The sequence below is a fragment of the Terricaulis silvestris genome (genome assembly GCF_009792355.1).
GTDB lineage: Bacteria > Pseudomonadota > Alphaproteobacteria > Caulobacterales > Aquidulcibacteraceae > Vitreimonas > Vitreimonas silvestris.
Map to the genome: position 1 here is coordinate 3,782,203 of NZ_CP047045.1, position 55,851 is coordinate 3,838,053.

The following is a 55,851-nucleotide window of genomic DNA, read 5'->3' on the forward strand; positions in this document are numbered from 1 at the left end:
GTGGCATCGGCCGCGATGATGGCGGTGTCCTGATCGAGTTGGCGGACGTATTCGCCTAGGCGCGCGATGTAGGCTTCCGTTTCGTCGCGCGTGGTCAGCGGATGCTGGTTGTCCATGAAATCCGGCACAGAGGTGTAGGCGCCGGTGAGTTGGGTGACGACATAGGGCGCGCCGGCGCCGCTGCCGATTTCATATGTTGATGTGGCGACGGAGTTTTCGAACGAGGTTTTGACGACATCGAGCGTCACCGCGTCTTGTGGCGCCAGCCGGGCGCGATCGAGCGCATTGAGATCGCGCAGGGCTGTTTCCAGAATGCCGCGATAACGCCGCGCGCCTTCTTTGGAATCATCGCTCAATTTGTCGATGAAGCGCCCGCCAGCCTGTTCTTCAGTCACGCCCAGCGCGGTGCAGCGCTCCGGGGATTCCTGCAGGATTTGAGTGGAGACCCGGTCGAGGATCGTAGTGAGTTGCGCGCCTTGATCGCCGGCGGGCTGTGCGCAGCCGGTCGAAAGAAGCGCAACGCCGGCGGCGCCGGCGCCGAGAACGGCGCGTCGTGTCGTGTTCATTGGAATCCCCACTCCGAGTTCGGACGCAGTTTAGCGGGGGAAATGCGCGGAGCTAGAGTTTCAGCGCCGCAACCACGGGAACATGGTCGCTAGGCCGCTCCCAGGAGCGGACGGGAACATGGATGTGGAAAGCTTCCGCCTGTGAAACCGCTGCGATGTCCGAGGTGGCCCAGATGTGATCGAGGCGGCGACCGCGATTGTTCTTGGTCCAATCCGGGCTGCGATAGCTCCACCAGGTGAAGAGCTTTTCAGGATCGGGCTTATGCAGCCGCGCCAGGTCGACAAAGCCGCCGAGATCGCGGACGGCGTTGAGGCGATCGGTTTCGCCGGGGGTGTGGGAGACGACATTGAGGAGCTGTCTGTGGCTCCATACGTCGAACTCACCGGGCGCGACGTTGAGATCGCCCACGAGCACCGTTGGCGTTTGGCCTTTGCGCTTTTTGTAGAGCGCTTTCATGCGGTCCAGCACTTTGAGTTTGTGCGCGAACTTGGGGTTGCTCAGATCGGGCAAATCCGCGCCGGCGGGGACGTAGAGATTGTGGATCTCGATGCCGTCGATTTTGGCCGCTGCGATGCGGGCTTCGCTCTTGGGACAGATCTTTGGGGCTTCGACGGGTTCCAGCTTCACACGTGAAACAATGGCGACACCGTGCCAGCCTTTTTGGCCGACGACGTGGATGTGTTTGTAGCCGGCTTGTTTGAACGCCTTCTCGGGAAACTCGCCATTACGGCATTTGATTTCCTGGAGGCACAGAACGTCCGGCTTCGCCTCAGCTAAAAAGCGGCAAACGGTTTCGATGCGCAGCCTAACGGAATTGATGTTCCAGGTGGCGATTTTCATGGGCGGGTTCTGGGGGGCCGGGGCCTGAAATGAAAGAGACCCGATCGCATTCAGCGACCGGGCCTCTCCGAGCGCCTTGAGGGAGGCGCAATAAGAGCCGGCAGGGGATAACCGGCAGGCGGACGCCGCGCTGGATCCGTCAGCGGGGGGGACGACGCCAATCCAGGGGGATGTGCGGCGACCGCTGCGTTGTATGTACGCCACAGGGGCGAAAAAATCAAGGGCGGAACAGGAGAATGCTCTTGCCAGCGCAGTGCTGATTTGGGGTGCGCCGCAAATTACCGCAACGCGCTACGGCCTGCCGCGGCGGTTGGGATCGAGCACGTCCTCCAAACGGAAGAGGCTGTTCTGAAAGCTCGCGGGCTGCGTCACGCCGGTGAGCGTGATGCGGGTTCGTGCGCCGGTGGCGTCGATTACATCCCATGAGCGCAGCTCGGCGTTGGGGCCGTGGAATTGCAGCGTGATCTGGCCATCGGTTTGGCCGCCGCGATCGCGCGCGGTGATCATGAGCCATGGTCCTGCGCGCGAGACGCGCAGAATGCGGGCGTTGCGCTCAAGATCGATGTTGGCGCCGAGAATGAGATTGAGCGGCGTTGAGCGCAACGGCGTGCGTTCTGTGGTGCGCAGTTCGGTGTCGCGCATGGCGACGACGCTGCCGTCTGAGACGATCAGCAATGTCGCTGGCGGATCGTATTGGAAGCGCATTTTGCCGGGGCGCTGGATGTAGACGATGCCGCTGGCGCGGGCGCCGCCGGGCGCGGTTTGGGTGAAGCGCGCTTGCAGGCGGGTGAAGCCGTTGAGCGACCGGTTCGCGGCGGCGAGCCCTGCTGCGCGCTCGGCGCCGGTGAGCACGACGGGTGCGGTTTGCGCGAACGCGGATGGCACGAGCGCTAGGGCTGAGAGGCCAAGGAGGGCGAAGCGGCGGTTCATTGGGGTCATGTGCCGCAAACGCGTGGCGGAAAAAAGGGTTCGCTTTGCCCAGAAATGGCCTTTTCGCTTCAGCTTGCGTTCATCGCGGCGGGGAGCGGGCTTGGCGAACGCAGTCCAAGGGCGCTTGATCCTGGCGTTACGATTCGTCGCGGGGGCCCAATGTTCTTTTCCGAAACCGAGCAGCTGCCATCGATCGGCTGGGCTGGCTTCCTTGACGGCACCCACATGCTGCAATCGGCGCTGGCCTTGCTGCTGGCGATCGCGCTGGGCGCCGTCGTCGCGTTTCACCCGACGACCAGACGTAGCATCGATACCCGCGAAGAGGCCGAGCTTCCGAAAGTGCTGATCATGTACGCGCTGATCGGCGCGGTGATTGGCGAGATCGTGCTGAAGTACGGGATGGTCATCGGCTTTGTGATCTTCGGCATCGGCGGCCTGATGCGCTTTCGCACCGATGCGGCATCGACCCGCGACACCAGCCGGCTCATTCTGGTGACGTTGCTCGGGCTGATCGCGGGGCTGAACCTGCCGCACTTTGCGGTGATGGCGACGGTGTTTGCTTGCATCCTGATTTATATTTTCGACGGCCATCCGGTTTATCAGCTCGAGGTCAACGAAATCCCGAAGGGGCGGGTGAAGGAATCGGCGGCGGCGTATCGCGCGGTGTTGGCTTCGCTGAAGTGCACTTTGATTAGCGAGGGCCGGCACTTCAACAAGAGCCGCATTGAGTACGTTTTCCGCGCGCCCCGCGACTCGACGCAGGAAACTTTGCACGCCGCACTTTGCGAACAAGTGCCGGCGGAGGTGCGCGGCGAGATCGATTGGGAAGTCGAATAGGCGCGCGGAAGCGTCGCGCCGTGGCGCGGTTTTGGCGATCAGCGGAGCGGGCTGGCTTTAGGCCGAGCTAAAATGCGGACTCCACGCGCTTTCGGCTTGGTGAGTCATCGCGTCGAAGCAATCGATGCGATGGACCGCTTCGGGTGGGGCGCGGAGCGCTTCGACGATGCGGTGCGGCGTGGCGTGGAGACGGCGCGCGAGCCGGCGCGCATAGGGCGCTGGATCGTTGAAGACGCGGAGCAGCGCTTCGTAACGCTCGGCGAGCGGCCAGGCGGAGTAGAACCGTTTCTTGTCTCCCCCGCGTGCGGGGGAGGAGGAGCCGAAGGCGACGGAGGGGGCGACTTGCCCCTTCGCCTCGCTTCGCTTGGCACTTCCCCCGCTGCCCGCGGGGGAAGATGAGAACACGCGAAAACTCACGCGCCAGGCTTCGGGTTTGTCGGCGTCGAAATAGCAGAGCTTGCGCTCGCGTTGGCGCGACGTGTGAAGCAGCGGCCCGCCTTCGCTGCGCTTCGGCGCGGTAAACCGGGTGTTGGGTTTGGCATAGGCTTGCGCTTCGATCAGCAGAAGCCGCCGCAGCATCGCCTCGGCGCAGCGGAGCCATTGGGCGAGCTGCGCGTGCGCTTTGCGCAGCAGCGTGTGGTCGGCCGCGACATCCTCCGGCGCGCCGAACAGCCCATGCAGCGTATGCAAAAACGCCCCCGCCACGCGCCAAAGCGCGATCGGCGCTGCGCGTGGGGTGCTGGATGGGGCGTCGTCTGCGGACATGGGTGAGCCATGATAATGCTGGCTCAGGAGGGGGCGGATAGATTTATTTTTTGGGGCTGTGATTTCAGCGTATTAGCAACGAACAGGTGCGGGATTGGTCGTTGCGCGCTGAGTGAAGAGAGTGGCGAAGTCGTAACCCCACCCATATAAGCTAACCGGAATTTACCGGTTCGCCGACGCGGTGTACGAGTTGTTGACCATGGAATTCAAGAACGGTCCCCGCTTCAAATCGCTCTCCCTTCACGACCAACCGGTTGCGGAGTCCGATCATTTCATTGCGCTTCCATCGCTCGGTAGCGTTGTGAAAGGCTGGATGCTGATCGTGCCGAAGGCTCCTTTGCTCTGTTACGCCGACCTTGATCGGAGCCTACTCGCCGAGTTCGACCGGTTCGCTCAGCAAGTAGCAGATCATCTGCGGGGTATGTACGGCGAAGTCTTGCTCTTCGAGCATGGTGCTCGAACTGCGGGATCAAGCTTCGGCTGTGGAGTGGATCAGGCACACATGCACATTGTGCCGGTTTCCAGTGATAGGTTCGTGCATGCTGTTGAGTTTGAGATAGCGCGACCAGAGTGGCGTTCGTTCGGAAATCGCTTCCCTAACCAAGCGTTGTTGGGCGAGTACCTTTGGTACCGCACGGACAAAGGATCGATGATGACCAATCCGGTCCGACCGACTTCGCAGTTTTTCCGGCGCTGCGTGGCCAACGCAGTCGGACGTCCGAGCGAATGGAATTATCGTGACCATCCCAACTACGTCCGGATTGTCGAGACTGTGAACGACTACGGTCGTGCTGAAGCCGTCTGAGGGCTCCGGCGCCGCTGGGTCTCCGCAGGAGATGCCGGAGCACGTCCGTATCACCGACAATGATCATCGACCGCTGGGTGAGTTTAGAACACGCTATCCCGCGTCCGCATGGGCGCAGATCGTTATCGAGCTGATGGTTCTGCTCGTGTATCTCTCCGCGTCAATTTACGGCGTGGGCTTCATCCTCTGGGACATTGAACACGCGCCGACAACCCCACTTGAGGTGCGCCTCAGCGCGACTGCACCTTGGTCTGGAATGTTTTTCGCGGGCATTGCGGGCGGAACGCTATTTGCGCTGAAGTATCTGTACCACGTTGTGGCGAAGGCAGAGTGGAATCGGGATCGAGTACTCTGGCGTTTCATCGCTCCCATCAATTGCGGAGTGCTTGCTACGGGATCAGGTTTCGGTATCGCCTCAGGCATCATTCCGTTCATCGACGAGAGTTCATTTCAGAATATCTACGTCGCACTGTTCTATGGGTTCTTCATCGGCCACTTCTCAGACAATGTGTTGGCCGCACTTCAGCGACTCGCGCTGGAATGGTTTGGTACGGTTGATGCCACGACAAAATCGCGGGACGACATCCGTTGAAATATTGAAGTCTGCGCACTTCAGCGCAGGCGGACAACTGCTGTCATCCGACCGGATCGGTGAGAAGGCCACCAATCTGCTGACGATTCCCACGGAATGGACGCCGCCGTTTATCGTTTTCTCGTGTGACCTTCATCACGCGTGGCGGCACGCAGACGATGTAGGAAGACAGCGGCTCGCGGATTTCGTGACGACGACGGCGAACGAGTTGCTTGGCGGCGGCGGGGTCATCCTCCGGTCAAGTGCGACCTGCGAGGACATTCACGCGAGAGGCCAATTAGAGAGCCAGAGCTTCTCGACTAAGCTTGTTGGTGGGCAAGCGCATTCATTTCTTGGCCGGCTGTTCGACGGCGCTGCGGCGCGTCACGGCGATGTCGCCGTGATTGCTCAAGTCTACAGCTCGCCAGAACTCCGCGTTCATCTGTCGAACGAGAAGCGCGTGTCGAAAACGATGAACGAATGGCAGTACGACCAAGAGACGAACGACGGGATCTCTCAACCGCCTGCCGGGTGTAACTCCAAGAAGGCTCCGCTCCCTGCGGAGGACGCTCCAATGCTCATACGGCGGGGCGCGATGCAGCATGACTTGCGGCTGACCCTTCGTCGCTTAGGCCGCTGGGCCACCAGACGATCAAACCGACGACTGCACTTTGAGATTGTTGTCTCAAGCGGTCGATTGTTTGTGGTTCAGCTCGATTACGAGAAAGACTACGGCGGAACGGATCCGCGCAAAACATCCCTTGTCTACAAACCCGGAGACATGGAAGGCGCTTTGACGTTCTTGCAGCGTTACGCGCTTGGGGAAGAGACTCCCTTTGCCAAGCTCAACAACATCGGGGATTTTCATGTCGACAACTACACGCCGCCTCACAGGCTCTTCTGGATTCGAGCCGATGTATTTGAGAGCGCGGTACAGACGTCGCGAGAAGAGCTGATCGCAGAAGTGGAGCGAGTGACCGGCGGTCGGCTGGTTGTGAGGGAAGATCGCAATCTCGCGCTCCGCGAACAGATTCCGGGTAAAAACCTCTTTCGAACCGATACGGTTACAGCCGAACAGGCAATCGCCCAAACCGAGGGGCGGCTGGAGTATTGGCGGTCAAAATCGATCCCATTGCAGCAAGTTTGCTTCATCATACATGGTTTCATTCCTGCGCGGTCGGGCGCGTGGGCGCACTATGACAGGAACCAGCAACGCGTTCGCATACACGCGCTCTGGGGCCTGCCCGACGGATTGCAATTTCTAACGCCGGACGAGTACGAATACGATCTTGCGACAAGAGAGCTATCAGAGCGCATTCACTTCAAAGAGTTCTTCCTTGAAGAAGCGGCTGACGGGAAATGGTTGCGACAGCCGATTTCGCTAAACGCAACTCGATCGCGCGTTCTGCCAGCATCAGAGTTGCTCGAGATCGCTCGAATATCCCGGCTTGTCGGGAACAAGCTTGGATCGGATGTCCACATCATGTTCTTTTGCGGTGTTCCCGAGGCCGTGGGGTTGGGTGAGGTGCTGCCTTGGTATCGCGAGCGAGAAACTATTGCGTACGAGGCCAAGCGCACCAAGCGACTTCGGCGAATTGCCATCTCCTCATTGCAGGACTTGGAGAAGGTGGGCGAGATTGATGCCGCCGGTGTCGTTCTCCTGCTGACCCCAGAGCCTGAAAACTACCGCAACTCGAAATTTCTGCAGCGAGTGGCGGAGGTCGCCAACGAACGGGGCATCCCGGTCGAGATTCAGGGCTCTCCTCTCGCTCATGCATACTATGTGCTTCGCTCAAGCGGCTGCACGGTCTTCACATCCTTCGCGGCAGACTACGAGCGCGTTAGGAGCAAGCGTGAGTTCGGCAAACTTGTGCGCGACCTAGTGGTGCAATCGATCATTGATCGCGGAGAGCAGGTGGTTTCTTTCCGCCTCGGCGCTGACGAAAGATCGAGCGCATTGATGGGTAAACTCCTGGAGGAAGCGGTCGAATTGGTCGGCGCCGAGAATTCGGCTGCCAAACTCGAAGAGCTATCGGATCTATTCGAGGTGGTTCGGTCTTGGATTGAGATTGAAGGGTTTGAACTGGACGAGGTCGTAATGGCGGCTAACGAAAAGCGCCGCCGTCGTGGTGCATTCCTCAACGGAGATGTTCTGGTTGGAACGGGGGCGAAGGCCGGCGCGTCTCTGAAGATTCAGAGTACGCGTAACTATGATCGGCTTACTGCACCCAGCGGTGCAGCAGACACATTGCGGGTGCCAATTGCACGCCTTGGTCTCATTGCGGACGGCGTCGTGAGCGAAACGGCTCTTCCGGACTTGGGCGTGACCCTCAAACTGTCGATTTCGGACGATGCCGAACTGATCTTGCAGGTTGTAACGAATCCCGCGGCACCGCTCGATCCGCAGCAAGGTGATTTGGCTGACTTATGGGCAAGTCGGCCGGCCTAATCCTCGTCCACCACATCGACCAGGATGTCGCGCTTACCGGCCGCGTTGGCTTCCGAGATGATGCCGGCCTTTTCCATTTTTTCGATCAAAGTGGCGGCGCGGTTGTAGCCGATTGAGAGTCGGCGCTGCAGGTAGCTGGTGCTGGCTTTGCGGTCGCGGCGGACGATCTCGACGGCGCGTTCGAACAGGTCGCCGTCGCCGCCCTCGCCGTCGAACAATTCGGGATTGTCCTCTTCGGCGTTGGCGTTCGGCTCTTCGGTGACGTCGGTGCGATATTGCGGCGCGCCTTGTTCCTTGAGCATGGCGACGACGCGCTCGACTTCGGCGTCGGTGACGAAGGGCCCATGCAGACGGCGGATGCGGCCGCCGCCGGCCATGAACAACAAGTCGCCCATGCCGAGCAATTGTTCGGCGCCTTGCTCACCGAGGATGGTGCGCGAGTCGATCTTGCTGGTGACCTGGTAGGAGATGCGGGTCGGGAAGTTGGCTTTGATGGTGCCGGTGATGACGTCGACCGAGGGGCGTTGCGTCGCCATGATGACATGGATGCCAGCGGCGCGCGCCATTTGCGCGAGACGCTGCACGGCGGCTTCGATTTCCTTGCCGGCCGTGATCATGAGATCGGCCATCTCGTCGATGACGACGACAATGTAGGGCATCGGCTCGAGCGGCAGCTCACGGGTTTCGTAGATCGGCTCGCCGGAGGTGGGGTCGAAGCCCGCGTGCACGGTGCGCTCGAGCTTTTCGCCGCGCTCCATCGCTTCGGTGACGCGATCGTTGTAGCCGGTGATGTTGCGGACGCCGAGCTTGGACATGGAGCGGTAGCGCCCCTCCATCTCGCGCACGGTCCATTTCAGCGCGACGACGGCTTTCTTGGGATCGGTCACGACCGGGTGCAGCAGATGCGGGATGCCCTCGTAGACGCTGAGCTCCAGCATCTTCGGGTCGATCATGATGAAGCGGCACTCGTCCGGCGTGTGGCGGTAGAGCAGCGACAAGATCATGGCGTTGATGCCGACCGACTTACCCGAGCCGGTGGTGCCGGCGATGAGCAGGTGAGGCATTTTCGTGAGATCCGCGGCGAAGGGGTCGCCCTCGATGGTTTCGCCGAGCGCCAGCGGCAGATCGCCTTGCGTGCCGGCGAAGCTGGGCGAGTTCAGCAGCGAGCGCAGGAACACGGTTTCGCGCTTGCCGTTTGGGAGCTCGATGCCGATGGCGTTGCGGCCGGGGATGACGGCGACGCGCGCGGCGGTGGCGTTCATGGTGCGCGCGATGTCGTCGCTGAGGCCGATGACGCGGCTGGATTTCACGCCGGCGGCGGGTTCGAACTCGAACAGGGTGACGACGGGGCCGGGGCGCGCGGAGAGCACTTCGCCTTGCACGCCGAAGTCGGCGAGCACGCCTTCGAGCTGGCGGCTCATGGCGTGCAGCGTTTGCGGATCGTGCTGTGTGCTGCGCGGCTTCGGCGTCGAGAGCAGATCGGTGTCAGGCAGATCGAAGTCGCGGCCGAAGTGGAAGCTGGAGTGCGGCTTGTCCTTCTTGGGACGCGACGCCGGGCGCTGTTGGCGCGGCGCTTCGCTTTCGGCGCGCACGCGCGCGGGGCGCTGCGGACGCGGCGCGCGTTCCTCTTCGCGCTCGGGGCGCGGCAAGGGGCGGCGGTGGAGCGTTTCCTGTTCGGGTTCGCGGCGCGTCTTCTCCGAGACGTAGCCGATGGCGCGCTGCGTGGCGTTGGCGCTGGCGCCGACGGCGCGGCGCGTGACTTGGGCGGCGTTCTTCACGTCTTCGGCGCGCACTTGGAACGCCCAGCCGGTGCTGAGCAGGCCAAGAACGGCGCAGAGAATGCCGGTGAGAATATGCGGGAACGGCAGGCCAGGCATCGAAGCGAGGCCGGCGATGAAATCGGAGACGCCGGCGCCGAAGACGCCGCCAAAGCCGGTGGACAGCGGCCAGCCGTCTGGCGTCGGAATCGTTGCGGCGGCGGCGGCGAGCAGCAGAATGCCGGCGAACGACGCGCCGACGCGGCGCTTGTCGATGCGCTGCACCAGCTGACGGCGCATGATGCGCATCACGCCGGCGGCGAGGATCGCGCCCATGGCCAAGGGTGCTGCGGCGCCAAGCGATTGAATCGTGATGTCGGCCAGCATCGCGCCCGGTGCGCCGAACAGATTGTGCGTGGCGCCGTTGGTCGCGGTGTTGAGGCTCGGATCTTCCGGCGAATAGGTCAGCACGGCGCCGAGGCCGTAGGCGCCGAACACGGCGCAGCCGACCGAGAGCGAGGCGCGCTTTAACGCCAGACGCGCGGCGGCCGAAGACCCGGCGGAGGGGATTCTTCCCCCTTGGTGATAGGCGTCGTCAGTCATGTCCGGGAGCGCTCTTCTGGCCGCAAACTTAAGCTCGCGACTGTTGTCCCTCCCGGTAAACGAGGGATGAAGATTCGGCTGCGAACAGGGTTACCCGCGCATTCATGTGGTAGTGCGCGAAACCCGCGTTAATGCAGGTAAAAAAGAATGAAACGCGGCTCCGTTGGGAACCGCGTTTCAAGGCTCGGGGAAGAGATCGTTACGAGTGGTAAGCGACTTCGCCGTGTTCGGCGTAATCGACGCCTTCGGACTCGATTTCCTTGCTGACACGTCCGCCGGTGAGGCCGCGGGCGATGACCCACACGATCAAGCTGCCGACGCCTGACCACGCGATGGTGACGAGAACGCCTTTGGCCTGCGAGATCACCTGCGGAACGATGCCCGGATAGATGGCAGCACCACCGGCTGCGTAGTCGACGATGCCCGCGCCGCCGAAGGCTGGGTTGACGACGATGCCTGTGCCGATGGCGCCGACGATGCCGCCAATGCCGTGGATGCCGAAGACGTCGAGGCTGTCGTCGTACTTGAGCCAGGTCTTGAGCGCCGAGCAGGCGAACAAGCAGATCGGTCCAACGACGAGGCCGAGGATGAGCGCGCCGACTGGGCCAGCGAAGCCCGCGGCCGGCGTGATGGCGACGAGGCCAGCAACGGCGCCGGAGGCGAGGCCGAGCAAGCTGGGCTTACCCTTGAAGATCCATTCGGTGAGCATCCACGACAGTGCTGCTGCGGCCGGCGCGATGAAGGTGTTGAAGAGCGCCAGCGCCGCGTAGGCGTTGCTCTCGAGGTTGGAGCCGGCGTTGAAGCCAACCCAACCGGCCCACAGCAGACCAGCGCCGATCATGGTGAGAACGAGGTTGTGCGGCGGCATCGGTTCTTTGCGATAGCCGGTGCGTGAACCGATCAGCAGGCAGCCGACAAGAGCGGCGACGCCGGAGTTGATGTGGACGACAGTGCCGCCGGCGAAGTCGAGCGCGCCGAAGCTCCAGATCAGGCCGGCACCGGCGGAGACCGCTTCCGCGTTGGCGGGATCGGAGGCCATGAGCGGGCCGCCCCACCACCAGACCATGTGCGCCATCGGATAATAGACGACGACCGGCCAAAGGATCGAAAACACCACAATTGTGCTGAATTTCACGCGTTCCGCGACGCCGCCGAGAACGAGCGCCGCCGTGATGCAAGCGAACGTCATCTGGAAGGCGACGAAGATGAGTTCGGGAATGGCGACGCCGACGGAGAAGGTTTCGATCAGCGTCGAGGTATCGACGCCGGCGAGGAAGGCTTTACTTAGTCCGCCCACGAACCTGTTCAATCCGCCGCCATCGGTGAACGACAGCGAGTAGCCGACAAGCAGCCACATCACCATGCCGATCGCGGTGACGACGAAGACTTGGCTCAGGATCGAGACCATGTTCTTCGCGCGCACCAGGCCGCCATAGAAGAGGGCGAGGCCTGGGATGATCATTATGAGCACCAGCACGGTGGAGATGAGCATCCAGCCGGTATCGCCCTTGTCGACGGTGAGCGCAGGCGCCGCGGCCTCTTCAACTGCTACGTCCTCAACGACGGCTTCAGGCGCGGCCGTTGCTTCAACGGCGGCAGGGGCCGCCTCTTGTGCAAAAGCGAGTTCCGGCGCGACGGCGCCGAGCGCGAAGGCGGCGGCAAGCGCCAACCCGCCCATTCTTATTACGCGCCACACGTCGCGCTGTGTTTCCCTGGATCGATTCATTGCCCCGCTCCCTCAAGCTGTTTTGGCTGGTGGAATTGACCGGGGCGCCATGCGCGCGGGCAAGGTTGAGAGCTGGAAGCATTGTGCAGTGCAGCGTCATCGCTCAAAAAAGCGGCAGGGCGCCTCATGCTTGCGCGTTGAGGCCGCATCGACGGGGGCGAGCGCGGAGGGCTATCGTTCGGCATGAGCAACGGACGCGGTTTCGATGCCGATGTGATTCTGGGCGGCGGCGGCCTGGTCGGGCAGACGCTGGCGTTGGCGCTGGATCAGGCGGGCGTCTCGGTCGCGGTGATCGACGCCTCGAAACCGGCTGACACGTTAGCGCCGACGTTTGATGGCCGCGCGTTCGCGATTGCGTTTGCCTCGTTCCGGATGTGGCGGGCGCTCGGGATCGGCGACCAGATCGACGCGCAACCGATCGAGCAGATCATGGTGACGGACGGACGCCTCGGCGATGGCGTGCGCAAAGGCGGGCCGTCGCTGCTGCATTTGCATTTCGACCGCGCCGAGATGCGCGATCATGACGAGCCGCTGGGCCTGATGTGCGAAGCGCGGCACGTGCGGCTGGCGCTCGATAGCGCGGTGAAGGCGAAGAGCTCGATCCGGATGATCCAGCCGATGTCGGTGACGTCGATCGAGCGCGATCCTGCCGGCGTGCGCGTTGCGCTGGCGAATGGCGAGACATTGCGGGCGCCGTTGCTGGTGGGGACGGATGGGCGGCGCTCGTTCGTGCGCCAGGCTGTCGGCATTCGCACTATCGGTTGGGATTATCCGGCGACGGCGATTGTCGCGACCATCGCGCATGAAGAGCCGCACAACGCAGTGGCGTACGAGCACTTCCTACCGAACGGGCCGTTTGCGATTTTGCCGCTCACAGGCAATCGCTCGAACATCGTCTGGGCTGAGCCGCGCAAGGCCGCGGACGCGCTGCTGAAGATGGGCGAGGACGACTTCCTCGCGGAGCTGCGGTTGCGGTTTGGTGATTTTCTTGGCGAGCTTTCGTTGGAGGGGCCGCGGTTTGGTTATCCGCTGTCGCTGCAATTGGCGGAGCGCATGATCGATGCGCGTGTCGCGTTGGCGGGCGACAGCGCGCATGGGATTCATCCGCTGGCGGGGCAGGGTTTGAATCTCGGTTTGAAGGATTGCGCGGCGTTGGCGGAGTGTATTGCTGACGGTGTTGCGCTTGGGTTGGACCCGGGCGACGTCTCGATCCTGGAGCGCTATCAGCGCTGGCGGCGGTTCGACAATGTGTCGATGGCGCTGGGGATGGAGTTCTTCGACAAGCTGTTCTCCAACGACATTCGCCCGCTCGCGGTGGCGCGGCGGCTGGGCTTGGGCGCGGTGAATGCGGTCGGCCCGGCGCGGCGCTTCTTCATGAAATACGCCGGCGGCGGCGCGGGCGATCTGCCGAAGCTGCTGCGCGGCGAAAGCTTGGCGGCTTAAGCATATTCATTCGACTTTTTAATTCGCCAGGGATGCGGCGTGCGCTTCTGGCTGCCGCGCAGTCGACGTATGCTGCGCTGAATGCGGGTCGTCTTTATCTTCGTGGTTTTGCTGGTGCTGCTCGCGCTTGCGCTGCCGACGACGTTTGCTGTGTCGTACTGGCTGGACGGCCGGGCGGTCATCACTCGCGCTGAGCAGTCAGGCGCGTTGCGCCCGGCGCTAGCAGGGCGGTTGACCACCGCGGAATACATGATCGCGATGAGCGAGTTTCGCGAGACATGGCGCACGCAAGCGCAGCCGTGCCGAACGTTTGCGAATATTTGGTCGGACCTCACGGGTGAGTTCGTCTCAACGGGTATGCCGGTCTCGCAGATGCTGTCCACGTCGTTGCTGGGAGAGCGGCGCGGAACGTCGATCCGCTGGCAGATGCAGCGGCTGATCGTGGCGTGCCAACTGGAGCGGCGGTACGACGACCGACAGATGCTGAGGCTCTGGCTTGAGGACGCTTACTTTGGACGCGAGGAGCGGGGCATCGAGGCTTCTGCGCATGCGTACTTTGGAAAGTCGAGCAGCGAACTCGACAGTAATGAGTCAGCTCGGCTGGCCGCTCTGCTAAAAGGACCCGGCATGCGCAGCAATCCGGAGCGCTGGACGGAACGTGCGCGCTTGATACAGAATCGTGTCGCCGAGATCGCGCGATGACGTGCTAGCGTGTCGCTCAGGGAGACGCGCGCATGACTGAAGCGACGGCGGCATTAGCGCAAGGGAAACCCGCCGCGCGCATTGATCGCGGCGCGTGGTCGTGGGCGCTGTTTGAGTGGGCGCGCAATCCGTGGGTGTTGCTCGGCACGATCTACGTGTTCACGCCGTACATCTCTAACGTCGTCATCGGCGATCCGGTGCGCGGGCAATCCATCATTGCGGGCTGGCACACGACGTCGGGCGCTATCATCGCGTTCACTGCGCCGTTTCTCGGCGCGGCAACCGATCGCATGGGACGCCGCAAGCCGCTGTTGGGCGTGGCGGCGGGTGTGTTGGCGCTGGCGATGGTCGCCATGTGGTGGGCGCTTCCGAATGGCGCCGGTCTGCCGCTGTGGGCGATTGGGCTTGCGGTTATCGTGAGCAGCATTTCGTTCGTCTACACCGAGGTGGTGCACAACGCGATGCTGACGCGCGCGGCGCCGCCGGGGACGCTCTCTCACGTTTCGGGCTTGGGGCTTGCGCTGGGCAGCGTCGCGTCGGTGCTGCTCCTGGTGTTTGTGCTGGTGACGATGGCGTTGCCGGGCCAGGTCGCTTTGCCGTTCCTGCCGGACGCGCCGATGTTCGGACTCGATCCGGCGCAATATGAGCCGAGCCGCATCGTCACACTCTTGTGCGCGGCGTGGCTGATCGTGTTTTCGATTCCGATTTTTCTTTACACGCCGGATTTGACGACGACGGGGGAATCCTTCGGCGCGGCGCTAAAGAACGGCGTCGGCAATGTCGTGCGCACCGTGATGAAACTGCGCGACTATCGCAATGTCGCGCTCTTTCTGATCGCACGCATGCTCTATGCCGACGGCAAGACCGCGATCCTTATTTTTAGCGGCGTCTATGCGTCGGGCACCATGGAATGGAATCTGGTGGAGATGCTGGCGTATGGCATCACGCTGACCATCTTCGCGATCGCCGGCGGGCTCGGCGCCGGACTGCTGGATCACGCGGTCGGCGTGAAGCGCGCTGTGGTGATCGAGATCGGCGTCACCATTCTTTGTCTGATCGGCATGGTGTCGATGGCGCCTGGGTCGATCTTCTTTACGCCGATCGAGCCGAACGTTGCGGTGTGGGATAGCCAGATCTTCTCGACGGCGCCGGAGCTTGCTTATCTCGGCTTCGCCATTCTGATCGCGATCTCCATCACCGCCGCGTATGCATCGAGCCGCTCGCTGATGGCGCGGCTGGCGCCGGCCGGCATGGAGGGCGAATTGTTTGGGCTTTATGCGCTGGCAGGATCGGCGACGGCGTGGCTGGCGCCGGGTCTGGTGGCGTATTTCACCTCGACCACTCAGAGCCTGCGCGTCGGCTTTGCCTCGATTGTCGTCCTGCTGTTGGCGGGCTTTCTGTTGCTGCTGTTTGTGAAGCCGCCGGCGCGTGAGCGCGCGGTGTGAGCGTGGCGCGGGAGTTTTTGCGCTTTGCGGCGGTGGGCGTTGCCGCGACGGCGGCGCACTACGCGGTGCTGATTGCGCTGAAGGAGCTGGCGGGCGTTGATCCGGTGCCGGCGACGGTGGTGGGCTTCGCGGTGGGTGCGGTGGTGAGTTATGTGCTCAATCGCATGTTCACGTTCGCGACGCGGCCGGCGTTTGCGTCGGGGCTGGCGAAGTTTTTGGCCATCGCGACGGTGGGCGCGTTCATCAATGCGGGGATCGTGGCGCTGCTGATTGGGCAGGGCTTGCACTATCTCGTGGCGCAAGTGATCGCGACCTTGGTGGTGCTGGTGTGGAATTACGCCGGCGCGCGGCTGATTGTGTTTCGCCAGTGACGCTTGAAGTATTGCACGTCGCGTTCGTGCTTTTCGGCGGCGGCGCGTGATTTGAAGGTGCCGAGGTTGCGGCGCTTGCCGGTCTTTGGATTCTTTTTACGCGAGTAGAGGCGGTAGCCGCCGGATTTCAGTTTGCGGATCATGCAAATCCGAACATCGTTGGCGATCCGTTCGTTCCGTCGTCATCCTGGGGCTTGGGCGAAGCCAAGAGCCCAGGACCCAGCGGATCGTAGAGCTGTGTGTTTGCCCCTGGGTCCTGGGCTCGCCCTGCGTGCGCCCCAGGATGACGATGTTGGAGGCAGATCGCCGGTTGTGAAAAAGAAGAAGGCCGCGGAGGGGGAGCTGTCCTCCGCGGCCTTCTCTTGTGCGCCGCGCTGAGCTTGGGCGGGCTTGGTTTGTCGTCGCCTTTGGGCTTTGGGGGTCTTAGGCGACGATCAGCGCGGCTTGGTTCATCAGGCTCATCGCGACCGGTGCGCAGACGGCGGCGGCGGCGATCAGGGCGTAAAACTTGGTCATGTGATTGGCTTTCGGTTCGGGGTTCGGATCAGGCGACGATCTGAGCGGCTTGCGCGAAGGCGGCATAAGCGGCCGGGGCGAAAACCAGAGCGGCGATCACGAGGCTGTAAAACTTGGTCATTGGCTTGCTCCGCAGGTCGAAGCGGCTTGCTTCGATAGGGAGAAGGTAGTGGGGCGTTAGGGATGGCGATGTGACGGGGGTCACGGGCGCGTTCGCTCGCAGTAAGCCGTTGGGAAATCGTATTGCGAATGCGTCGCAATTGAATTACGGGCAGATCCTCAATCGGTGGGGATGCAAATGAACAGTTCCGACGGCGCTCGGAAGAGCCTCTTTCTGGCGTGCGCGGCTGTGGCGATCAGCACGGCATTTGCGGCGACCGCCGCCGCGGAAATGACGAGCGCCGAGACGATAACGGTCATTGGCTCGCGCACTTACCGCGCGACGGACACGTCGAGCTCAACGAAAACCAACACGCCGCTGGTCGATGTCCCGCAGTCGGTGACCGTCATCACCGAAGTCGAAATTCGCGATCGCGCCGTGCAGAACTTGGCCGACACCGTGCGCTACGTTCCCGGCGTTTCGTTCGCGCAAGGCGAGGGCAACCGCGACACGCCGATCTTTCGTGGCAACGCATCTACAGCGGACATGTTCGTCGACGGCGTACGCGATGACGTTCAGTATTTTCGCGATCTCTACAATGTGGAGCGCGTCGATGTGCTTCGCGGCTCCAACGGGATGATTTTTGGCCGCGGCGGCGGCGGCGGCATCATCAACCGCATTACGCGTCAGGCGAATGGCCAAGACGTCCGCGGGTTCACCGCGCAGCTTTCGGGCGAGGGCGGCGGGCGCGTCACCGGCGATTTTGGAATGCGCATCGATGACATGGCCTCGTTCCGGGTTACCGGCGTTTACGAGGATTCCGAGGGCTATCGCGACGACGCTTTCTACGAACGCAACGGTCTCAACCCGACGTTCGCGCTGCAAATAGCGCCATCGACGGAGCTGCGCGTCGGCTACGAATACTACGATTACGAGTTCGTCGCCGATCGTGGCGTGTCTAGCTTCGCCGGCCGGCCGCTGGATATCGATCTGAGCACGTTCTTTGGCGACCCGGCGCGGAGCCCGACAACCGCCACCGTTAATGCGCTCAATGTGCGGTTCGAGCACGAGTTCGGCGGTGGGGTGCGGCTGGTGAACCACACGCGGTGGGGCATTTACGACAAGTATTATCAAAACATCTTCGCCGGCGCGACTTCCGGCGGCGGCGCCAATGTCGCGATTGAAGCGTACAACAACGCCACCGATCGCGATTCCTTGTTCAACCAAACCGATCTGACCTTCGATGTCGCGACAGGTTCGCTCCAGCACACGATCCTCGCTGGCATTGAAGTGGGCCGCCAGATCACGGACAATTTCCGAGAAACGGGCTTCTTCACCGATGTTTCGCCGACCGCGACTTCGATCATCGTGCCGGTCAGCAATCCGCGCTACACGGGGCCGGTGGCGTTCAGCCAGGGTGCGACCGACGCCGACAATCACGGCACGGCGACGCAATATTCCGTTTATCTGCAAGACCAGATCGAGTTCTCTCCGCGATGGCAGGCGGTGGTGGGCGTGCGCTTCGACCGCTTCGAGGCTGAGCTTCGCAACAACCGCAACGGCGCCGAGTTCAATGCCGAGGACAATCTGTGGTCGCCGCGCGTGGGCTTGATCTACAAGCCGGTCGAGAACGCATCGATCTATGCCAGCTACTCGCAGACGTTCGTGCCGCGCGCCGGCGAGCAGCTTGCCTCGCTGAACGCGACCAATTCGGCGCTTGATCCGGAAGAATGGGAGAACATCGAGCTTGGCGCGAAGTGGGATGTGTCGCCGACGTTGTCGCTCACGGCGGCGGTGTATCAACTGCGGCGCACCAATATCGCCATCACCGATCCGCTGAATCCGGCGCAGCTTATTTTGGTTGAGGGCCAGGAAGTGCGGGGCGTTGAGCTTGGCGTGTCGGGTGAGATCACTGACGCGTGGCACGTTGTCGGCGGCTACGCTTATCAGGACAGCGAGATACTCTCGAACCAGTCAGCGACCGTGCGCGCCGGGGCGACTCTGGCGCAGACGCCGGAGCATTCGTTCTCGCTGTGGAACCGCTACGATTTCACGCCGTCGATTGGCGCGGGCCTCGGCGTCATCTATGTCGGCGAGCGGTTTGCTACGGTGCAAAACTTGGTGACGCCGGCGAATAACGTCGTGCTGGAGGATTACACGCGCGTCGATGGCGCGGTGTATTGGACGGTCAGCGACAATCTTCGCGTCCAGCTCAACGTCGAAAACCTGTTGGACGAAGAGTATTTCGTGAATGCGCACAGCGCGACGAACATCATGCCGGGCTCGCCGCGCGCGTTCCGCGTGGGGCTAAGCGCGGCGTTCTAAGGCTGCGACAGGTACGCTTTGTTTGCACCACGTCTCACGCCATTGCGTGTGGTGGCGTGGCGCTTTCGCGTTTTGGCTACGCCTCGTCCCGCAACCCACGCAGCCTGAGCGTTTCGCGATACACGCGCAGCTTCTCTTCTTTGTGCGCGCCTAGATCGTAGATGAGGTCCCAGCTGTAGAGACCGGTGTCGTGGCCGTCGTCGAAGACGATGCGGACGGCGTAACGCCCGACGGGTTCGGCGCGGACGATGCTGACATTGGCTTTGCCGGTGACGGGCGCGGGCGCGTCGCCGCCGTGGCCTTTGTTCTCGGCGCTGGGGCTTTCGACGCGGAGCAGTTCGAACGGGATGTCGAACTTGGCGCCGTCGTCGAAGCTGGCGTGCAGTTGCTTTGCGGCGCGGTCGAATTGGAGATCGGTGGGCCAGGGGGCGGTCATTCGTCGGCTCCCAGCTCGCGGGCTTCGTCGATCAGCATGATCGGGACGCCGTCGCGGACGGGGTAGGCCAGGCGCGCCTTATCGCTGATGAGTTCTTGCTTGGCTTTGTCGTAGCGCAAATTGGTGCGGGTCTGCGGGCAGACCAGGACTTCGAGCAGTTTAGGATCGACGTCACTCATTCTCTGGCTCATTGCAGTGTACCAGGCGGCTGGGTGTCGTCGGCGGCGACGTCCCAGGCGAGCAGCGCGATCAGCGCGCGGGCGCGTTCGGGGAGCGTGACAGTCTCCAGCAGCGCTTGCTTGGCGGCGCTATCGAACGGGCAGATTTGGGCGGCGACATTGATCACGGTTTCTGTTGGCGCCTGTTCGACGGAATCCCAATCGACTTGGAAGCCGTGCAGGCCAGCGTAGCTCTTGAGTGATGCGATCAGCGACGGGCGGTCGATGCCGTGTTCGTCCGCGGGCGAGAAATCGGTGGCATAGCCGTCGAAGCTGACCAAAGCCTGGCGATAGGGCGTGCCGGCTTTGATCTCCTGGTGCATGTGGAAGCGGGCGATGCCGGTGAGCGTCACGAGATAGCGGCCGTCGTCGGTTTCGGAGAACGTGGTGATGCGGCCGACGGTGCCGACGTCGGCGAGTTCGGGGATGGTCTCGTGCTCTTCGCCGGTGGCGGGCTGGATCATGCCGATCAGGCGCTCGCCGCCGAGGGCGTCGTCGATCATGTTGAGATAGCGCGGCTCGAAGATGTTGAGCGCGAGCACGCCGCGCGGCAGCAGGATGGCGCCTTCGAGCGGGAAAAGCGCGATCTGCTGCGGCAGGTCCGCAGGCTTACGGAAGCCGAACGCGCTCATGAGAACAGAATCGCCGACAGCTTGCGGCGTCCCTGTTTGGCGACCTCGGAGGTGGGGCCGGCGGCTTCGAAGATTTTGAGGAGCTGCGTGCGTGCGGCGCCTTCGTTCCAGTCGCGGTTCTTGGCGATGATGGTGAGGAGTTCTTCGCTAGCCGCTTCGAGATCGCCACGCGCTGAGAGTGCTTCGGCGTAATCATAGCGCGCTCGCCAGTCGGTTGGGTTGGCGGCGACTTGCGCGCCGAGCTCGTCGTTGTCGCCGACGGCTTCGGCCTTGGCGGCGAGATCGAGCGCGGCTTTGACGCTGAGGACTTCTGGGTCGTTGGCTTTCTCGGGCGGGACGTGCGCGAGGATTTCTTGCGTTTGTTCGGCGTCGCCTTGGCTGAGCGCGATGCGCGCCATGCCGGCGATGGCTTTGACGTTTTCGGGATCGAGCTGCAGCACGGCGGTGTAGCCTTGCGCCGCGCCGCCAATGTCGCCGAGCTTCAGCGAGTCCGCGGCTTGTTCGAGCAGTGGTTCGATCTCGGCGGTCATGTCGGCGCCGGCGAGGCGATCGACGAAGAGTTTGATCTGGCTTTCAGGGATGGCGCCCATGAAGCCGTCGATGGGGCGACCTTGGTCGAATGCATAGACGGCCGGAATCGATTTCACACCGAGCTGGCCAGCGACGCCGGGGTTCTCGTCGATATTGATCTTCACCAGGCGCACTTTGCCGCCGGCTTTGCGCACGGCTTTCTCAAGCGGAGGACCGAGTGTTTTGCAGGGGCCGCACCAGGGCGCCCAGAAATCCACGATCACGGGCGCAGCGCGCGAGGCCTCGATGACGTCGGCCATGAAGCCTTGGTCGGAACCGTCTTTGACCAGCTCTGTTTCGGGCGGCGCTGCGCCGTCGATGAAAGTCATGCGTACTCCTCGTTGGGAGGGAAGATGGGCTGTTCAGGCGCCGGGTTCAATTCTTGACGGCGCGCCTTCGGCGTCGAAGGCGAGCCGGATCGGCTCGCGGCCCAGGGAACGGATGAATTTCAGGAGATCATCCGGGCTGATCGCGGTGGTGGCGTCGTTGCGGAGTGGGTGGAAGTTGACCGGGTCGTGGGCGAGGAAACCTTCGTCCAGCAGCAGGGTGACGTTGCGGTCGGGGTCGTTGATCAGAGCGAACAGCGTGACCGAGCCGGGCGTGACGCCGAGGTGCTGCATCAGCAGGTCAGCGTTGCAGAAGGTGAAGCGACCGGACGCGCCGATCAACTTGGCGACGGCGTTCAGATCGATCTTCGCGTCGCCAAGTGCGCAGAGCAGGTAGAGTCGGCCTTTTTTGTCTTTGAGGAACAGGTTCTTGGAATGGCCGCCGGGGAGGCTGGCTTTGATCTCGGTGCTTTCGGCGACGGTGAAGACTGGCGCGTGCCGGTGGGTGACGTGCGCGATGCCGAGCGCATCGAAGCGGGCAAAGAGATCGGCCTCGGTGGCGGGCGTTCTCCCAGGCGTAGCGGCGGGTAGCGAAGCAATCATTTGGCCCTATAAGTCGCAGCGATGAGGCTGACTTGCTACCCGTTGCAGACCTACCCGCCGGAAATTCGTCCCGGCCGGCCGGAACGCGATTGGATGGACGAGTTCACCGACCGCCACGCGTATCGTTGCCTGCCACTTACGATCGCCAACTGCACCGGATGGGAAATCGTGACGCCGGCGGCGTTTCGCGCCACGTGGAACGGCGGGCGCGATGTCAGCGACGTCATTGTTGAATCCGAGAACGACATTCACAAGGCGTTCGTGATGTCGATGTTCGCGCGCGGCACGCTGACGTTCGGCCCGGGCTGGCTGTTTCGCACCGAGCCCGGTTGGGACATGTGGGTCGGCGGGCCGCCGAACACGATCAAGCACGGCATCCAGCCGCTGACGGGCATCGTCGAGACCAGCTGGCTGCCGCAGCCTTTCACCATGAATTGGCGCTTCACGGCGCCGGGCACGGTTGAGTTCGAGAAGGGCGAGCCGTTCTGCATGATCATGCCGACACCGCACAACGCGATCGATGCGTGCGAACCGGAGATCAAAGCGCTCAAGGATGATCCCGAGTTCGAGGCGGAAACGCAGGCTTGGATGAAGGGGCGCACTGAGTTCATCGCGCGCGTGAAGGCGGGCGATCCGGAGGCGGTCGGTCAAGTCTGGCAGCGCAACTATTTCGCCGGCAAGACGCTGCGCGGCGAAGCCGCTACCAGCGACCACATTCACAAACGCAGATTGGCGCAGCCGCGCGTGGCAGGCGCGGAAGACCAAGGTTCAGAATGAAACTCACGTGCTACCAAGTCGATCCGCAGCCAGCCGAGATGGTGCCCGGTTCGCCCGATCGCGAGTGGATGGATAAATTCTCGGATCGGCATCCGTACCGGTGTTTGCCACTGGTGGTGGCGAACACGACCGGGTGGGCGTTGCTCTCACCGGTGAGCTTTACCGCGACGTGGAATGGCGGGCCGCGCATCGAAGATATTCGGCTCGATCCGGATGACGACACGCCGCGCGCATTGCTCGATCGCTGGGCTGTGTCGCACTTTTCTGGCGGCGTGCTGACGCTTCACACTGGCTGGCTGTTCAAGACGGAGCCCGGGTGGGATTTGTGGGCTGGCGGACCGCCGAACCATCTCAAAGACGGCATCCAGCCTTTGATCGGCGTGGTGGAGACCTATTGGCTGCCGTTTCCGTTCACGATGAACTGGCGCTTCACGCGGCCGGGGATGATCTCGTTCAAGAAGGGCGAGCCGTTCTGTTTTGTGTATCCGCTGCCGCACGAAAAGATGGATGAGGTGCAGCCGATCATCAAATCGATCCACGACGATCCGGAGCTGAAGAAGCAATACGAAGCGTGGGGCGCGAGCCGCACCAACTTCCTCAACAAGCTCGGCGATAAAGATAGCGAAGCGGTGAAGCACGGTTGGCAACGCGATTATTTCCGCGGCCGTACACCGGAAGGGCATGTCGCGCCGGATAGCCATATCAATCGCCGGCGGCTGAAAGCGCCACGCAAGGCGGAGCCGGGCGAGTGAGCGCGGCGCTGCACCGGCCTGGGCGCGTGGTGTGGGACAATCACGCATGCGCGCCGTTGCGGCCTGGGTCGCTGCTGCGCGTGGCGGAGCACGCCTGGCGCACGTAAAAGAAGTTGGTGGGGGAGCCGAAATGACGAACGCGGAAACCGGCAGGCGCCGGCGCAAGGGCTGGTTCACGCCGACCGTAATCACGCTCGGCTTGATTGCAGCGCTGTTCATCTCGCCGTTTGGACTTGGGTTTCGGCTTTACCGGGCGCCGTCGGGATCGATGCAGCCAACGGTTTACCCCGGCGACTATTTCGTGATCACAAAGTGGTCGTACGGCTACAGCCGTTATTCGGCAGCGCCGTTGTCGTTGATGTTTCCGGCGGGGCGCGTGTTCGCGCGTCAGCCGGAGCGCGGCGACCTTGTTGTCTTCCGGCCGGCGCCCGAGCCCGATCGCGATTTCATTAAGCGCGTGGTCGGCGTGCCTGGCGATCGCATCCAAATGATTGACGGCGTTCTGCACATCAACGGCGTCGCTGTGGAACGCGAGTCGCTCGGCGACGTGTCGTTCGGGGACGAATACGGCGGCACGGTCGAAGCGCAGCTCTACCGCGAAACACTTCCCGGCGGTGCGAGCTATCGCACACTCGAACGCGGCGACGGCGAGTTGGACAACACCCGCGTGTTTGTCGTGCCGGCCAACCGGTATTTCGTCATGGGCGACGACCGCGACAATTCCGCAGACAGCCGCGTGCCGTCGGTGGTGGGCTATGTGCCGTTCGACAATTTCGTCGGCCGTGTCGCCTGGACCATCCCGTCTTCGCCCTCGGAGCGATTGCCGGAATAGGGCGGTCGTCGCCCCTTGCTTCCGTGGCGGGGCTCTGCGATATGAGCCGCCTTCTCAGGCCCGGGCGCTAATCTGGGCCACCCCACGGATGCGGGCGTAGCTCAGGGGTAGAGCACAACCTTGCCAAGGTTGGGGTCGTGAGTTCGAATCTCATCGCCCGCTCCATGTTTCTCTCAGATAACTCTTTGGTGGCCCCACCGGTGGTGGGGTTCGTGCGCGTTAGCGGCCGATCGCGCCGTGGTTCATTGCGTCGGTTAGCAGACCGTCGAGCGCCTTCATCTCGGCGCTGCCGGAGAGGCGGAGCAGGCGGTCGGCTTGCTTTAGGGCGTCGGCGCACCGGAAGGCTTGGTTGCGCTCGGCTTCGCTGATGGCGGCGGCCATGATTTGCAGCATGTGGCGGCGATCTTCCGGCGTGCTGAGATCCATCGCTTGCACGCGGAGACGCCGGAGCATGTGGCCGAGAGAGGGAAGCTGGCCGGCTTCCTCGAGCGTTCGCCGATCTTTCCACGGCTTCTTGCCCGTCCGCCGCCGGCGGTCGGGGCCAAAATAACCATGCGTATCGACCCATTTCTCGCGCATTTGGCCCAAACGCTACGCCCGCAGTGCTAACGCGCCGTTAGTGATACGGTACTTCGAACCGCTAGCGCACCGTCAGCCGCGCTGGCGGATCAGGCCTTCCTGCGCCACCGACGCCACCAGCACGCCGTCTTCGCGATAGAGCGCGCCGCGGTTGAAACCGCGTGCGCCGGAGGCAGAAGGGCTGTCCTGCACGTAGAGGTGCCAGCGAGCGAAGTTGGTAGGGCGGTGGAACCAGATGATGTGATCGAGGCTCGCGGTCTGCACGCCGGACTGCCAGCTGACGCCGTGCGGGCGCATGGCGGTGCCGAGCAGAGAGTAATCGGAGGCGTAGGCGATCAGGGTTTGGTTGAGCGCGATGTCGTCGCCGACATCGGCGCGGGCGCGGAACCACGTCATCTGATGCGGCGGCTTCACCATGGGCTTGGCGGCATCGACCGGGTCGATGGCGCGCATCTCGATTGGCAATTCGCGGAGCCAGCGTGTGTTCTCTTCTGGCTGGGTTTTCACCCAGGTTTCGATGAGCTTGCCGATGTGTTCTGGCGAAGGCGCCTCGGGCATTTCGCTTTGGTGCTCGTATCCCTCTTCGGGCACCTGGAACGAGCAGGCCATGTTGAAGATCTGCTCGCCCTTCTGGATCGCAAGCACGCGGCGGGTGGCGAAGCTTTTGCCGTCGCGCGAGCGCTCGACCTGGTAGAGCACCGGGCGCGTCGGGTCGCCGGGGCGGATGAAGTAGCTTTGCAGCGAATGGCAGATGCTGCCGTTTACGGTTTTGTACGCGGCGGTCAGCGCCTGCGCGACGACCTGGCCGCCGAAGATGCGGGTGCGCTCTTCCGGCGGAGAATTGCCGCGGAACAGGTTCTCCTCGATCGGTTCGAGGGAGAGCGTTTGAATCAATGTGTCCATCGGGGACATGGGTGCGCCTAACGGATCGGGGAGAGATGAGCCGCATATGGCGTGGCGGGCGCACTCAGCACAAGCGCGACGCCACGTCAGATCAGGGGATCAGGTTTCCGTCAGCGTTGCACCAGGGTTCGCGGCGGCCGCGCCAAGGGCGAGCGAGGCCGTCGGCGATCAGGGTTTCGCCGAGATCGCGGCCATCGACGCGGACGTAGGCGATGGTGCGGCCGTAACGATCGATGCGGCCGGTGGGGCGGGTTTCGAAGGCGCGGGCGTTGGTGATGAGCGTGCGGGCTGTGCGCGTGGCGCGGTTGCCCAGTTCTCGTTCGGCGGCGCAGCGCGCGCGTGAGCCGGTTTCGGGTGTGTCGATGTTGACGAGGCGATAGGTGATGTCGGTCGTCATGTCTTCGAGCGTGTCGCCGTCGATGACGCGGATATTGCTAGTGTCGGCGTTGGGCGTGATGGATTTCGCGGTTTCAGCGCGGGCTGAGGCGGCGGGGTCGTTGCCGATCGCGGGCAATGCGAAGAAGCCGGCGATCAGCACGCAGGCGAAAACAGCGACGGCGAGCAGCAGATTGGGGCGCGATTTCATGCGCGCCAGCGAGCGCTTAAGGTCTTACCGAAACGTAAATGCCGTGGCGGCTTAAGCCGATTTCACGTCGCGTTCGGCGCTGGCCTCGGCTTCGATGAAGCGCTGCTCGATCATCGCCACCGTGTCGGCGACTTGTTCCAGGGTGCGCACACTGCGTTGCTCGATGCCGTGGATGCGGTCCTCGATGCGGGTGCGCAGATCCTTGAACGCGGCGAGCATGTCGTCTGTGGGGGCGGTGGACGCTGCGGCCGTAGCGGCGACGGGCGCGTCTTCGAGCGTTGCCAACCGTGCGTCGTTGTCGGCGACGAAGCGGGCGATGTCGTTGCGCAGCATATGCAGCGCATCAGTCTGGCGCTGCTCCATACCGGCGACGCGGACTTCGAGTGCGAGCACGAGATCGCCGATATTGGCTTTCTCGTTGAGCGAGATGTGGTCGAGGCGAACGTCGGCGAGCGCGAGTTCGACTTGGTGCGCACGATCCTCAGCACGCTGGGTGCTTTCGACGCTTTGCGCAGCGACGCGGTTCAGCATGCGGGCGACGCCTTGAAGTGATTCATCTGCGCTGGCGGTGCGGGCTTCAATGTCGGCGATGCGGCCGGTGAGTGTGTGTTCGAGGCGGCGGTCGTCAGCGCGTTCGGTGAACGCGGCGATTTGCTGGCGGATCATCGCGAGCGCTTGTTCAGTTTCCGCGATGCCTGACGCTTCTTCGAGCTGTGCGAGGCGTGCGGCGAGCGGGGCGTTGTCGGCTTCGACGCGGGCGAGGGCGCCATCCATGAGCGTGAGGCGTGCGGCGATGCCAGTTTGATCTTCGCGCAGCGCGGTGGTTTCGGTGACTACTTGGTTGCGCAGGGCGTCGAGTTCGGCGCGGGCGCTGCGTATCGCGATTTCGATGTGGTTCTGGGCGGCGGTGTCACTGGAGGCGATGTCGCGGGCGAGCTTTTCGAGTGAGGCAAAGGTCGAGGCTTCGACGCGCTCGATCTCGACAATCAGCGTTTGGCGGAGGTGCGCCGTCTCGCGCTCATTGTTGTTGGTGCGGGCGGAGAGGGCGTCGAAACGGGCGTCGGTTTCGCTTTGCGCGTCGTCCAAAGCGCCGCGCAGGCGGTTTTCGACGGCTTCGCGCACGGCGCCGAGTTCGTTGATGGTGTTGCCGACAGCGACGTCGATGAGCTTGAGGCGCGCCAGTTGCGAGAGCTGATCTTCGCGCACGGCGATGATCTCGGCGCTCAAGGCGGCGCGAGTGTTTTCGAGTGCGGCGCGGCTTTCTTGGCCGGCGAGGGCGATGTCTGCGGCGAGCACGCTAGCGGTTTGGCGGAGGCCCTGGGCGGTTTCTTCCAGCGCGATCTGCGCGGCGTCTTCGACGTCGGCGATCTGAGCGCGGAGCTGTTCGGAGACGCGGCTGTTGAAGCGCTCGTTTTCGGCGACGCGATCGGTCAGGCCGGCGATGCGCTCGGAGGTTTCGGCGAAGGCGGCTTGGACGCGGGCGCGGGTTTCGCTGACGCCGTCAGAGACGCGCTCGTCCAGTACGTCGCGCATGGTGCGGAGTTCTTGGATCAGGTGTGCGACGGCAGAGTCGGCTTGCTCTGCGGCGGCGTCCGCGGCGGAGCGGACGTCGTGCAGGCCGGCGCCGAGGCGATCGGCGATCTCGTGGGCGAAGGCCGAGAAGTCTTCGGCGACGGCGTGCTTCAGCGTTTCGTGGGCGTCGGCAAGGACGGCGTTGGCTTGTTGGGCGGCGCGCGCTTGGCTCTCGACGTAGTCGATGCGGTGCGAGAGGCCGCCGGCGCGTTCGTCTTGGGCTTGGCCGAGCGCGCCCATGTTGTCCTCGAGGACAGCGATGTGCAGCTGCAGGCCGGTGACGACGTTGTTGATCTCTTGCTGGGTCTGGCCGAGCGCATGGGCGGTGTCGCCGGCAAGCGCTTCGGTTTCGCCCAGGCGGGCGGTGACGTCGTAAAGGGCGGTATCGACCGCGTGGATGGCGCCGTCGAGGCCGCCGACAGAGGCGCTGAGGCGGCGTTCGAGCCCCTTGAGGCGGTGGCGGACGGCAAATCCTTCTGGAGATTCAGGCGGTGGCGCAAAATTCACAGCCTCTTCATGCGCAAAAGGAGCAGTTTCAGCCTCGCCGAGGGCGTTCACCTGGTCGATCAGTGCGCTGCGCAGCAGCATGTCGGTGAGGTAGTCGCCGACGTTCACGCCCAGCCGGGCCGCTTCCGCGACCGCCTTCTCGCGGACCTCAGGCTCGACGCCCTTCAGGACCCAGGAATTCTCACTCATCACGATTTGCCTTCGCGTGCGGACCTCCTTGGATGACCCATCGTGCTTAAGGTCGCGTAAAATCTAGGCTTTTGCCTTTTGTTAAGCGGCAGGCCCGGCAATCGTTGCGGCGGTGTTCAATTTTGCCAGTTTCCGGCGCCTGTCCGGCCGCAAATCATGTCATCGTGAGCGTGCAATGGGGCGGGTCGGGCGCTGGTTGCGCTGCGATCTCCTTACGGGCGCCAGATTCACATGGCGTTTTGGTAAGCGTCGGCCGTCGGTCTACCTATGTAGAGTCTGGCGGGGCGCGACGGAGGCACGATGTCTGAGGATATCTTTCGCAGCTACGCCCGCACTTTCGAGCAGCGGCGCGAAGCGGAAATGTCGCTGCAGGACTTCTTAAGTCTCTGCCGTGACGACCCGATGGCGTACGCGACGGCGCATGAGCGTCTGCTCGCGGCGATCGGCGAACCGAAAATGGTCGATACGTCGAAAGACGCGCGGATGGGCCGCGTGTTCATGAACCGCACTATCCGTGCGTATCCGGCGTTCGCGGAATTCTACGGCATGGAAGAGACGATCGAACGGATCGTCGCGTTCTTCCGCCACGCCGCGCAGGGTTTGGAAGAGCGGAAGCAAATTCTCTACCTGCTTGGGCCTGTTGGTGGCGGCAAGTCATCGCTGGCCGAGCGCCTGAAAGCGCTGATGGAAGAGCAGCCGATCTATGTGCTGAAGGCCGGCAATGAGATGAGCCCGGTGTTCGAACATCCGCTTGGCCTGTTTGATCCAGCGGTTTGGGGCGCGAAGCTCGAAGAAGAGTATGGCATCCCGACGCGGCGTCTCACCGGGCTGATGAGCCCGTGGTGCGTCAAGCGGCTCGACGAATTTGGCGGCGACATCACGAAATTTCGCGTGGCGAAGCTCAATCCGTCGCGGTTGCGCCAGATCGGCGTCGGCAAGGTCGAGCCGGGTGACGACAACAACCAGGATGTCTCGTCGCTGGTCGGCAAGGTCGATATCCGGAAGCTGGAAATGCACGCGCAGAACGATCCTGACGCGTATTCCTACTCAGGCGGCTTGAACCGCGCCAACCAGGGCATGCTCGAATTCGTCGAGATGTTCAAAGCGCCGATCAAGATGCTGCACCCGTTGCTGACGGCGACGCAGGAAGGCAATTACGTCGGCACGGAAAACATCGGCGCCATCCCGTTCACCGGCATCATCATGGCGCACTCGAACGAGGCCGAGTGGCAGACGTTCAAGAACAACAAGAACAACGAAGCCTTCATCGACCGCATCTACGTCATCAAGGTGCCGTACTGCCTGCGGGTGCAGGAAGAACGGCTGATCTACGAAAAGCTGATCCGCGGTTCTGAGCTCTCGGAAGCGCCGTGCGCGCCGGGGACGCTCGAAATGCTGGCGCGGTTCTCGGTGCTGTCGCGCTTGAAGGAGCACGAGAACTCCAACGTGTTCGCGAAGATGCGCGTCTACAACGGCGAGAGCCTGAAGGAGGTCGATCCTAAGGCGCGCACGATGCAGGAGTATAAGGACGCGGCTGGCGTCGACGAAGGCATGGACGGCATCTCGACGCGGTTTGCGTTCAAAGTGCTGGCTGCGACGTTCAACCATGACACCACGGAAGTGGCGGCCGATCCGGTGCACTTGATGTACGTGCTGGAACAGAATGTCCGGCGCGAACAATATCCGCAGGAGACTGAGAACAAGCTGCTGGAGTTCGTGAAGGCCGAACTGGCGCCGCGCTATGCGGAGTTCATCGGCAATGAAATCCAGAAAGCATATCTCGAAAGCTATCACGATTTTGGGCAGAACCTGTTCGACCGCTATGTCGACTTCGCCGACGCCTGGATCGAGGACATCGACTACAAGGATCCGGACACCGGCCAGCTGCTCAATCGCGAGCTGTTGAACCAGGAGCTCTCGAAGATCGAGAAGCCGGCCGGCATCGCCAACCCGAAGGATTTCCGCAACGAAGTGGTGAAGTTCACGTTGCGGGCGCGCGCCGGACATGGCGGCAAGAATCCGTCCTGGACCTCGTACGAGAAAATCCGCGAAGTCATTGAGCGGCGCATGTTCTCACAAGTGGAGGATCTGCTGCCGATCATCAGCTTCGGCTCGAAGAAGGACGGCGATAGCGAAAAGAAGCACGAGGAGTTCGTGTTGCGCATGACTGAGCGCGGCTATACCGAGCGGCAAGTCCGCCGGCTGGTCGAGTGGTATATGCGCGTCAAGCAAGCCGGGTAAGCGCCGCCCATGAACATAATCGACCGGCGGCTTAATCCGGGTGGCAAGAGCTTCGCCAACCGGCAGCGCTTTTTGCGCCGCGCCCGCGCGCAAGTGCGGCGTGCGGTGCGGGAAGCGTCGTCGAGCCGATCGATCAAGGATGCCGGCAAGGGCGGGGAAGTTTCGATTCCGGCCGGCGGTGTGCATGAGCCGCACTTGCGTCGCTCAAGCCAGGGCGGCGTGCGGGACTACGTTTTGCCGGGCAACAAGAAGTACATTAGCGGCGACAGCATTCCGCGGCCGGAGCAGGGCGGCGGGCAAGGCTCGAAGGCGAGCGATAGCGGTGAGGGCGAAGACGAATTTCGTTTCGCGCTGTCGGACGAAGAATATCTCGATCTCTATCTCGAAGATTTGGAGCTGCCGGATTTGGCCAAGCGCCAAGTCGCGGGCGCGACGTCGGTGTTGTGGCGCCAGGCTGGGTATTCGACGTCAGGGCCGCCATCGCGGATTTCGGTGCCGCGCACGTTGCGGCACTCGATGTCGCGCCGGATCGCGCTGAAGCGACCGAAGGCGGATATCATTATCGCGCTGCGTACGGAGATCGAAAAGCTTGAACGTGAAGGCGGGCATTTCGATGAGCTGGTGAAGCTGCGCGCCGAACTCGAACTGTTGCTGCTACGTTCGAAGCGGATTCCGTACATTGATCCGGTGGACGTGCGCTTCCGCCGGCTGGAGACGACGCCGAAGCCGATCGCCAAAGCGGTGATGTTCTGCCTGATGGACGTCTCCGGCTCGATGAACGAGCACATGAAGGATCTGGCGAAGCGGTTCTACTCGCTGCTCTATCTGTTCTTGAACCGGCGCTACGAGCACGTCGATGTCGTGTTCATCCGGCACACCCATGAAGCGCAAGAGGTCGACGAGCAGACCTTTTTCTATTCGCGCGAGACCGGCGGCACGGTGGTGTCGACGGCGCTGTTCGAGATGCAGAAGATTGTGCGCGAGCGGTATCCGGTCGATCAATGGAATATCTACGCGGCGCAAGCGAGCGATGGCGACAACACGTCGAGCGATAACGCCGTGGTGTTGGGTCAGTTGCGCGACGTGATCCTGCCGATGTGCCAGTATTATGCGTACGTCGAAGTTGGCATGGACGACGAAGAAGAGGCGCCGGGCGCGGGTGAGCCGAGCACCAACCTTTGGCGTGCATACCGCCGCGTGACGGACGAGCAGCCGTTCGCGATGCGCAAAGTGCGTCACCGCCGGGATATCTATCCGGTGTTCCGGGAATTGTTCGCGCGCCGCCCCGAAGGCGTCGCGGCGGAGGGCGCGTGATGAGCTTGCTAGCGCCTGAGTCCAAGCTGCTGTTCAAAGGCCCCGATTGGGATTTTGATCTGATCAAGCGCGTGCACGAAGCGTGCGGCGAGATCGGCATCAATGAGATGGGGCTCGATCCCTATCCCAATCAGATCGAAGTTATCACCACCGAGCAGATGTTGGATGCGTATGCCTCCACAGGCATGCCGCTGTTCTATCGGCACTGGTCGTTCGGCAAGGAATTTGCGCGCAACGAGGCGCTCTACCGCAAAGGCCATCAGGGCCTGGCGTATGAGATCGTCATCAACTCGAACCCGTGCCTCGTCTACATCATGGAGGAAAACTCCGCGACGATGCAGACGTTGGTGATCGCGCACGCGGGCTACGGGCACAGCCACTTCTTCAAGAACAATTACGTGTTCAAGCAGTGGACCGACGCCGGCGGCATTCTCGACTACCTTGAGTTCGCACGGGCGCTGATCGCGAAGTACGAGGATCGGTACGGGCAAGAGGAAGTCGAGCGCCTCTTAGACGCGGCGCATGCGCTGCAAAGCCACGGCATTCATCGCTTCCCCCGGAAGCGCATGCCGGACTTGCGCTCGGAAGAACGGCGCGAGGAGGAGCGGCGCTTGCATGGCGAGCAGCTGTTCAACGATCTCTGGCGCACGGTGCCGACGGGCAAGCGCAAGCTGAACAAGGACGAGGACGCCAAGCGTAAGGCGCTGCTCGGGCTGCCGGAAGAGAACTTGCTCTATTTCTTGGAGAAGACGGCGCCGCGGCTGCGGCCGTGGCAGCGCGAGATTTTGCGCATCGTGCGGCTGATCAACCAGTACTTCTATCCGCAGCGGCAAACCAAAGTGATGAACGAAGGTTGCGCCACCTACACGCACCATCGCATCATGAATCGCCTGCACGAAAAGGGTCAGATCAACGACGGCTCGTTCCTCGAGTTCATCCACTCACACACTGGCGTCGTGCTGCAGCCTGGGTTCGACGACCGGCGCTATGGCGGCATCAATCCGTACGCGCTTGGTTTTGCCATGTGCAACGATATCGAGCGCATCTGCACCAAGCCGACGGACGAAGATCGCGAATGGATGCCGGCTATCGCGGGCAATGGCGACGCGTACGGCACGCTGCGGGATATCTGGGCGAACTATCGCGACGAAAGTTTCGTCTCGCAATTCCTGTCGCCGGCGTGCATTCGGGATTTCGGCTTGTTCAATGTCGTCGACGACGAGGAGCAGGACGAGATGAACGTGGCCGCGATCCATGACGAGCGCGGCTATCGGCGGATCAAGCGCCAGCTGTCGAAGCACTACGACATCGCGTATCGCGATCCGGACATTCAGATTGTGGATGTGGACTTGGCGGGCGACCGCAAGCTCATCCTTTCGCACCGTGTGCTCGACGGCATGGTGCTGGAGGAGCACGACACCGAGCGTGTGCTGCAGCACGTCGCTGATCTCTGGGGCTATGACGTGAAGCTCGTGGAGCAGGACGATAACGGCAACGTTAAGGGCGAGCACACGGCGAGCCCGCGCCGGGCGTTTGCTTAACGACGCCTGCCCAACGCGGACTCTAGTCGTGCACGGCGCGGCGCTCGCCGTCATCGTCGTCGTCCCGCGCCAGCGATCCAAGCGCGCTGCATTCTGGATCGACGCCGGTGCACGTCCCATCAGCGAGGTAATACGTATTGTGGCTACCGCGGTCGTGGGGTAGCGGCACGCCGCGCGCAATGATGAAATTGCGGGAATGTGCGCCGTACATGCCGGCGGGCACGGTCATCGGGGCAAGCACGACGTAGCTTCGTGACGCGATGAGATAGTCCGATTGGAAGGAGGCGAGATTGCCGCTCCGCAGGCGTCGTGTCGCGGCGCGATTCCAACCCTCGATATCTTGGGCATTGGCTGGCCGAATGATTCCCCGCGATTGAAGCGTCGCTAGACCTCGGTCGCGGGGCGGAACGGCGTCCGATGTAACTTTGACAGTGGCGCGGATGGCGCCCGAGCGCACAATCGTATCGGTTTCGCTATGGCGGAGCGTTGTACCGAACACAACGGAGTGCGCGGCGTAGACGCCATCGAAGCTCTCGACCTCCAGGCCCGTCGCGCGAGTGATGGTGTTCACGACGTGATCGAGTTCTGGGCCGCCTTCGTAAGCATAGCCGAGACGTCCGCAAAGGGTGCGACCGTCCGAGTACATATTGAAGATGACCGGGACGTTGTCCGGCAGGTTGGCAACGGCTTGGTTGTGATAGCCGGACAGTATGACAGCGTTGATCCGCTCAGCCGGCGCACTGGAAAAATCCCATATCGTCGGCTCGTACGCCATTAGCAGCAGGATACGGTCATCTCCCGACTCGCTGCCTGTGACGGAGATCAAGGTCGTCTGGTGCTCATCGTCGCCGAGGCGAACGCCCAAGTTGCGCGCGCCTTCGTAAGCGCCGAAAGCCACGATCGGCGCGCGTTCTACGGCGCGCGGAAGGCAAGCACTTGAGGGCGCCGGCCGCTCGATCTCGGCTTGATGCAAGGCGGCGGTGACAACGCTTTGTCCGCCCGTGCGAGGCCATTGCGTTACGAACGCGCCGCTTGCCGTGTCGCAGCCTGCGAGCACCGCCAGGCAAGGCGCCGCCAAAACTAGAAGGAAAATCCGCAACGTCATCGCCCACGACAACTAAGAGCAGGGTGCAGCTCTAGCAGGAGAGCGCTAACCGGCGTTTACGGAGCTTGGTTAATCTTCAAATGCCCAACCGCGCCAGACCGTCTGCGATCGCCGGATCAACTTGCACATCGCGTGGTGAGAGCGGACGCGTCAGGCGCAGTGTTTCCATGCTGCGCGCGCGGGAGAGTGCGACGTAGGCCTGACCCGGCGCAAAGGCGCCGCGGCCGAGATCGATTTCGACGCTGTCGAGCGTCATGCCTTGGGCTTTGTGGATAGTGAGCGCCCAGGCGGGGGCGAGCGGGAATTGCACGTATTTGAATTCCTCTTTCACCTCCATGCGGTTTTCCTTGGCGTTCCAAGTCCAACGCGCTTGCGGCCAGGTGGCGCGCTCGACATCGACTTCGCCACCGGCATCGAGGACGACTACGATCAGCTCATCATCGAGCGACTTCACGGTGCCGAGTGAGCCGTTGACCCATCGGTCCGCGGGATCGTTCTGCGTGAAGATCACGCGTGCGCCGCGTTTCAGCACCAGCTCCATCGGCGCGGGAAAGCGATCGCCTTGCGACTTGGGTGGTTCGCCTTCGAACGCGCCGGTGTAGCGCGCCGCCGCGGTTTCGAGAGAGGCGAGGCCGTTGGCGTTGTACCTGTCAGCGACGGCGTTGGTGGCGCAGAGAAGGACGGGGCGTTTCGGCAACGAGCGATCGAGGCAAACGGTGTTGAGGATGGTCACCGCTTCTTCGACGCCGCGGCTTTCGCGGATGGAGGAAAGCAGCGCGATGAAGTCTTGGTTGGTTTGGCGATGCACTTCGGTGAGCTGCACGGCGGCGATCGGTGCGTCGCGGAGGCAATGCGCGGAGAAGGCGTAGGGTGTGGAATAGCCGGCGTCTTCCAGGAGCTGCCCTTCCTCGCCGCGCACGACGGGCGGCAGCTGGTAGAAGTCGCCGACCAACAACATCTGCACGCCGCCGAACGGGCGCGAAGATTTGCGTGCGACCTTTAAGTGCTGATCCATGGCGTCGAGCACGTCGGCGCGAAGCATGGAAACTTCGTCGACGATCAGCCGGCTGATCGCGCGCGCGGTGCGTTGGAAGAACCAGTGCGGTTTTTCCTGAAGGCCGATCAGCGGGCGCGGCGGGAAGCCGAAAAAGGAGTGCACGGTCTGGCCGCCAATGTTCATGGCGGCGAGGCCGGTCGGCGCCAGCACGGCTTGAGGGTATTGCGGGTCGGCTTCGACCAGCGATCGGATGAAGTGGCTTTTGCCGGTGCCGGCGCGGCCGACGACCATCACGATCGGCGTGCGATCAGACAGCGCGGCGCGCGCTTCCGCGACGGCGGGATCGGGCTGAGGCGCTGTGGGGAGAATCATCTCCCGACTATATAGGCGCCCCGCCGATCCCGCTAAGTCGCGGCCTCAGCCGTTAACGCGAGCGGCCGCGCGACGTGACCCAGGCGCTAATGTCGTTGAGGCGGCGTTCGCGCGTGGTGATCCGTTCGTTCATGCCGGCGTATTGCGCTTCCGGTTGCCGGCGCGAGGTTGCGGGAACGTCACGGTCGATGGTTTCGCGAAGGCGGCGCAGCATCGCCGGATCGTTCGAGCCGGAGATGAGGCCGGGCAGGAACGTGGCGGCCGTGTCCGGATCGAGCCGCGCTGCGATTTCGGCGCGATGTGCCGCCGCGTAATCGTAGGCGAGTTCCGGATAGTGGTTGGCGACGCCGCCGATGAGGCCTGGGCTGAATGCGGCTGGCACGTCTTCGGTGAACGCCAGATCCAGCACGCGCTGCGCTAGTGCACGATCTCGCGTCGCGGCGAGCGAGTTGAACAGCGTGCGCTTTTCAAGTTGCGAGGTGGAGGCGCGGGCGCTGGCGAGGATGCGATCGAACGTCTCGGGCGAAGCGGAAGCGCCGACGGCGCCCATCACCGCGCCGCGGACGCGGCCGTCGATTTCGCCGGCATTGTAGCGGCGCAGGGCTTCGGCTTCGAACACCGGGTCTTCCAGTTGCGAGAGCGCGTTGATCAGCGCCGCGCGCAGGATGCTGGTGTTGTCAGACTCGCCTTGCTGGCGGCTCCAGCCGACGCGCGCGAACACCGGGTTGAGCAAGCCGCGTGCGAAGGTGCGGTAGCGCTCGCGGCGGGGATCGTTGTCGCCGTAGAGGAAGTCGGCGTTGCTGAGTTCGCCGGCGATGAGCGCCCAGACGTTCGGGTCGGCGGTCTGCGGCGTGCGTGAGGCCAGCGCGAAGAAGTCCGCCGCCGAGACGGCGCCGGCGCGGCCGAGGGCGCGGGTGTCGTAGAGCAAGCCGAGTTGATCGGCGGCGTCGAGCCGCGCGAAGTTTTGTCCGAGTTGGTCGAACGCAGCATGCGGATAGCGCGTGCGGTAGTAGCCGACTTGGCCGGGGTTCACGACGTAAGCGCCGCAGGCGATCGAGCCGGACGCGGTGCGATCATCGCCAGTTAGCAGATGCACGGGAGCGCCGCCGCTCAAGCTTTGGATGGTGACGGGCACGTGCCAGAGCAGGGGCCGGCGATCGACCGGCAGCGACGTGAATTCACCTTGGCGCAGCGTGACCGGCATTTGTCCGCCGCGGCAGCGGCCGGTTTCGGCCGTGATCAGCGGCACGCCAGGTTGGCGCGTGAAATCGTCGGCAATCTGGCGCACCGGTTGGCCCGACGCGGCTTCGATCGATTCCCAGAGCTGAACGCTGCGGGTGTTCTGGTTGGCGTACTGACGCATGTAAGCCTGCACACCCGCGCGGAAGCCGTCGGCGCCGACGTGGTTCTCAAGCATGCGCACGACGGCGAAGCCCTTTTGGTACGTGATCGCGTCAAAGGCTTGCTCGGCCTGATCGACGTTGGCGATCGGGACGATGATCGGGTGCGAGGTTGGGCGCGCGTCTTGGATCATCGCACCTTGCAGTGCGCCTTGGGCTTGGTCCCATAGACGCCACTCAGGCTTTAGTTCGTCGGAGCCGCGGTTTTCGATCCAGCTGGCGAAGCCTTCGTTGAGCCAGATGTCGTCCCACCACACCGGGGTGACGAGATCGCCGAACCACATGTGGCCGATTTCGTGGGCCATCGTGGTGTAGATGAATTGGCGGAGCGCTTCGGACGTCGTCTGCTCATCGACAAGCAGATACGTCTCGAAATAGCTGATGGCGCCCCAGTTCTCCATGGCGGCGAAATCGCCAGCGCCTGGGATGGCGACGATATCAAGCTTCGGCAACGGATAAGGCACGCCGAAATAAGTGTTCAGCCACGGCAGCGTTTCGACGGCGGCTTGCAGACCGAAGCGGGCTTGCTCGGTGAGGCCGCGGCGCGTGTAGACGCTGACCAGCACGCCATCGACGTCTTGCGAGATGCGCTCAAGATCGCCGACAGCGAGGAACACCGGGTAGGTCGACATCAGCGGCGTGGTGGCGAAGCGCGTGCGCTTCAGGCCGCCGGCGATGGCCTGCGACGACGCTTCCGGCATGTTGGAGACGACGACAAGATTGGCAGGCGCGACGACGGTGAGATCGAACGTCGCCTTGAAGCTCGGTTCGTCAAACGAGGGCGCGAAGCGACGGAAGTCGGCGGCTTCGAATTGCGTCGCCAGCATGCGGCCTTCGCTGCCGTCATCGTTTTCATAGTCTTGGGCGAAGAGGCCAAAGGCGCCGGTGTTGATCGTGCCGGTGTAGGCGATGGAGAGGCGGTGTGCGCCGGCAGTCACCGGACGCGAGAAGGTGAAGGTCGCGGTTTGGTCTTCTTCGTTGAAGCTGACTTGGGGCGTGTTGCGCTCATCGAGGCGGACGCGGGTGAACGCCAGGTTCGCGGCGTTCAGCGTGATCTCGTTGCTGGCTTCGGCGAGCGTGAGATCGATGTTGACCTGACCGGTGAAGGTCAGCGCCTCGATGTTGGGAGTCACCGTGAGATCGTAGTGCGTCGGGCGCGCATTCTCGCTTAGCCGGACTTCGCGTTCTGTCTGCGCGGCAGCCGGTAGTGCAAGAAGCAGCGCCATCAGCGCGGCGAACGACCATCTTTTCATGACACCCTCCAAGTGACAGCGGGCTGCCACGTCGGTTTGAACGCAACCAGCGTTTTGCGACGATTGTACAATGTCGCGCGGCGACGCGCCTGTCGCGGCTGGTTTGTTGATTTTCACGGGAATGAAGCTGTCGGCTAGTAAGGCCAGGGGCCGCGCAGGCCGACGGGCGGCAGCGCTTCATCAATAGAGAGCGCGGCAATATCCGCAGCAATCGCCGGCAGCTCTGCTGAGATGAACGTGCGGCGCGTGCGGACCAGTTCTGCTTTGCCCGGTGCGGCGTGCGCTGCGGCGTATCTGGTCCATGACGCAAACGGCGCCGGTACTTCCACCGAAAGACGGGCGACGGTTTGCGGAGCGGCGACGGCCTGCGGCGCAACAGGTGCGGCTTGATGTGTTTCGCCGCTAGCGAGACCAACCAGAAAAGCGTTGTCTTCAGCGCCGACCATTTGCGGGACACGGCCGGTTAGCCGCAGCCGCATATCCATGTCGTAGCGGGCGCCGGATTGTTCGATCACGCGCAGGCGGACGCTGTGAATGGCGCCGTGCTCGGTCGCGAGGATGCTTTCGTCTTTCAGCGTGATCACGCCAAACTCGCGATCGACCTCGAAACGGCCGCCGACGTCATCTATCAGATAGAAGCCAGACGAGGTGAGGTCAGGGGCGGCAGCGGTTGGCGCAGCGATCGCGAGCGCGTGATCGAGCGCGTCGGGCGCGCGGACGAGATCGACATCCAAGGCGTCGAACAGCGCGGAAAAGGGATCGTGCGACGAACTCATTCGCCGCACTCTGCCCTGCCGTGGCTAATAGGCCGTGAAGCCGGCGTTTCCAGCTTGTTTACTTAAGCGGTCTGTTCGCCCCAGCCGTACGCGCCCTTCACTTCGAGGAATTCCTCGACGCCGAATGCGCCGCCTTCGCGGCCGATGCCGGATTGCTTGTAGCCGCCGAACGGCGAACCGAGACCGCCCTGAGCGCCGTTGATGTGCACCATGCCAGCGCGTAGCTGGCGCGCGACCTTGCGTGCGCGACCTTCCGAGCCTTGCACGTAGGCGGCCAGGCCGTACGGCGTGTCGTTGGCGATGCGGACGGCTTCTTCTTCGGTTTCGTACGGGATGATCACCAGCACCGGTCCGAAGATTTCTTCGCGCGCGATGGTCATGTTGTTGTTCACGTCAGCGAACACGGTCGGCTTCACGTAATAGCCGGATTTCAAGCCATCAGGGCGGCCAACGCCGCCGGCGACGAGACGCGCGCCTTCGTCGATGCCTTTTTGGATGAGGCCTTGCACCTTTTGGAATTGGTTGGCGTTGGCCAGCGGACCGATATCACTGCCTTCGGCGTCGGCGGGCGCGCGCACCTTGATGCTCTGCGCTGTCTTGGCGGCGATGGCGACGACTTCGTCGTACTTCGACTTCGGCGCCAGCATGCGCGACGGCGCGTTGCAGCTTTGGCCGGTGTTGTTGGCCATGTGCAGCATGCCGCGCGCGACAGCTTGTGGCAGGTCGGCGTCGTCGAGAATGATGTTCGGGCTCTTGCCGCCGAGTTCGAGTGCGACTTTCTTGATACCAACGGCAGCGTTTTGCATCACCGACGTGCCGGCGCGCGTGGAGCCGGTGAAGCTCAGCATATCGACATCGGGATGCGACGAGAGCGCGTTGCCGACGCCGGGGCCGTCGCCGTTGACGAGGTTGAACACGCCAGGCGGCACGCCGGCTTCGTCGAGGATTTCGGCGAACAGAATGGCGTTGAGCGGCGCGAGTTCAGACGGTTTCAGCACCATGGTGCAGCCGGCGGCGAGCGCGGGGCCGACCTTCGCGCCGATCTGGTTCATCGGCCAATTCCACGGCGTGATCATGCCGATGACGCCGATCGCTTCTTTCAGGATGCGGCGGCCTTTGCCGTAATCGTATTCGAAGTCGAAGGTGTCGAGCTGCTTGCGGGCGTCGATTAGGTAGCCAATGCCGGCGGGCGCCTGCTGTTGCGTGGCGATCGGCATCGGCGCGCCCATTTCCATCGAAATGGTCTCGGCCATCTCGCCCATGCGGCGCTGATAGATGGCGATGATCTTGTCGAGGATGGCTTTGCGCTCATCGACGGTGGTGACGCTCCAGGTCGCGAACGCCTTGCGGGCGGCGGCGACGGCTTTATCGACGTCAGCGGCGCTGCCCAGCGAGATGCGGCCGACCGGCTCTTCGTTGGCCGGATTGATCACGTCATGTGTGCGCGCCTTGGCCGGGGCGACCCATTTGCCATCGATATAGAAATTGAGCTGCTCGCGCATCGCTTCGCTCCAGGTGTCAGGTTTCAGGTGTCGGAAGGCAGTATCAGATATAGGAAGCGGCTGCGAGTTCGCGTCGCGGCAACACTGGCTTGTCTGACACCCGGCACCTGATACCTGACGCCGGGAATGGACGAACACCGCCCCCTCCGCACTTTCGGCCGGATCAAGGCCCGGACCCTGAAGCCTCGCCAGGCTGGGCTGATGGATACGCTGTTGCCGCATCTGGCTGTGCCGGACGAAGGCGCGATTGATGTTGAAGCGCTGTTCTCTTCCCCCGCCCCCACGCGGGGCGGGGGGCAGGGGGGTGGGGGGCGTGCCGACGCGGCTGCCTTTGCCGACACCAGCGCGACTGCACGCCCCCCCTCCGACCGCTTCGCGGTCACCTCCCCCGCGAGGGGGGAGGTTGTTTTGGAGATTGGCTTCGGTGGCGGCGAGCACTTGGTGGCGCAAGCCACCGCACATCCAGAGACGCGCTTCATCGGCGTCGAGCCCTTCATCAACGGCGTCGCGTCGTGTCTGCGGCACATCGAAGACAGCGGCGTCCAGAACGTTCGGCTGCATCAGGGTGATGCACGCGATGTGATCGCGCGGCTGCCGGATGCGAGCGTGGAGCTTTGCTACATTCTGTTTCCCGATCCGTGGCCGAAGGTGCGGCATCACAAGCGGCGGTTGATCCAACCGGCATTCTTGGATGATCTGGCGCGCGTGCTGAAGCCGGGCGCCGAGGTGCGGTTCGCGACGGATTGGGCGAACTATGCGTCGTGGACGCTGGAGCATTTCGTGCGCGACACGCGGTTCGCGTGGACGGCAGAGCGCGCGGAGGATTGGCGCAATGCTTGGCCGGGGCATGTGACGACGCGCTATGAAGCGAAGAAGCTTGGCGATTGCGCGCCGGTCTGGCTGCGGTTTGCGCGGCGCTGATTAGACGATGGTTGCTGCTTCGGCGGCTTTGGCGGGCGCTGGCGCGGCGACGGTTTCGGCGACCGGCATTTGCCAGGTCCCGGTTTTCGGATCCCAGTAGCGGTCGTGGCCGACGGCGAGAACGTATTGGCCGGGGCGCTCGCCGACGGCGCGCTCGATGGTGTCGAGCATTTCGTTGGTGACGCGCACGTCCGAGTCTGCGTCGCCTGCCGCGGCCGGCATTAGGGGATCGCTCCATTCCAGCACGATGCGGTCGCCGTCCAGAAACGGCACACACATCACGATTGGGCACTGGGCGAGGCGCGACAGCCGCGCGCCGCCCAGGGCGAAGTTCTGCGACGAATGCCCTGCAAAGGGGCGTTCGTGTCCGGCGGAGCGACCCTTGGGCCAAGGCACGTCGGCTGAGATGATCATGACCTTGTCCGGCTCGCGCAGCGAGTGAAGCAACCGGGTGGCCACGCTGCGACCGCTGACCTCGACGACTTCAACGTCATCATTCCGCAGACGACGGATGGCCTTAACCATTTCGCCGAGTTGCACGCGAATGCGGAGCGCCCGCGCGTCATGCGTGCCTTGCTCCACTGGCGCGACGACAGAAACGAGCTTCTTGGGACAGGCAAGCGGCGAGAAGACCGCGGCCACGGCCTGTCGGGAGAAGTGACCGATCACGATCAGCACGGACTTTCCCGGTTCACGCAGGATGGCGGGCGGATTTCTTTGTTCAACGCGCCATTGATCGGCGGTCTCGCGGTTCTCGGCGATGCGGGTTACGACGACATGATCCCGGAACGGCCGGCGCAGCCACTCGCGTGCGAGTTTGTCCGTATCCTCGGCAGCGGGAAACGTCGAACGCATCCATTGCCGGGTTCGTCCACCGAGCGGCGAAAGAGAAATAAGCGAGCCCGCGGCATCGGCAAACACCAGAGCCCAAGACTTGGGAAGATAGAGCGCAGCCAAGTAAAGCAGCGCCAACTCAAAAACGCGAACGATATCGCTCGCCTGACCAAACAAGCGGCGCGGAAGTCGGATCATGCCGTCCCACAACGTTGTCGTTTCGCCGCTCATGGGCCCTCAATCCGCGGCAGCCGGCCGGAGAGCCGGACGCGACCGTGTAAAGTTATTATGGTCGCCAGCCAAGCAACAAGCGCGCCAGCGCCGGTGCTGGCGCTTCACTCGGGTTTGCGGCGCCCCGCTGCAGGTATGGCGGAGTTTTCGCGCGTGGCGCTTAGAAAGATCGCTTTTTGGCGTCGCGAGGGTCGCATCACCGCCCTGGTTGCGCGTTGGCGCACCGCGTGGCTACGCCACGCGGTGACGCGCTATGCGCGGTTCACGTGGACGGCGGAGCGCGCGGAGGATTGGCGCAACGCTTGGGGCCGGGGCATGTGATGACGCGCCATGAAGCTAAGAAGCTGGGCGACTGCGCGCCGATTTGGTTGCGGTTGGCGCGAGTGTAGAGATTTGGTCATCACGGCGAATGGCCGCGACTATTCATATCAATGCCTCGGGTGTATCCTTCTCGAGTGGGAGTTGTTGCGTCTCTACGGCTGCTCATTCTTGGAGTGGGCGCGGCCACGGCATGGGCCGCTAACGATTTCCCGCGCGAGCATGCCGCTCCACCCGCGTCGGCGCACGAAATCGTTCTAGACTCCCACATGGGAGAGACGATTTGGGACGCGCGTGTAAGAGACGGCTTCCCTATCGGCTCACCGGTTGGTCGCCTCGTGCATGATCTACGTGAACAAGGCTTCAGCGTGGTACAGTTCGAAGAACTCTGGGCTGGGGGATTCCTCACCTTTGCGTGGCATGAGTGGCGGACGGCCTACAGCTGCAACTGGCGCTTAGCTGTTGAGGCAAGATCAGACCGTGGTGGTTCTGTTCAAGCCACCATCGGGCGTTTGAGGCACATTTGCCCGCACGATTATTTGTAGCGTTCTGGCGGCGAAGGCCGTCAAATTGGGTCTTGGCGCGGAGCTGAAGACCCGCTATATCCACACCACTACATCGCTGATGTCTCCGCTGGAGACGCAGCGGCGGGCCTCGGGTCCGCCGCTTTTTTGTTACCTCGGGAGCCGCCTCTGCGCGCGACGAACCCAGTGGAAGAGCGCGTCATCGCGCTGATCGAACCGACGGCCTCTGGCCTCGGGTTCCGGGTGGTGCGGGTGCGCGTTTCCGGGAACCGCAGGAAGCGGCTGCAGATCATGGCTGAGCGCGTGAGCGACGGCGAGATGGGCATCGATGATTGCTCGCGACTGTCGCGGGCGCTGTCGCCGGTGTTCGACCTGGAAGACCCGATCCCGGGCGGCGAGTACGATCTAGAGATCAGCTCGCCCGGCATCGACCGTCCGCTGATGCGGGTCGAGGATTTCGAGCGCTTCCTAGGTCATGACGCAAAGGTCGAAACGGCCGCGATGCAGAACGGCCAACGCCGCTTCAAAGGCAAGATCGAGCGCATCGAAGGTGATGTGATCGTGCTGACCACGGATCAGGGCGAAGCGGCGGTGCCCTTTTCGGCGCTGTCGGACGCGCGTCTCGTGCTGACCGACCGGCTGATCGAACAAGATTTGAAACGCGCTCGCGCGGCAGAGGTCGCCGAGCAAGAGAATACGGACGAAGGGAAGACACCATGAGCACTGGCATTTCAGCAAACCGGCTTGAAATCCTGCAAATCGCCGACGCGGTTGCGCGCGAAAAGTCGATCGAAAAGGAAATCGTCATCGAGGCGATGGAGCACGCGCTGCAAAAAGCAGCGCGCTCGCGCTACGGCACGGAGCACGACATCCGCGCCACCATCGATACGAAAACCGGCGAAATGGCGCTGAAGCGCGTGATGACGGTGGTGGACGACAGCGTGCTCGATCCAGAGACGCGGCCGTTCAATCCGTCGACCGACATTATGTTGGATGTGGCGCGCAAAACTGATCCGGAAGCCGTAGTCGGCAAGATGTACGACGAACCGCTGCCGCCGATCGAGTTCGGCCGCGTCGCCGCGCAAACGGCCAAGCAAGTGATCAATCACGAAGTGCGCGAAGCCGAGCGTGAGCGTCAATATGGCGAATACAAGGATCGTATCGGCGAGATTATCAACGGCGTCGTGAAACGCGTTGAGTTCTACAACGTGATTGTCGATTTGGGCCGCGCTGAAGGCGTGATCCGCAAGTCGGAGAGCATTCCGCGCGAGAATCTCCGCGTCGGCGATCGCACCCGGGCGTACGTCTATGACGTGCGCCGCGAAACCAAAGGCCCGCAAATCTTTCTCTCTCGCGCCAAGCCGGAATTCATGGCCCGCTTGTTCGCGCAGGAAGTGCCGGAAGTTTACGAAGGTGTGATCGAGATCAAGGCGGCTGCCCGCGATCCGGGTTCGCGCGCGAAGATTGCGGTGCTGAGCCACGACAGCTCGATTGATCCGGTCGGCGCCTGCGTCGGTATGCGTGGCGCGCGGGTCCAGGCGGTTGTCGGCGAAATGCAGGGCGAGAAGATCGACATCATTCCGTGGTCCTCGGACCCGGCGACTTTCATCGTCAACGCACTGCAACCGGCGGAAGTGACAAAGGTGGTGCTCGACCCGGAAGAAGCTCGCGTCGAAGTGGTCGTCGGTGAAGCACAACTCTCGCTCGCCATCGGTCGCCGCGGCCAGAATGTGCGTTTGGCTTCACAGCTCACTGGCTGGTCGATCGACATTTTGACGGAAGCGGAGGAGTCCGAACGCCGGCAAAAGGAATTCGCTTCGCGCACTGAAATCTTCGTGCAGGCGCTGGAAGTGGACGAAATGTTCGCGCAGCTGCTGGCGTCGGAAGGCTTCGAGTCGGTCGAAGAAATCGCATACGTCGATCAGATGGAGCTCGCGTCTATCGAAGGCTTGAATGACGAAATCGCCGACGAACTGCAGGCGCGCGCGAAAGATTTCTTGGACAAGAAAGCCGCTGAACTCGAAGCCAAGCGCGTTGCGCTCGGCGTTCAAGACGATCTCAAGGGCGTACCGGGCCTGACGGCGGAAATGCTGGTGGCGCTGGGCGAGAAGGAAACCAAGACGCTCGAAGATTTCGCCGGCTTCACCGGCGACGATCTGCGCGGCTGGTTCGAGACCAAGAACGGCGAGCGCGTGCGCGAGCCGGGCGTGCTGGAAAGCTTTGCGCTTACGCAAGAGCAGGCCGACGCGCTGATCCTCAACGCGCGCATCGCGGCGGGTTGGATCGAAGCGCCGCCGGAGCCGGAGCCCGCGCCGCCTTTGACAGAAGGAGACGCGGGCTATGCCGACAGCGTCTTCCCAGATCGAAGCTAAGGGCGAGCGCCGCGGACGTGAGCGGCGCTGCATCGTAAGCGGTGAATCGAGTGACGACGCGATCCTGATCCGGTTCGCGTTGGCGCCCGATGGCGTCGTTGTCCCCGATGTAGCCGCGAAGCTGCCGGGGCGCGGCGCTTGGGTGCGCGCGGATCGCGCGAGCCTTCAGCAAGCAGTGAAGAAGGGCGCGTTTGCGCGGGCTTTCAAAACCAACGCAAAGGCGTCCGACGATCTGGTTGATCAGACGGAAACCCTGTTGTCGCGCCGCTGTCTTGATCTGCTCGGCATGGCGCGCCGCGCCGGCGCGATCGCGATCGGGGCCACACAAGTTGAGGCCGCGATCCGCGACAAGCCCATGTTTTTTCTGATCGAAGCGAATGATGGCGCCGAAGAGGGTCGCGAAAAGCTGATGAGCCTCCATATAGGGCTCCGGGGCCGTCCGCCGGCCGCGGTTGGATGCTTTTCCGCCGAGGAATTGGGCGTGGCGCTAGGGCGGGAACGTGTGATACACGCTTGCCTGCTTCAAGAGCGTTTGGCGCTGGCCTGGGCGGCTGAAATTGGTCGCCTCGCGGGGTTCCGCGCCATCGTTCCACACTCTTGGCCCGCTTCCTGGCGCTCCACCGGTCTGGGACTGGGCGGCGCGGACCCTGGAAAAAACCAGGGACGCGGCGAGGCGAAGGACGTTTGAAGTTTGAAGGCCCGCGTTGGGCGCGTGACGACGAATTTAGGATTGGCAACGCGACTGCATGTCTGACGGAAACGAACAGAAAGAATCTCCCTCCGGTCGAAAGCCGCTGACGCTCACGCGAACAGCGAGCGCAGGCACGGTGCGCCAAAGCTTTTCGCATGGTCGCACCAAGCAAGTGACCGTCGAGGTGCGCGAGAAGCGCGCCATCAACCGGCCGGGCGCCGGTGGCGCAGCGCCTGCCGCACCTGGTCCCGGTGTGCCGCCGCCATTGCGCGCGAAGGCGCCTGCTGGTGACGCAGCGCCAGTCGTGCACACGCCGAAGCCGGCGCCGGGCGCGATCAGCGGCGAAGAAACGCGCCGCCGCGAAGATGCGGTGCGGCGTTCCATGGCCGAACGCGAAGCACGCGACCAGCGGCTCAAGGCGGAAGAAGATCAGCGCCGCGCGCTCGATGATGCGCAACGCAAGAAGGCCGCCGAAGACGAAGCACAGCAAGCTGAGATTGAAGCGCGCCGCCGCGAGACTGAAGAAGCCGAAGCGCCTGCGGCTGCTCCAGTGGAACAAACGCAACAGCGCACCGCCGCGGCCGGCGCCGCGCCAGTGCAGCAACAGCAGCGCGATCAGAGCGATGTGCTGAGCGAACTTGGCGGCCGTGTGAAATCGGCGCGTAAGCCGTTGCCGGTGGCGCCGGTGAAGCCCGCAAAGAAGGGCGAACCGAAGCGCCGCGAAGGCAAGCTCACGCTCGACATGGTCGAGCGCGAAGTCGCTGGTGACGACGATCGCGTGCGTTCTCTCGCGGCGTATCGCCGTGCGCAGCAAAAAGAAAAAGAGCGCCGCGCCAAGATGATGGGCGGCGCAGGCGAGCGCGACGTTATCAAGCGCGAAGTCATCGTTCCGGAAAACATTACGGTTCAGGAACTCTCGAACCGTATGGCTGTGCGTGTCGCGGACATCATCAAGTTCATGATGCGCCAAGGCCAGATGATGAAGCAGAGCGATGAGCTCGACGCCGATACGGCGGAGCTGATCGCGACTGAGTTCGGTCATACTGTGAAGCGCGTCGCCGAATCCGACGTTGAAGAGGGTCTCGCCGGCGATATCGTCGATAGCGACGAAAACCTGGAGCCGCGTCCGCCGGTCGTGACCATCATGGGCCACGTCGATCACGGCAAGACGTCGCTACTCGATGCATTACGCCAAACCGATGTCGTGTCGGGCGAAGCCGGCGGCATCACCCAGCACATCGGCGCCTATCAGGTGCGCGTGGCCAGCGGGCAACGCGTGACGTTCCTCGATACGCCGGGCCACGCCGCGTTCAGCGCTATGCGCGCGCGCGGCGCGCAAGTCACCGACATCGTCGTGCTCGTTGTCGCCGCCGATGACGGCGTGATGCCGCAAACCGTCGAAGCCATTCAGCACGCCAAGGCTTCGGGCGTTCCGATCATCGTCGCCATCAACAAGATGGATAAGCAGGGCGCCAATCCGGACAAGGTCCTGAGTGAGCTGACGCAACACGAAGTCATCGTCGAACAGTTCGGCGGCGACGTGCAAGTTGTGAAGGTGTCGGCGCTCAAGAAGGAAGGGCTCGAGGAGCTGGTCGAGCAAATTCTGCTGCAAGCTGAAGTGCTGAATCTACGCGCCAACCCGGACCGTCCGGCCGAAGCAGTCGTGATCGAGTCGAAGCTCGATAAGGGCCGCGGCACAGTGGCGACGGTGCTGGTGCAGATGGGCACGCTGAAGCGCGGCGACATCGTTGTTGTCGGCGCTCAGATCGGCCGCATCCGCGCCATCACCAACGAGCGCGGCCAGCAATTGCAAAACGCCGGTCCGTCTGAGCCAGTCGAGATCATGGGTCTCGAAGGCGTGCCGGAGCCGGGCAATGTGCTGAACGTCGTCGAAAACGAAAACCGCGCCCGCGAAGTCGCCGACTATCGCGCGCGTGCGAAAAAGCAGCGCACAACGGGCATCAAGAGCACGGGCACGTCGCTCGAAAGCATGATGGCAAAGTTCAAGGATTCGACGGCGAAAGAGCTGCCGATCCTGATCAAGGCCGACGTGCAAGGCTCGGCGGAAGCCATTGTAGGCTCGCTCGAAAAGTTGGCGCACGAAGAAGTGCGCGCGCGCGTGGTGCTCTCGGGCGTCGGCGCAATCAACGAGTCCGACGTCCAGCTCGCCAAGGGCTCGGGCGCGCCGGTGATCGGTTTCAACGTTCGTGCTTCTAAAGAAGCGCGCGACCTGGCCGAGCGCGAAGGCGTTGAGATCCGCTACTACAACATCATCTATGACCTGATCGACGACATCAAAGGCGTCATGTCCGGCATGCTGGCGCCGCTCAACCGCGAAACCTTCCTCGGCAACGCGCAAGTGTTGGAGGTGTTCAATATCTCCAAGGTTGGCAAAGTCGCCGGCTGCCGCGTCACCGATGGCGTGGTCCGCAAGGGCGCCAAGGTCCGCATCCTGCGCGACAACGTCGTGATCCAGGAAATGGGCGTGCTGTCGACGCTGAAGCGCTTCAAGGACGAAGTGAACGAAGTCCAGTCTGGTCAGGAATGCGGCATGAGCTTTGGCCCGTTCCAGGACATCAAGCAGGGCGACGTCATCGAATGCTTTAACGTCGAAGTGGTTCAGCGCTCGCTCTGAGGCGTGGGTCCGATGCGGAGTTTCATCCTCGCCGCGATTGCTGCGTTCGGCCTGATGGCCGGCGGCTGCGATCGCAACAATGACGGCGAACAGGCGCCCAATGTGCGCCGCTCCACCGTGGTGGAGCCGGAGACGCGCAACATCGATACGGTGCCGCAGGAAGAGCCAGCGGTGGCGCGTCAGCAATGGCGCGCTGGGTCCGACAGCGCACGGACTGTGACGGGCAATCTGCGCGTCAGTTTGCTGGAACGCCGTGGCGGGCCAGTCGTGTTCGCCTTTGCCACGGGCATCACGGTGCGGGCGCAGCCCTACGCACAAGTCGACTCGGACTCGCGTTCAGGCGTTGGTGGCCAAAGCTATGCAGCCGTACTCGGCGGCGATCCGCGCGTTAGTGCGTATCTCTACCGCGTGCAGGACGAGAACGTGACGTCGTCGGCGCAAGGCGGCCTCTGCGGGCAGGAGCGCACGCGCTACCTCGCGGTCAGCGAATTCGTCGACGGCAGTGGACGTTGGGTGTTCAAGGTTGCGGCCTTTAAGGGCGATGGCCAGCCGGCGCCCGGTGAGAATCCGGAAGTCTGCAATTCATTCGCCTACACGGCGCAGTGACATGAGCCGCAAGGACAGAAATCAGCGGGGCGGCGCGGCGCCGTCGCAACGTCAGTTGCGTGCGGCCGAGCTGGTGCGCCATGCGCTGGTAGGCATTATCGCGCGCGAGGACTTTCGCGATCCCGCTTTGCTGGGCGTGTCGATCACCGTTGGTGAGGTGCGCGCCTCGCCTGATCTGAAGCACATGACGGTCTTCGTCTCGGCGCTCGGGCCAAACGACCCGCAGAATATCGCCGATGGTTTGACACGCGGCGCCGCCTACCTGCGTGGGCGGCTGGCGCGCGAGATCGATCTCCGGTTCACGCCGCAACTGCATTTCCAGCCGGACATCTCCTACGACGAAGCGCGCCACATCGATGAGCTGCTGGCGAGCCCCGAAGTTGCGCGCGATCTGCACCACGAGGACGAGTGATGGGACGCCGCAAGAAGGGCGAAGACGTCTCTGGCTGGGTGGTGCTCGATAAGCCCGACGACATGACTTCGACGCAGGCGGTCTCAGCCGTGCGCCGCATCTTCAACGCGCAGAAAGCGGGCCACGCCGGCACGCTCGATCCGCTGGCGTCCGGCGTGCTGCCGATCGCGCTGGGGGAAGCGACCAAGACGGTGCCGTGGTTGATGGAGGCGCAGAAGATCTACGTCTTCACGATTAAGTGGGGCGTCTCGACCGACACCCAGGACCGCGAAGGCAAAGCGATCGCGACCTCCGATGTGCGCCCGACACCGGACGCGATCCGGGCGGCGCTACCTGACTTCCTCGGCGAGATCGAGCAGGTCCCACCCCAGTTCAGCGCCGTGAAGGTCGATGGCGAGCGCGCTTACGATCTGGCGAGGGCGGGAGAGACGGTGGAGCTGGAGCCGCGCCGGGTCACGGTTTACGAGGCCGAACTGGCCGGAACCGAGGGCGACGACCTCGCCACGCTCCACATCCGTTCGGGCAAAGGCTTCTACATTCGCGCCCTGGTGCGGGATTTGGCGGCAAAACTTGGCGCGGAAGGCCATGTCTGGCGGTTGCGGCGGACCATGGTCGGGCCGTTTTCCGAGGCCGAAAGCGTCACACTGGACGATCTGCAGCTTTTAGGTCAAAAGGGCGCCGCGTCAGAACGCCTGAAGCCCGTTGAGACCGCGCTGGACGACATCCCGGCACTGGCCATTAACGGCGAGGACGCGTTCAAGCTCAGACAAGGGCGGCCCATCGTTCTCCTTCCGCATGTGATGGAGGCGCTGAAGCCGAAATTCCGCGATCGCACCATTGCCGGGCAGGATGCCTCCCGGGCAGCGGTGGCCCTGTTTCAGGGCAAAGCGATCGCACTGGGTGACGTGCGAGCTGGCAAGTTTTCGCCGACGCGCGTGTTTCACATTCCAGATTGAAGGAGTCCCGATGTCGATTACTGCAGAGCGCAAAGCCGCGCTCATCAAAGATAATGGCAAGGCGAAGAACGATACGGGTTCGCCGGAAGTGCAAGTTGCGATCCTCTCCGAGCGCATCGCCAACCTCACCGAGCACTTCAAGACGCACAAGAAGGACAACCACTCGCGCCAAGGCCTCCTGAAAATGGTGAGCCAACGCCGCCGGTTGCTCGACTACGTGAAATCTCGCGATACGGCGCGCTACCAAACGCTGATCGAGAAGTTGGGTCTGCGCCGCTAAGTGCACTCTCGTCCTCTCTCCTCGTGGGAGAGGACAGGCGCACGCGAGTGCGCCAGGTGAGGGGTGCTGGCGCAACTGCTTCAGACCTCACGCGCTTTCACCCCTCATCCGTCATCGCGCTCCGCGCGCTGACACCTTCTCCCCACCGGGCCGTTTCACGGCCCGGCCCAAACAAGAACTTGGGGGAGAAGACCAAGTGACGACCCCGTTCCGATCCGCGGAACGGGCAATTGGCGCAACGAATCCGTCGTTGCGCACCGACAAGGCCTGAGGAAGCACCGGCTTCCGGCCTGGAGTTAGATGTATGTTTGATACCAAATCCGTTTCCCTCGATTGGGCCGGGCGTCCGCTTACGCTCGAAACCGGCCGCGTCGCGCGTCAAGCCGACGGCGCCGTCTACGCCACCTGGGGTGAAACCGCGCTGCTCGCGACTGTCGTGTTCGCGAAGGAAGCAAAGCCGGGGCAGGATTTCTTCCCGCTCACCGTCAACTACCAAGAAAAGTATTTCGCTTCGGGCCGCATTCCCGGCGGCTTCTTCAAGCGTGAAGGCCGACCGACTGAGCGTGAAACGCTGCTGTCGCGCCTGATCGACCGCCCGATCCGCCCGCTATTCGTCGATGGCTTCAAGAACGAAGTGCAAGTCATCATCACGGTGCTGAGCTGGGACAACGAAAACGAGTCCGATCTGCTGGCGCTGGTCGCTGCCTCCGCGGCGCTGACGATTTCCGGCGTGCCGTTCATGGGCCCGATTGCGGCCTCGCGCGTCGGCTGGATCGACGGCAAGCCGGTGCTGAACCCGACCATTCCGGACATGGCGACCTCCCAGCTCGATCTGGTCGTCGCCGGCACCGCGAACGCGATCATGATGGTCGAGTCCGAAGTGAAGGAACTGAGCGAAGAGCAAATGCTCCAAGCGCTGGCTCTCGCGCACAAGGGCATGCAGCCGGTGATCGATGCGATCATCGAACTTGCTGAGAAGGCCGGCAAAGAACCGTTCGCGTTCGATCCGCCGGATCATTCAGCGCTGCAAGCCAAGATCGTCGCCCTGGTCGGATCAGATCTCGGCGCCGCTTACAAGGTGACCAAGAAGGATGAGCGTTACGCCGCTGTCGGCGCGCTACGTGACAAGGCCAAGGCCGCGCTGGTGAAGTCCGACGCGAACCCGGACGGCGCTGACGCCAACGTGTTCAAGGAAACCTTCAAGGCCGTCGAAAGCGACGTCGTCCGCACCCGTATCGTGAAGGAAAAAGGCCGCATCGATGGCCGCGCCGTCGACAAGGTGCGTCCGATCGAGTCGATGGTCGGCTTCCTGCCGCGCACGCACGGCTCGGCGCTGTTCACCCGCGGTGAAACGCAATCGATCGTCGTCGCCACGCTGGGCACCGGCGAAGATGAGCAATTCATCGACGCGCTTTCGGGCACGACCAAAGAACGCTTCATGCTCCACTACAACTTCCCTCCCTACAGCGTCGGCGAAACCGGCCGTATGGGTGGCGCCGGCCGCCGCGAAATCGGCCACGGCAAGTTGGCATGGCGCGCGTTGAAGGCGGTGCTGCCGACGGCGGAGCAATTCCCGTACACGGTGCGCCTCGTCTCTGAGATCACCGAGTCCAACGGATCGTCGTCGATGGCCACGGTCTGCGGTTCGTCGCTCGCGCTGATGGATGCGGGCGTACCGATTTCGGCGCCGGTCGCCGGCGTCGCGATGGGCCTCATCCTCGAAGACTACGGTTTCGAAGTCCTGACCGACATCCTGGGTGATGAAGATCACCTCGGCGACATGGACTTCAAAGTCGCCGGCACCGCGAAGGGCATCACTTCGCTGCAGATGGACATCAAGGTTGCGGGTATCACGCAAGAGATCATGCAAGTCGCGCTCGACCGTGCTCACGGCGCGCGCCTGCACATTCTCGGCGAGATGAACAAAGCCATGGACGCGCCGCGCGGCGAAGTCGGCAAGAACGCGCCGCGCATCGAGCAGATCAAAATCCCGACCGACAAGATCCGTGACGTGATCGGCACCGGCGGCAAGGTGATCCGCGAGATCGTGGAAAAGACCGGCGCGAAAGTGAACGTCGAAGACGACGGCACGGTGAAGGTGGCGTCCGCCAACGCCGAGTCGATCGAAGCGGCGATCAAATGGATCAAGTCGCTGACCAGTGAACCGGAAGTCGGCCAGATCTACGAAGGCAAGGTCGTGAAGGTGATGGAGTTCGGCGCGTTCGTGAACTTCTTCGGCGCCAAGGACGGCCTGGTTCACGTGTCTCAGCTGGCGCGCGAGCGCGTCGAGAAGCCGGGCGACGTCGTGAAGGAAGGCGACACCGTGAAGGTGAAGCTCTTGGGCTTCGACGATCGCGGCAAGGTTCGTCTCTCGATGAAGGTCGTCGATCAAGCCACCGGCGCCGATCTCTCGGCCGAGATGGGCGAAGAAGCGTTGGACGAAGGTCCGCGCCGTGAACGCAGCGATCGTGGCGACCGCGGCCCGCGCCGTGGCGGCGGCGGCCGCGACCGTCCGCGCCGTGAAAGCTCGGGCGACTAAGCTCGGTACAAATGCAAACAGAAAGCCCGTCGCGAAAGCGGCGGGCTTTTTTTGTTGGCGGAGCGGTGCGGAACGAAGCCGGCGCGCGCCGTGTTGAGCACTCATGAAGGAACCGCGCACCAAACCCGAAGACGGTCCGATGCAGGATCGGCGCGAATTGGGCGAGGCGAAGCCTGAACGCCCGACGCCGCGCGATCTCGACAACACGCCTGATCATCAAGGCATCGAGATCGACCACGAACGTGAGCGGCCGCAAGGCGACGACAAGCTGCAATAGCAGCACGCGTGGCGCGCCTTGATGCGCTAGCCTTCGGGTATGGCCGACCTTGTCATCGTCGCCCGGTTTTCTTCGCGGCCAGAAGCGGTGGTCGCGCAATCGCTGTTGCGCAGCGAGGGGATCGAAACGCTGATGCCGGATTTCAATGTGCTGATGGCGGAGTTCGACCCGTCGATGATGGAGCATGGCTGGCGGCTGATGACGCACGAAGACGACGCGACGCTGGCGCAAGAAATTCTGCGTGATGCGCAACTCGGGCCGGAGCCTAGTGCGTAGGCGAGTCCGGTGGACCCTTGTTGGTGAAGGCGCCGATCGCTCCGCCAAGCGCCGCGCCGATGGCAACGCCGATCGCCACGCCAAGCGCGATGTTGTCCATCGCCGCGCCGACGGCCACCCCGATGGCGACTCCAATCGCGATCCACATGGCTAGAGTCATGCCGTGACAACGCGAGTCGCGCCATCGCGGTTCGTCGCGAAATGCAGTTAGACGTCGCCCTTGCCGGGGAAGGCCGCCCAAACCGCCAGCGCCGCCGGAATGATGACAAGGAACACATCCACGCGCGGGTCTCCGCTGCGCCGCAGCGTGAGGTCGGCGACGTGGATCAGTGCATGCGCGGCCATGAACGCGGCGCCGGCGACGGCCGCGGGCCAGTAGCGTGAGCGCCAGGCGCGCGCGATCAGCGCGACGCCGGCAACGAGGTACGCCGCACCGATGTCAGCGACAAAGTGGGGATTGAACGGCCCGGTGTGTGCGAGGCCCGGCACGGTGTCGTACCAACGCGCGCCATCGATCAGCATGAAGACGCCGTTGAGCGCGCCGACCGTGCCGAGTATGGCGGCGAGGGCGCGTTTCAACACGACATTACTCCGCGCCGCCCGTATCCGGCACGCCGACGATGTGGAAGCCGGCGTCGACGTGGACGACTTCTCCGGTGGTGGAGCGGCCGAGATCGGAAAGCAGCCAGAGCGCGCAGCCGGCGATGCCTTCCATGCTGGTGTCTTCCTTCATCACCGACCATTCGCGGCCGGTGCTGATAAGGCCGCGTCCGCCTTGGATGCCGGCGATGGCGAGCGTGCGCATGGCGCCGGCGCTGATGGCGTTGACGCGTTTGCCTTCGGGGCCGAGATCGCGCGCCATGTAGCGCGTGCAAGCTTCAAGTGCTGCTTTGGCCACGCCCATCGTGTTGTAGCTCGGCAGCACGCGTTCGGCGCCGAGATAGGTCAACGTCACCATCGAGCCACCGCGGTCCATGAGCTTCGCCGCGCGCTTGCCGGCGGCGACGAACGAGAACGCGGAAATGTCCATCGCGCGCAGAAAGTTCTCGCGCGTCGTGTTCTCGACGAACGAGCCCTTGAGTTCGCTCTTTTCGGCGAAGGCGATGGAGTGAACCAGGAAATCGAGCTTACCCCAGCTTGTTTTCAGGCGATCGAACACGGCGTCGAGGTGCGCATCATTGGACGCGTCGCATTCGAGCACGATCTGCGATCCCACGCTCTCGGCCAGCGGCCGGATGCGCTTT

General features: G+C 63.2%; 53 protein-coding genes and 1 tRNA gene (2 of these 54 cut by a window edge). 29 read left to right on the forward strand and 25 right to left on the reverse strand.

Annotated features, from left to right (window positions below):
- The 3 genes from DSM104635_RS19355 to DSM104635_RS19365 all read right to left on the reverse strand — a co-directional run.
- A protein-coding gene (locus DSM104635_RS19355) for a DUF885 domain-containing protein (protein WP_158767883.1) crosses the window boundary here: on the reverse strand, positions 1–566 show its 5' portion. Its footprint begins 1,273 nt before the window's first position; the window shows 566 of its 1,839 coding nt (coding positions 1–566); the start codon lies at positions 564–566; its stop codon lies off the left edge, out of view.
- Between the two features lie 52 nt (positions 567–618).
- Positions 619–1,407, reverse strand: a complete 789-nt coding sequence (xth, locus tag DSM104635_RS19360) for an exodeoxyribonuclease III (RefSeq protein WP_158767884.1) — start codon at positions 1,405–1,407, stop codon at positions 619–621.
- Between the two features lie 291 nt (positions 1,408–1,698).
- Positions 1,699–2,337, reverse strand: a complete 639-nt coding sequence (locus DSM104635_RS19365; protein ID WP_158767885.1) for a LolA family protein — start codon at positions 2,335–2,337, stop codon at positions 1,699–1,701.
- Between the two features lie 159 nt (positions 2,338–2,496).
- On the opposite strand from DSM104635_RS19365, the gene DSM104635_RS19370 reads away from it, so the two are divergent.
- Entirely contained in the window at positions 2,497–3,174 is a 678-nt protein-coding gene (locus tag DSM104635_RS19370) for a DUF4956 domain-containing protein (RefSeq protein ID WP_158767886.1), read from the forward strand.
- A 57-nt stretch (positions 3,175–3,231) separates the two neighbouring features.
- Here the strand turns inward: DSM104635_RS19370 and DSM104635_RS19375 are convergent, their stop codons facing one another.
- A complete protein-coding gene (locus DSM104635_RS19375) occupies positions 3,232–3,939 on the reverse strand; it encodes a hypothetical protein (RefSeq protein ID WP_158767887.1) in 708 nt (235 codons plus the stop codon).
- Positions 3,940–4,138: 199 nt separating this feature from the next.
- Here DSM104635_RS19375 and DSM104635_RS19380 point away from each other — a divergent pair, with 199 nt between their 5' ends.
- Genes DSM104635_RS19380 through DSM104635_RS19390 form a run of 3 tightly spaced genes read left to right on the forward strand, consistent with a single transcriptional unit; the run spans position 4,139 to position 7,764 of the window.
- A complete protein-coding gene (locus DSM104635_RS19380; RefSeq protein ID WP_158767888.1) occupies positions 4,139–4,744 on the forward strand; it encodes an HIT family protein in 606 nt (201 codons plus the stop codon).
- Positions 4,728–5,336, forward strand: a complete 609-nt coding sequence (locus DSM104635_RS19385; RefSeq protein WP_158767889.1) for a hypothetical protein — start codon at positions 4,728–4,730, stop codon at positions 5,334–5,336. The genes DSM104635_RS19380 and DSM104635_RS19385 overlap by 17 nt, the downstream gene beginning before the upstream one ends.
- Positions 5,337–5,340: 4 nt before the next feature.
- A complete protein-coding gene (locus tag DSM104635_RS19390; RefSeq protein ID WP_158767890.1) occupies positions 5,341–7,764 on the forward strand; it encodes a nucleoside triphosphate pyrophosphohydrolase in 2,424 nt (807 codons plus the stop codon).
- Here DSM104635_RS19390 and DSM104635_RS19395 read toward each other — a convergent pair.
- A complete protein-coding gene (locus tag DSM104635_RS19395) occupies positions 7,761–10,124 on the reverse strand; it encodes an FtsK/SpoIIIE family DNA translocase (RefSeq protein ID WP_228445767.1) in 2,364 nt (787 codons plus the stop codon). The genes DSM104635_RS19390 and DSM104635_RS19395 overlap by 4 nt on opposite strands.
- A 199-nt stretch (positions 10,125–10,323) precedes the next feature.
- Positions 10,324–11,850 carry an ammonium transporter gene (locus tag DSM104635_RS19400; RefSeq protein ID WP_228445768.1) on the reverse strand — a complete coding sequence of 509 codons (1,527 nt, stop codon included), beginning with the start codon at positions 11,848–11,850 and terminating at the stop codon, positions 10,324–10,326.
- 183 nt (positions 11,851–12,033) lie between these two features.
- Between DSM104635_RS19400 and DSM104635_RS19405 the strand changes: the two genes are divergently transcribed.
- The 4 genes from DSM104635_RS19405 to DSM104635_RS19420 all read left to right on the forward strand — a co-directional run bounded on the left by DSM104635_RS19405 (position 12,034) and on the right by DSM104635_RS19420 (position 15,811).
- Positions 12,034–13,293, forward strand: a complete 1,260-nt coding sequence (locus tag DSM104635_RS19405) for a UbiH/UbiF/VisC/COQ6 family ubiquinone biosynthesis hydroxylase (protein WP_158767891.1) — start codon at positions 12,034–12,036, stop codon at positions 13,291–13,293.
- Between the two features lie 81 nt (positions 13,294–13,374).
- Positions 13,375–13,995, forward strand: coding sequence for a transglycosylase domain-containing protein (locus DSM104635_RS19410; RefSeq protein WP_158767892.1), 621 nt, complete (start codon positions 13,375–13,377; stop codon positions 13,993–13,995).
- Positions 13,996–14,027: 32 nt separating this feature from the next.
- Positions 14,028–15,440, forward strand: coding sequence for an MFS transporter (locus DSM104635_RS19415; RefSeq protein WP_158767893.1), 1,413 nt, complete (start codon positions 14,028–14,030; stop codon positions 15,438–15,440).
- Positions 15,437–15,811 carry a GtrA family protein gene (locus tag DSM104635_RS19420; protein ID WP_228445769.1) on the forward strand — a complete coding sequence of 125 codons (375 nt, stop codon included), beginning with the start codon at positions 15,437–15,439 and terminating at the stop codon, positions 15,809–15,811. The genes DSM104635_RS19415 and DSM104635_RS19420 overlap by 4 nt, the downstream gene beginning before the upstream one ends.
- On the opposite strand, the gene DSM104635_RS19425 is transcribed toward DSM104635_RS19420, so the two are convergent.
- On the reverse strand, positions 15,775–15,954 hold the full coding sequence (locus DSM104635_RS19425) for a hypothetical protein (RefSeq protein ID WP_158767895.1): 180 nt from the start codon (positions 15,952–15,954) through the stop codon (positions 15,775–15,777). The genes DSM104635_RS19420 and DSM104635_RS19425 overlap by 37 nt on opposite strands.
- 671 nt (positions 15,955–16,625) lie before the next feature.
- Between DSM104635_RS19425 and DSM104635_RS19430 the strand changes: the two genes are divergently transcribed.
- Positions 16,626–18,752 (forward strand): TonB-dependent receptor, encoded by a 2,127-nt coding sequence (locus tag DSM104635_RS19430; protein ID WP_228445770.1) that lies wholly within the window; start codon positions 16,626–16,628, stop codon positions 18,750–18,752.
- 76 nt (positions 18,753–18,828) lie between these two features.
- Here DSM104635_RS19430 and DSM104635_RS19435 read toward each other — a convergent pair whose 3' ends face one another.
- From DSM104635_RS19435 to DSM104635_RS19455, 5 genes are read right to left on the reverse strand one after another with little or no spacing between them, the layout of a single operon-like run.
- Entirely contained in the window at positions 18,829–19,188 is a 360-nt protein-coding gene (locus tag DSM104635_RS19435) for a gamma-butyrobetaine hydroxylase family protein (protein ID WP_158767896.1), read from the reverse strand.
- Positions 19,185–19,367, reverse strand: coding sequence for a Trm112 family protein (locus tag DSM104635_RS19440; RefSeq protein ID WP_228445771.1), 183 nt, complete (start codon positions 19,365–19,367; stop codon positions 19,185–19,187). The genes DSM104635_RS19435 and DSM104635_RS19440 overlap by 4 nt, the downstream gene beginning before the upstream one ends.
- Positions 19,368–19,375: 8 nt before the next feature.
- Positions 19,376–20,038 carry an LON peptidase substrate-binding domain-containing protein gene (locus tag DSM104635_RS19445; RefSeq protein ID WP_158767898.1) on the reverse strand — a complete coding sequence of 221 codons (663 nt, stop codon included), beginning with the start codon at positions 20,036–20,038 and terminating at the stop codon, positions 19,376–19,378.
- Positions 20,035–20,937: a thioredoxin family protein gene (locus tag DSM104635_RS19450; RefSeq protein WP_158767899.1), complete on the reverse strand. Its 903-nt coding sequence runs from the start codon at positions 20,935–20,937 to the stop codon at positions 20,035–20,037. Before DSM104635_RS19450 ends, DSM104635_RS19445 begins: the two co-directional genes overlap by 4 nt.
- 33 nt (positions 20,938–20,970) lie before the next feature.
- A complete protein-coding gene (locus DSM104635_RS19455) occupies positions 20,971–21,537 on the reverse strand; it encodes a prolyl-tRNA synthetase associated domain-containing protein (protein ID WP_158767900.1) in 567 nt (188 codons plus the stop codon).
- 21 nt (positions 21,538–21,558) lie between these two features.
- Between DSM104635_RS19455 and DSM104635_RS19460 the strand changes: the two genes are divergently transcribed.
- From DSM104635_RS19460 to DSM104635_RS19475, 4 genes are all read left to right on the forward strand, one after another.
- Positions 21,559–22,314 carry a DUF6065 family protein gene (locus tag DSM104635_RS19460; protein ID WP_158767901.1) on the forward strand — a complete coding sequence of 252 codons (756 nt, stop codon included), beginning with the start codon at positions 21,559–21,561 and terminating at the stop codon, positions 22,312–22,314.
- Positions 22,311–23,066: a DUF6065 family protein gene (locus DSM104635_RS19465; RefSeq protein ID WP_158767902.1), complete on the forward strand. Its 756-nt coding sequence runs from the start codon at positions 22,311–22,313 to the stop codon at positions 23,064–23,066. The genes DSM104635_RS19460 and DSM104635_RS19465 overlap by 4 nt, the downstream gene beginning before the upstream one ends.
- A gap of 130 nt (positions 23,067–23,196) precedes the next feature.
- Entirely contained in the window at positions 23,197–23,898 is a 702-nt protein-coding gene (gene lepB / locus DSM104635_RS19470) for a signal peptidase I (protein ID WP_158767903.1), read from the forward strand.
- A 90-nt stretch (positions 23,899–23,988) separates the two neighbouring features.
- Positions 23,989–24,063 (forward strand) — tRNA-Gly (locus tag DSM104635_RS19475).
- A 54-nt stretch (positions 24,064–24,117) separates the two neighbouring features.
- On the opposite strand, the gene DSM104635_RS19480 is transcribed toward DSM104635_RS19475, so the two are convergent.
- The 4 genes from DSM104635_RS19480 to DSM104635_RS19495 all read right to left on the reverse strand — a co-directional run bounded on the left by DSM104635_RS19480 (position 24,118) and on the right by DSM104635_RS19495 (position 28,234).
- On the reverse strand, positions 24,118–24,477 hold the full coding sequence (locus DSM104635_RS19480; RefSeq protein WP_158767904.1) for a hypothetical protein: 360 nt from the start codon (positions 24,475–24,477) through the stop codon (positions 24,118–24,120).
- Between the two features lie 72 nt (positions 24,478–24,549).
- Positions 24,550–25,389 carry an acyl-CoA thioesterase gene (locus DSM104635_RS19485; RefSeq protein ID WP_187448158.1) on the reverse strand — a complete coding sequence of 280 codons (840 nt, stop codon included), beginning with the start codon at positions 25,387–25,389 and terminating at the stop codon, positions 24,550–24,552.
- An 82-nt stretch (positions 25,390–25,471) separates the two neighbouring features.
- Entirely contained in the window at positions 25,472–25,966 is a 495-nt protein-coding gene (locus DSM104635_RS19490; protein WP_158767905.1) for a thermonuclease family protein, read from the reverse strand.
- 51 nt (positions 25,967–26,017) lie between these two features.
- Positions 26,018–28,234, reverse strand: a complete 2,217-nt coding sequence (locus DSM104635_RS19495) for a coiled-coil domain-containing protein (protein ID WP_158767906.1) — start codon at positions 28,232–28,234, stop codon at positions 26,018–26,020.
- Positions 28,235–28,534: 300 nt separating this feature from the next.
- Here DSM104635_RS19495 and DSM104635_RS19500 point away from each other — a divergent pair, with 300 nt between their 5' ends.
- Genes DSM104635_RS19500 through DSM104635_RS19510 form a run of 3 tightly spaced genes read left to right on the forward strand, consistent with a single transcriptional unit; the run spans position 28,535 to position 33,330 of the window.
- Positions 28,535–30,475 carry a PrkA family serine protein kinase gene (locus DSM104635_RS19500; protein WP_158767907.1) on the forward strand — a complete coding sequence of 647 codons (1,941 nt, stop codon included), beginning with the start codon at positions 28,535–28,537 and terminating at the stop codon, positions 30,473–30,475.
- 9 nt (positions 30,476–30,484) lie between these two features.
- On the forward strand, positions 30,485–31,789 hold the full coding sequence (locus DSM104635_RS19505) for a YeaH/YhbH family protein (RefSeq protein WP_158767908.1): 1,305 nt from the start codon (positions 30,485–30,487) through the stop codon (positions 31,787–31,789).
- Positions 31,789–33,330: a SpoVR family protein gene (locus tag DSM104635_RS19510; RefSeq protein WP_158767909.1), complete on the forward strand. Its 1,542-nt coding sequence runs from the start codon at positions 31,789–31,791 to the stop codon at positions 33,328–33,330. The genes DSM104635_RS19505 and DSM104635_RS19510 overlap by 1 nt, the downstream gene beginning before the upstream one ends.
- Positions 33,331–33,352: 22 nt before the next feature.
- On the opposite strand, the gene DSM104635_RS19515 is transcribed toward DSM104635_RS19510, so the two are convergent.
- From DSM104635_RS19515 to DSM104635_RS19535, 5 genes are all read right to left on the reverse strand, one after another.
- Positions 33,353–34,429, reverse strand: coding sequence for a hypothetical protein (locus DSM104635_RS19515; protein ID WP_158767910.1), 1,077 nt, complete (start codon positions 34,427–34,429; stop codon positions 33,353–33,355).
- 82 nt (positions 34,430–34,511) lie between these two features.
- The gene (locus DSM104635_RS19520; protein WP_158767911.1) at positions 34,512–35,804 is read right to left on the reverse strand and encodes an ATP-dependent DNA helicase; all 1,293 of its coding nucleotides are present in this window, start codon (positions 35,802–35,804) and stop codon (positions 34,512–34,514) included.
- Positions 35,805–35,856: 52 nt separating this feature from the next.
- Complete coding sequence (locus tag DSM104635_RS19525; protein WP_158767912.1) at positions 35,857–38,457, reverse strand: M1 family metallopeptidase; 2,601 nt, start codon at positions 38,455–38,457, stop codon at positions 35,857–35,859.
- A gap of 134 nt (positions 38,458–38,591) precedes the next feature.
- On the reverse strand, positions 38,592–39,233 hold the full coding sequence (locus tag DSM104635_RS19530) for a hypothetical protein (protein ID WP_158767913.1): 642 nt from the start codon (positions 39,231–39,233) through the stop codon (positions 38,592–38,594).
- Positions 39,234–39,295: 62 nt separating this feature from the next.
- A complete protein-coding gene (locus tag DSM104635_RS19535) occupies positions 39,296–40,735 on the reverse strand; it encodes an aldehyde dehydrogenase family protein (RefSeq protein ID WP_158767914.1) in 1,440 nt (479 codons plus the stop codon).
- 114 nt (positions 40,736–40,849) lie between these two features.
- Here DSM104635_RS19535 and trmB point away from each other — a divergent pair, with 114 nt between their 5' ends.
- Positions 40,850–41,656 carry a tRNA (guanosine(46)-N7)-methyltransferase TrmB gene (gene trmB, locus DSM104635_RS19540; protein ID WP_407703521.1) on the forward strand — a complete coding sequence of 269 codons (807 nt, stop codon included), beginning with the start codon at positions 40,850–40,852 and terminating at the stop codon, positions 41,654–41,656.
- On the opposite strand, the gene DSM104635_RS19545 is transcribed toward trmB, so the two are convergent.
- Entirely contained in the window at positions 41,657–42,721 is a 1,065-nt protein-coding gene (locus tag DSM104635_RS19545; RefSeq protein WP_158767916.1) for a lysophospholipid acyltransferase family protein, read from the reverse strand.
- A 57-nt stretch (positions 42,722–42,778) separates the two neighbouring features.
- On the opposite strand from DSM104635_RS19545, the gene DSM104635_RS19550 reads away from it, so the two are divergent.
- From DSM104635_RS19550 to DSM104635_RS19605, 12 genes are all read left to right on the forward strand, one after another.
- The gene (locus DSM104635_RS19550; protein WP_158767917.1) at positions 42,779–43,042 is read left to right on the forward strand and encodes a hypothetical protein; all 264 of its coding nucleotides are present in this window, start codon (positions 42,779–42,781) and stop codon (positions 43,040–43,042) included.
- A 668-nt stretch (positions 43,043–43,710) separates the two neighbouring features.
- Positions 43,711–44,283 carry a ribosome maturation factor RimP gene (gene rimP / locus DSM104635_RS19555; RefSeq protein WP_158767918.1) on the forward strand — a complete coding sequence of 191 codons (573 nt, stop codon included), beginning with the start codon at positions 43,711–43,713 and terminating at the stop codon, positions 44,281–44,283.
- Positions 44,280–45,935, forward strand: coding sequence for a transcription termination factor NusA (gene nusA / locus DSM104635_RS19560; RefSeq protein ID WP_158767919.1), 1,656 nt, complete (start codon positions 44,280–44,282; stop codon positions 45,933–45,935). Before rimP ends, nusA begins: the two co-directional genes overlap by 4 nt.
- A complete protein-coding gene (locus tag DSM104635_RS19565) occupies positions 45,904–46,623 on the forward strand; it encodes an RNA-binding protein (RefSeq protein ID WP_158767920.1) in 720 nt (239 codons plus the stop codon). Before nusA ends, DSM104635_RS19565 begins: the two co-directional genes overlap by 32 nt.
- A gap of 58 nt (positions 46,624–46,681) precedes the next feature.
- Positions 46,682–49,261 (forward strand): translation initiation factor IF-2, encoded by a 2,580-nt coding sequence (gene infB / locus DSM104635_RS19570; RefSeq protein ID WP_158767921.1) that lies wholly within the window; start codon positions 46,682–46,684, stop codon positions 49,259–49,261.
- 12 nt (positions 49,262–49,273) lie between these two features.
- A complete protein-coding gene (locus DSM104635_RS19575; protein ID WP_158767922.1) occupies positions 49,274–49,867 on the forward strand; it encodes a hypothetical protein in 594 nt (197 codons plus the stop codon).
- 1 nt (position 49,868) lies between these two features.
- The gene (gene rbfA, locus DSM104635_RS19580; RefSeq protein WP_158767923.1) at positions 49,869–50,279 is read left to right on the forward strand and encodes a 30S ribosome-binding factor RbfA; all 411 of its coding nucleotides are present in this window, start codon (positions 49,869–49,871) and stop codon (positions 50,277–50,279) included.
- Entirely contained in the window at positions 50,279–51,235 is a 957-nt protein-coding gene (gene truB / locus DSM104635_RS19585) for a tRNA pseudouridine(55) synthase TruB (RefSeq protein WP_158767924.1), read from the forward strand. The genes rbfA and truB overlap by 1 nt, the downstream gene beginning before the upstream one ends.
- Before the next feature lie 10 nt (positions 51,236–51,245).
- The gene (rpsO, locus tag DSM104635_RS19590) at positions 51,246–51,515 is read left to right on the forward strand and encodes a 30S ribosomal protein S15 (protein ID WP_158767925.1); all 270 of its coding nucleotides are present in this window, start codon (positions 51,246–51,248) and stop codon (positions 51,513–51,515) included.
- A gap of 304 nt (positions 51,516–51,819) precedes the next feature.
- Positions 51,820–54,054 carry a polyribonucleotide nucleotidyltransferase gene (pnp, locus tag DSM104635_RS19595; protein ID WP_158767926.1) on the forward strand — a complete coding sequence of 745 codons (2,235 nt, stop codon included), beginning with the start codon at positions 51,820–51,822 and terminating at the stop codon, positions 54,052–54,054.
- A 103-nt stretch (positions 54,055–54,157) separates the two neighbouring features.
- Complete coding sequence (locus DSM104635_RS19600) at positions 54,158–54,331, forward strand: hypothetical protein (protein ID WP_158767927.1); 174 nt, start codon at positions 54,158–54,160, stop codon at positions 54,329–54,331.
- A 39-nt stretch (positions 54,332–54,370) separates the two neighbouring features.
- A complete protein-coding gene (locus tag DSM104635_RS19605) occupies positions 54,371–54,607 on the forward strand; it encodes a putative signal transducing protein (RefSeq protein ID WP_158767928.1) in 237 nt (78 codons plus the stop codon).
- Here the strand turns inward: DSM104635_RS19605 and DSM104635_RS19810 are convergent.
- The 3 genes in view from DSM104635_RS19810 to DSM104635_RS19615 are tightly spaced (at most 59 nt apart) and all read right to left on the reverse strand, a layout consistent with a single transcriptional unit that may run on beyond the window.
- Complete coding sequence (locus tag DSM104635_RS19810; protein ID WP_228445773.1) at positions 54,597–54,755, reverse strand: glycine zipper domain-containing protein; 159 nt, start codon at positions 54,753–54,755, stop codon at positions 54,597–54,599. The two genes, DSM104635_RS19605 and DSM104635_RS19810, sit on opposite strands and share 11 nt — an antisense overlap.
- A gap of 59 nt (positions 54,756–54,814) precedes the next feature.
- The gene (locus DSM104635_RS19610; RefSeq protein ID WP_158767929.1) at positions 54,815–55,189 is read right to left on the reverse strand and encodes a hypothetical protein; all 375 of its coding nucleotides are present in this window, start codon (positions 55,187–55,189) and stop codon (positions 54,815–54,817) included.
- A gap of 4 nt (positions 55,190–55,193) precedes the next feature.
- On the reverse strand, positions 55,194–55,851 hold the 3' portion of the coding sequence (locus DSM104635_RS19615) for an enoyl-ACP reductase FabI (RefSeq protein ID WP_158767930.1). Its footprint extends 161 nt past the window's final position; the window shows 658 of its 819 coding nt (coding positions 162–819); its start codon lies off the right edge, out of view — the gene reads right to left on this strand; it ends in the stop codon at positions 55,194–55,196.

Bases quoted from the DNA above. Each gene is read 5' to 3' on its own strand.
- DSM104635_RS19445 (WP_158767898.1), bottom strand. From the start codon at position 20,038: ATGAGCGCGTTCGGCTTCCGTAAGCCTGCGGACCTGCCGCAGCAGATC.
- DSM104635_RS19465 (WP_158767902.1), top strand. From the start codon at position 22,311: ATGAAACTCACGTGCTACCAAGTCGATCCGCAGCCAGCCGAGATGGTG.
- infB (WP_158767921.1), top strand. From the start codon at position 46,682: ATGTCTGACGGAAACGAACAGAAAGAATCTCCCTCCGGTCGAAAGCCG.
- DSM104635_RS19500 (WP_158767907.1), top strand. From the start codon at position 28,535: ATGTCTGAGGATATCTTTCGCAGCTACGCCCGCACTTTCGAGCAGCGG.
- DSM104635_RS19510 (WP_158767909.1), top strand. From the start codon at position 31,789: ATGAGCTTGCTAGCGCCTGAGTCCAAGCTGCTGTTCAAAGGCCCCGAT.
- DSM104635_RS19525 (WP_158767912.1), bottom strand. From the start codon at position 38,457: ATGAAAAGATGGTCGTTCGCCGCGCTGATGGCGCTGCTTCTTGCACTA.
- DSM104635_RS19600 (WP_158767927.1), top strand. From the start codon at position 54,158: ATGAAGGAACCGCGCACCAAACCCGAAGACGGTCCGATGCAGGATCGG.
- nusA (WP_158767919.1), top strand. From the start codon at position 44,280: ATGAGCACTGGCATTTCAGCAAACCGGCTTGAAATCCTGCAAATCGCC.
- DSM104635_RS19480 (WP_158767904.1), bottom strand. From the start codon at position 24,477: ATGCGCGAGAAATGGGTCGATACGCATGGTTATTTTGGCCCCGACCGC.
- rbfA (WP_158767923.1), top strand. From the start codon at position 49,869: ATGAGCCGCAAGGACAGAAATCAGCGGGGCGGCGCGGCGCCGTCGCAA.
- DSM104635_RS19400 (WP_228445768.1), bottom strand. From the start codon at position 11,850: ATGAATCGATCCAGGGAAACACAGCGCGACGTGTGGCGCGTAATAAGA.
- DSM104635_RS19380 (WP_158767888.1), top strand. From the start codon at position 4,139: ATGGAATTCAAGAACGGTCCCCGCTTCAAATCGCTCTCCCTTCACGAC.
- DSM104635_RS19490 (WP_158767905.1), bottom strand. From the start codon at position 25,966: ATGAAATCGCGCCCCAATCTGCTGCTCGCCGTCGCTGTTTTCGCCTGC.
- DSM104635_RS19365 (WP_158767885.1), bottom strand. From the start codon at position 2,337: ATGAACCGCCGCTTCGCCCTCCTTGGCCTCTCAGCCCTAGCGCTCGTG.
- DSM104635_RS19415 (WP_158767893.1), top strand. From the start codon at position 14,028: ATGACTGAAGCGACGGCGGCATTAGCGCAAGGGAAACCCGCCGCGCGC.
- DSM104635_RS19395 (WP_228445767.1), bottom strand. From the start codon at position 10,124: ATGACTGACGACGCCTATCACCAAGGGGGAAGAATCCCCTCCGCCGGG.
- DSM104635_RS19605 (WP_158767928.1), top strand. From the start codon at position 54,371: ATGGCCGACCTTGTCATCGTCGCCCGGTTTTCTTCGCGGCCAGAAGCG.
- truB (WP_158767924.1), top strand. From the start codon at position 50,279: ATGGGACGCCGCAAGAAGGGCGAAGACGTCTCTGGCTGGGTGGTGCTC.
- DSM104635_RS19545 (WP_158767916.1), bottom strand. From the start codon at position 42,721: ATGAGCGGCGAAACGACAACGTTGTGGGACGGCATGATCCGACTTCCG.
- DSM104635_RS19810 (WP_228445773.1), bottom strand. From the start codon at position 54,755: ATGTGGATCGCGATTGGAGTCGCCATCGGGGTGGCCGTCGGCGCGGCG.
- DSM104635_RS19505 (WP_158767908.1), top strand. From the start codon at position 30,485: ATGAACATAATCGACCGGCGGCTTAATCCGGGTGGCAAGAGCTTCGCC.
- DSM104635_RS19450 (WP_158767899.1), bottom strand. From the start codon at position 20,937: ATGACTTTCATCGACGGCGCAGCGCCGCCCGAAACAGAGCTGGTCAAA.
- DSM104635_RS19405 (WP_158767891.1), top strand. From the start codon at position 12,034: ATGAGCAACGGACGCGGTTTCGATGCCGATGTGATTCTGGGCGGCGGC.
- DSM104635_RS19550 (WP_158767917.1), top strand. From the start codon at position 42,779: ATGGTCGCCAGCCAAGCAACAAGCGCGCCAGCGCCGGTGCTGGCGCTT.
- DSM104635_RS19530 (WP_158767913.1), bottom strand. From the start codon at position 39,233: ATGAGTTCGTCGCACGATCCCTTTTCCGCGCTGTTCGACGCCTTGGAT.
- DSM104635_RS19575 (WP_158767922.1), top strand. From the start codon at position 49,274: ATGCGGAGTTTCATCCTCGCCGCGATTGCTGCGTTCGGCCTGATGGCC.
- DSM104635_RS19535 (WP_158767914.1), bottom strand. From the start codon at position 40,735: ATGCGCGAGCAGCTCAATTTCTATATCGATGGCAAATGGGTCGCCCCG.
- DSM104635_RS19425 (WP_158767895.1), bottom strand. From the start codon at position 15,954: ATGATCCGCAAACTGAAATCCGGCGGCTACCGCCTCTACTCGCGTAAA.
- DSM104635_RS19430 (WP_228445770.1), top strand. From the start codon at position 16,626: ATGAACAGTTCCGACGGCGCTCGGAAGAGCCTCTTTCTGGCGTGCGCG.
- DSM104635_RS19520 (WP_158767911.1), bottom strand. From the start codon at position 35,804: ATGATTCTCCCCACAGCGCCTCAGCCCGATCCCGCCGTCGCGGAAGCG.
- DSM104635_RS19410 (WP_158767892.1), top strand. From the start codon at position 13,375: ATGCGGGTCGTCTTTATCTTCGTGGTTTTGCTGGTGCTGCTCGCGCTT.
- xth (WP_158767884.1), bottom strand. From the start codon at position 1,407: ATGAAAATCGCCACCTGGAACATCAATTCCGTTAGGCTGCGCATCGAA.
- rpsO (WP_158767925.1), top strand. From the start codon at position 51,246: ATGTCGATTACTGCAGAGCGCAAAGCCGCGCTCATCAAAGATAATGGC.
- DSM104635_RS19460 (WP_158767901.1), top strand. From the start codon at position 21,559: ATGAGGCTGACTTGCTACCCGTTGCAGACCTACCCGCCGGAAATTCGT.
- pnp (WP_158767926.1), top strand. From the start codon at position 51,820: ATGTTTGATACCAAATCCGTTTCCCTCGATTGGGCCGGGCGTCCGCTT.
- lepB (WP_158767903.1), top strand. From the start codon at position 23,197: ATGACGAACGCGGAAACCGGCAGGCGCCGGCGCAAGGGCTGGTTCACG.
- DSM104635_RS19455 (WP_158767900.1), bottom strand. From the start codon at position 21,537: ATGATTGCTTCGCTACCCGCCGCTACGCCTGGGAGAACGCCCGCCACC.
- DSM104635_RS19565 (WP_158767920.1), top strand. From the start codon at position 45,904: ATGCCGACAGCGTCTTCCCAGATCGAAGCTAAGGGCGAGCGCCGCGGA.
- DSM104635_RS19370 (WP_158767886.1), top strand. From the start codon at position 2,497: ATGTTCTTTTCCGAAACCGAGCAGCTGCCATCGATCGGCTGGGCTGGC.
- DSM104635_RS19440 (WP_228445771.1), bottom strand. From the start codon at position 19,367: ATGAGTGACGTCGATCCTAAACTGCTCGAAGTCCTGGTCTGCCCGCAG.
- DSM104635_RS19485 (WP_187448158.1), bottom strand. From the start codon at position 25,389: ATGTCCCCGATGGACACATTGATTCAAACGCTCTCCCTCGAACCGATC.
- DSM104635_RS19495 (WP_158767906.1), bottom strand. From the start codon at position 28,234: ATGAGTGAGAATTCCTGGGTCCTGAAGGGCGTCGAGCCTGAGGTCCGC.
- DSM104635_RS19435 (WP_158767896.1), bottom strand. From the start codon at position 19,188: ATGACCGCCCCCTGGCCCACCGATCTCCAATTCGACCGCGCCGCAAAG.
- DSM104635_RS19375 (WP_158767887.1), bottom strand. From the start codon at position 3,939: ATGTCCGCAGACGACGCCCCATCCAGCACCCCACGCGCAGCGCCGATC.